Here is a 57,671-nt window from a genome sequence, read left to right on the forward strand (position 1 = left end):
CCTGAAGGGTGAGAATGTGACGGTGACATGTAAGGTATTCCGAGCCTCGGAGTCAGTGGGCGAGTTTGTCGTAACAGGAACCAAAAACAAGTTACCCGACCTGGCTCAGTTGGTATTGACTAAAGCGCAGGCCCTGGTGAAGCCCTGAATTCGTCTGCTGTATTGTTACATTATAGCTTTTAAAAGGGATTGTACAGCAGTGCAGTCCCTTTTAGTTTTTGATGGAGAAAAGCGTAAAAAAACAAGGCAAAAAAAATCCAGGCAGGCTGTTACTTTTCTCTTCCTCTTCGGAATAACCTTTTGTAACAACCAAATAATTTGCCAAATACCATGAAAAAACAAGCCATTTTCGCTCTATTGTTTACTGCTTTTACTAGCCCATTATTTGCCCAAAATGAACCCGACACCAAGCGGGAAAACGACAGCAAGGAGTCAACCCCATCTACACCGAAGACCCAGAAAGTAGAGGATTACGCCAGTGCCGTTAATCTGGCCCGTTACGGCTACGCGAATAACTGCGCACTCTGCCTGGTTACAGCCGCCGATATGATGTACAAACTAGGTATAAAACCAATATCGGCTGATGCGAAAGCCAGTCCTGCATCCACAACGTCGACCGCTACCAAAACTGAAAAGCCCAACCCCACCGACCCGGCTAAACTACTGGTCGATGCCAGGAAAATGGCAAAAGGGGATGCCCATCTGCTTGCTCTTGCCAGCAAGGTACAACCAACCCTTTCTCGCGGGGCTGTTGGCGGTGTTCAGACTGCTTCCTCACGGGTATATTCAGGTTCGGTAGATGTGTATAGAATTGCTTTCTATGGCATGGAGCCTGCCGCCGTAGCAGTACAGGGCGACGGCGATACCGATCTGGATCTATACATCTACGACAGCAACGGCTACCTGGTTGCCAAAGATGATGACAATTCTGACACCTGCATTGCTCGCTGGACTCCCCGCTATACAGGTACATTTATTGTCCGAGTGAAGAATCGGGGCAGCGTTTATAATCGATATGCGATGGCAACGAACTAGACCATCCGCGCTACCGGCTCATGTGAAATGAATGCATGGGCCGGTGTTAAATAGGTTTCCATTTTTCAAGCTCACACCTTCTTATTTTCAATTTACGAATAATGAAAACACTCCACACAACTTCAATCCGCACGCTGCTAGTGCTATTCACATTCATCCTGCTGCTCTCATCCTGTAGTAAGAACGAACCTGATCCACTCGACCAATATGTGGGAACCTGGGCCGAAAGTATGACCAATGGTCAGACCGGCAGCGGTCTTAAACTTACAATCAGTAAATCAGGAAAAACCTTGACGTTAATCGATTTCATGCCTTATGGAAGCGCAACCGCTACAGTTAGTGGTTCAGGTTTTCAGGCTGATAACAAAAGTATTGCCACTGGTGTACCGCAGATATTTCCTGATAACAGCCAGGCCCAAGTTTATCTGCTGAACCTAGCAGGTAGCTTATCGGGTGGCAATCTGACGCTCACCTATACCGCCTTCAGCCAGTCTGCAACTATGAATTATAAAGCAGACGTTACGAAAGTTTTCACAAAAAAGTAACACCCGGCCTGGAAGGAAGACAAATCGTTCTGTCTACAGAACCTCTAAAAATATATATCATCCACTTGACGACTCAAATACGATCATGCATAAGCACATATTCCCCCTTTTGTTAACCTGTTTGCTGACTGCCTTCTTAACAACAGTTCATGCGCAGTCCCGTACACGCCCTACACCCCCAAAGCTAGCCCCTACGCCTAAGCCTGATTTACTCGTTCAGCGGGATGGCACACAACTGGAAGTGCTGGTCATCGAAATAACGGATAAAGAAATTGTTTATAAGCGATTCAACAACCCCAAAGGCCCTATTTTTAGAGTACAGAAAACCAATTTTAATTATCTAAAGTATGGGACTAACGGTGAAATAGAACAGTTTACAAAAGTAGCTCAGCCAGCACCTACACCTACACAGCCCGTACCGACGGTCGTTCAGCCAGCGCCAGTGCCCACAACGGCGCCCTACAAACAAAACGCCCCCTCCCCTGTTTCGCAGGCACGGCAGACGGACATACCACAGGGTGTGCGTTTTGGATTCAGGGGCGGTATTCAGAGTGCATCATTTTCCTTTAACCCTAACTATTATTCTACCAGTAATTTTATTGGTTTTCAGGCAGGTATAATGGTCGATAAGCCTATCGGCAAAAGTGGAAGATTTCGTCCCCAACTACTGTATTCAAGTAAAGGGACCAAACTGGTAAACCCCAATACGAATGCTAGCATTAACTTCAGCGTCAACTACATTGAGGTGCCGATTGATCTATTATTTAAAATTCCGACTTCGAGTGGACAGTTGTTGCTTGGTGGTGGGCTGTATTCTGGATATGCATTGAGTGGAAAGGTCGGACCTGAGAATGCCACAATAGGTAATTCTCAAACGGACACCTTTACTCCAATCGACTTCGGGCTTCGGGCTTCTGCCTGGTACGACCTACCTTCAGGCCTGACGCTGAATGTGTTCTACAGCTTCGGGCTGTCCAATACCAATCCAACGATATCCGTAAACGAGCCTACTGTTAAAAACAGAGCTTTTGGCCTTGGAATAGGCTATTTTCTATCCAGATAAGCAATTGAATCATATTCTTCATTCCAGTGAAATCAGTTGCTTTTACCATCATCGGTTGCCTGACGGCGGTCTAGCCGGGAGTATTCAGCGATTTACACCTCAATTCCTGTTCCTTCCTGGCCAATCAAGTACCTTAAGATAACGTCTCGATAAGCGAAATCCATCCTGAAAGTCAGCGGCTTCGTCCCCCAGCCAAACCACTGTGCTATCTGTGGCCCAGGTTACCCTTGCCGATTCTTTTCTAATCATCTCTACTACAATGAACCTTATTAGCACCATCAAGTCCGTAGCCGTCAATCATTTCCGGCTGATTCAAAAGCCAGTACTACTCCTGGTATGGCTGGCTCTGCCAGGTATTACCTCAGTAAGCTGCACAAAAAGCGCCGACCCACCTCCCAGCCCTAACGTATCTACTCCTGGAAAACCACCTGTCATCAGCGTAATAACCTCCATGACCGTAGAAACAGGGCAACAAACGACTATCGATGCCAGCAAATCCATCGATCCTGATGGAGATAAGCTAGCTTACGCTTGGGCTATTAAGACGAAACCGACGAATAGCACCGCCGTACTGACCAACGCGCAGTCAGCCACTGCCGGATTTACTGCCGACGTTGCGGGCGCTTATGTTTTAAGCCTGACCCTCGCGGATGGGGTATGGCCTGCTGTGTACCAGGATGTGTCCATCACAGCTACTGCACCAGCCACCCGAGTTATCAATGGAAGCTGGACAACTACCGACGGCACCAGTGGCGGCCCTGACTACACTCCTCGCAATAAGTTCTATTCATTTGATGTAGCCTCGAACAATCAGCCGGTTTCACTGACGCTTACCTCCTCCGATATTAATGTTGGAGTCAGTCTCTATGACCCACAAGGCACCCGCATCCTTGACCGGGGCACGGGCCGCACGGTGATACTGGACAAGATCGTCAATGCTGGCACCTATAGCGTCATGGTATACACCAGCCAACGGTACGATGTTGGGGCCTTCCGGCTGGTAGGCAGCGGCCTTTCATCTGGTTTTACGCTGCGCCCATCTAGCCGTGTCCAGTCGACTGATGTTAGTTTTGGTTCAGAAGGTGGGGGTGGAGGAATCAGCAATCGCCCTCCGTTTTCGCCCCGAAATCATTATTACACTTTTGAGGTAACCGAAGATAACGCTCCCGTTGATATTAATGTGGTCTCAGCGAACACCAGTTTGTGGCTGTATTTAAGTAACTCTGCTGGCGCTGAGGTTGCCTATACGTCGGGGACGCAACCTGCCGGTATACCGCGCACCATGCTGACGAAGCTCAATAAGGGCACATACGGAATCTATGTTGGAACTGGTACTCGCGACGCAACAGGCAAGTATACCCTGGAAATTTTCGGGAAGGTGCAAAATCTAAAACAGACCCTGTTCGACTCGGCTGTCCAATCAGACAGCTATGTTGGCAAAAATGGATCGATCACCTACACGCTGAATGTGACGGAAGACAATTCGGTCATTGATGTCTCACTGCGTTCACCGGATATTGTCGGTAATATGGACCTCTTCGATTCAAAGGGAACACGGTTGGACTATGTTACGGCTGCCAACAACTACCTCTATCTGATTGAGAAGGTGAATAAAGGGACGCACAAACTGGTAGTCACGCCCGGTATTGGCACTAGTGGTGTTGGGAAGTATACACTATCTGTGTATGGCAAATTCAGTGACTTGAAAAAACAATAGCCCAGAATGCCGTCAAAAGATGTTGGATACGTGGTTACCATAACCAAGGCCCTAAATCCAGGGAGATGGTTATGGTAACCACGTATCCAACACCTTATTTAAGACCATCGTACAAGCTTGTGACAATACGTCGACTCATCGTTGATCACTTTTTCGGCAAAAAAACCTTCATATCAGGATGCATGGTGTAGAGCCGATACGCTCCACCATCAGGGACCAGGATACCGCTGGAACAGTTGTTGCCGATGATCGGATTGTGCGGGTATTTTGTCCAGTGAATCAGATCGGTTGAGACGGCTACATTTATCGACCATTCGTGCCAGTCTTTATAAGCCGATGCATGGTAATAACCATAATATCGGCCTTTGTACTTGATAATCTGGTTCATGGCCACAGCGTATTGATCGTAGGATTCGGGCCCCTTCGTTAGTACGGGCTCATCCTGCACATTTGTCCATACCGCCAGATCTTTTGAGGTTGCCAGCCAGACAGCTTCATCGTTTCGCTCGTAAAACAGATACCAGGTATTCCCCTCTTTCCAGATGGCAGGCGTTCCAAACGGGCCTTTGCTCAATGGTTTGCCAGTTGTGTAACGAATATCAAGTGGGCCACGCTCCTGCCACTGAATCCGGTCGGTCGAGGTCAGCAAATGGGCCACATCGTCCTTCCCCTCGGCAAACATGTAATAGGTATCCCCCGATTTAACGACCGACATATCTTCTACCCAGGTATCCGTATGGATTGGATTATCGGCATAACGCGTCCAGTGGAATCCATCGGTCGAGGTTGCATACCCTAAATACTTCGTCTGGTTTTTACCATCCCGATAACCAGTATACCACAGGTGGTAGGTCGACCCTTCACGCAGTATATATCCCCGTTCGCGAATGTTTTTGTCCCAGGTATCCTGCCCCGTACCACTGAATAAGGGGTTATTGGTATAGGGCGTAAACTGAACTAGTTTAGCCGGGAATAGTGGACCGTCAACCGGTGGCGTTACCTGTTCGGGAAGCCGGTAACCAACGAACAAAACCAGGCAAAAGAGCCAGTAATGATTTTTCATATTATTTACCTGCCAGGTATTTATGGCGATATTCGAGCGGGGTAACGCCTTTGACCTGCTTGAATTGACGGGCAATATTCTTCGAGTCGTTAAGCCCCAGATCCATGGCTATTTCAAAAACAGCCTGATCGGTTTCCAGTAACTTTTTCGAGAATTTCTCGATACGCAGATTCTGGATGTATTTGTAAATTGGGTAGCCTACGACCTGAAGAAAGCGCATCTCCAGCGATCGCCGGGATAAGGGCACCTGCTTCACCACCTCATCGACCTGTAAGTTTTTGTCGATATTCTGGTGAATGTATTTGAGCGACAACGCAATGTATTCATCAGCAGTCGAGTAAATATCCGTCGACTGGCGCGTAATGATCTGCGTAGGCTCTACGATGATGTCGTAAAAAGTGGTGATCTCTTTCCGAATCAGTTTATCGAGTAAATGAGCCGCATCATACCCGCCTTTCTCGGCATCCTGCATAATGCTTGACAGGGGCGGATCGGATAGTTCGCAAAGCATTTCATCATTATCGACGCCCAGTACGGCCACCTCTTCGGGAATACGAATACGCGAATGCCGACAGGTTTCTGTGATATGCTGCCCCATCCGATCATCGCAGCACAAGATGGCGATGGGCTTCGGAAGTGATTTCAGCCACTTGCTCAGCGAACTGGGTTTATAATACCACAGGTCGCTTGAGCTATACTCTTCATGCTCAAAATACTGCACCGAACAACCCGCCCGCGACACTCGCTCATCGAATCCCTCGGCCCGTTCGCGTGACCAGACAATGTGCTTAAACCCATAGTACGCAAAATTCCGAAACCCTTTGCGGAGGAAATAATCAGCAGCCATGGCGCCCGTTGCCCGATGGGCACCCGTAATGTTCGGAATTTCAGTGAATCGCTCTTTAAAATCCTGCGCAATAACCGGGATGCCCGCCTGAACGATCTTTTCTACGCTACTTTCGTTATAGAGCTGGCCAATGATGCCATCGGCTCCCCACTCCTTTGCCCAGTTCAGAATCCCATCTACCCCCAGGGTTTCGCGATGAAACAGGGGCATCTGGCAAAACACCCAGGGGCCGTGCTCCCGGGCATATTTCGATACACCTTTCAACAGGCTTCGGCTGTAATCCTCTGCAAAGTCGATAAGTAGAATGATCTTGTGCATGGGTAAAGAGTGAAAGAGCGAAAGAATGAAAGAGTGAAAAATGGCCTACGACAGCATTTCACTCTTTCACTCTTTCGCTCTTTCGCTTTATGGTTGCATTATTGATCAGAGGTTTTGCCCAGATACCGATACTAAAAATGTAACCCAGGGTGAGTAGCATAACCAACATGGCCAGGCGTAGGCCCACCCATTCGGCCAATCCACCGATGATGAGTGGTACCAGGGCGCCCCCCACAATTCCTGTACACAAGATACCAGAAAAAGTGCCATGATGCTCCGGTACGGAATTAAGCGCCAGTGAAAAAATAATGGACCACATGACCGACGCAAAGAAGCCCGTTCCCGGCAAAGCAATCAATGCCCACTCTTTGGGGCCAAACAGGCCAATCAATAACGAAAGGATGGCCCCCAGCGTAAATAACCGCAACACATTCCGACTGTCGGCCACTTTGAGTAAAATCAGCCCCAGCACACAACCAATCGTCATCAGGCCCCAGAAATAAGCAACAGTCTGCGCCCCTGCGGTTGCCGGATCAACGCCATGATACAATTGAAGGAATTTGGAAATCCAATTGGAAATACCCTGCTCGGTGCCCACATAGGCAAAAATTCCGGCGAAGTATAACAGTACTGTTCGGTTCCGAAGCAAGGCCGTGAGGGTTCCTCCCACTTCTACTTTTTCATCGGCTTTCAGCTCCACTTTCGGGAACCTAACTAGTGCCACAACCCCAATCATGAGCAGTGTGGTCAGGGCAAATACCCAGTAAAGCGATACCCATTCCACACCCGTCGGTACCAGTTTATCAAGCCATTGAATCCAGAACGAACCATCCCCCCCCTTATGAATAGTCTGTACGAAATAGCTGTACAACAACGGGCTCAGGAAGGAAGCCGCCCCCGAAAATAGTTGCGCCATTACCGAGTTGAACGCAAAATGCTCTTCGCCACCAGCCACGCGAAGCAGCGGATTGATGGCCACCTGAAGCACCGCCATGCCTACACCAATGGCAAACAGCGAACCCAGTGCTACCGAAAATTGTGGAACCAGCGCAAACAGCAACGACCCCAGAAACGCCAGCAGAAACGCCCCGATCAACATTGTTTTTTCGCGGTATGTTTCAACCAGTATACCCGCTGGTATCGACACCCCATAGGCAACAAAAAATGCAAAGGGCAGAAACCCGGCCAACCCAATACTTAGCTGAAAACTATCGACCAGATCCGGTATGATTGGCCCGAGAATGTTGGTAAGGAAGGAAATGACGAAAAAGATGACCAGCACCAGGATCACCAACAGGGTATTGCGTTTCATCGTGTCTTTTTCAGGTAGTATGCCAACCTATTCGAAACTGTATGATCTGAAGGCGTATTTGCTCAATCAAACCAACTGCCGGACCAGCGCAGCGGCTCCTAACAGCGCAATATTTTCATTCTGCGACTGAAACATCTTGAGCCGTCGGAGGGTAACGGGGTACGCAAAATTGGCCATGCTTTCCAGCATTGTCGTTTTGAAAAATGGATACGCTTTGGCAATAGAACCGCCCAGAACAATTACTTCTGGATCAAAGGTGTACAGAATCACTTTCACAGCATTGCCGAAATGCGTGCCAAAATCGCCCCAGAGCTTAAGGGCGTTTTGTCCACCCAGTAAGGCCTCCTGATTGGCCTCCAACGCCGTCGTGCCATGAATAGACTCGAAAAAGTCACCGGCCGCATACGACTCGATGTTCTTATCCAGATACGGTAGCAAGCCAATCTCGCCCGCTCCACAGTTACTGCCCGTATAGAGCTGATTATCGATAATAACTCCCGAACCCAGCCCCGTTCCGATCGCCATACCCACCGCTGAACGATACCCCTGTGCCAGTCCGAACTGATGCTCGCCCAGAATAAAACAGTTCACATCGTTATTGACAAATACCGGCATATCGAACTCTTTTTCAAGAATATCCCGCAGGGCTACCTCCTTCCACGATGGGATATTGGCGACGTCGTACACGATACCCTGCTCAATGTCAACGACGGATGGAACTCCGATGCCAATGCTGGTAACGGCGGGGTTGACCAATGGGCGTATAAGTTCAATCAGTTGGGATAATGTAGCCGAAAGGGATTCTTTTTGCTGTAGGGCTTTGCTATGTTGCCGGATAATTGTACCGTCATCAACTAGCCCCGCCCGTACGTTCGTCCCTCCTAAATCAACCCCGATAGTCATAGTAAATAATATTTTTGTTAGTTCAGATTAGTAGGGAACCCAGGCTATTACGATGACCAATACTATCTCTAATCATCCTGCTAAGCTGAGTTCTATTTTATCGCATCATCTATTTATTGCTAACCATTATCGATCGGCTGGAGCGCCCTGTTACATCGAAGCTTTTTACTTTTGCGGCCCCTGTAATGGCAACCGGACCCGTATACACTGGCGATTGTGTTGTAGGTTCAGAACCATCCGTTGTGTACCGAATCGTTAAACCCGGCAGCTCAACATTCGCTTTCAGCATACCCTTTTCGATCAATGCACCCGGTGGCGGCACCCGATAGGTATAGCCACCATTCAACCGGGCCAGTCGGGGAAGCTCTCGCTGAGCCAGCGTGTTAGCAAAAATGGCCCAGCCCGCATCCATTGACCGCTCGCGAGCCTGTTGATTATCAATGGTTTCCCAAATACGCTCGGGAGCCCAGGCGCTTTCAGCAAATCCAAGCAATTTAGGCAGTATATCGTATTCGGCCATATCGCGGCCTTTCACGGTTTCGCTCCAAAGCTGAGATTCTATACCCCGAATATTCTTTCGGGCTTCGGGTTTCATCCGTTCAAGTCCTGCGAAATTGAGCGGCTTACCCATCGATGTTTTATAGGTGGTCTTAAACATATCATAGGGAGCAAAGGCCCAGTTAGCTTTCGTATCGACATACCCGGCCCAATATAGTCCGGGCTCCAGGGGATCGTTGTTGTACGACATATCGAAGTAGAAGTTCGATACATTACACAACACGACCGGATAACCAGCATTGGCCAGCCGATTGCCCAAATCCAGATCGAACAGGTTATTCCATACGTAGGGCACCACGCCTTTCCCCACAAATTCAGGGTTCACCTCCAGCTTCCCACTGGCCGATTTGGTGAGCACAACTTCTTCCCAACCATGTACTTCCAGCTTCCGTTTAGCCAGTCGCTCGCGAAGTTTACGAAAGAAATACGCCTGTAAATTCTTCGGGTCTTTGATGGTCGGGTTCTCGCTCAGTAGCTTAGCGGCCATCGGCGACCTGGTCCAGACACCTTCGGGTACTTCGTCGCCCCCTGCGTGCATCACATCCATCGGCAGACCAGCTTCTTTGTACATCTTCGTGATTTCCTCCACCACTTTTTCGTAAAAATGGTACGTCGACTCCCGCCCAACACTCACCACGTTATCTGTATAGCCCTGCGCCGACAGATAGACCGATTTATCGTCGGGGTCAATTAAGCGGTACTCATTTGCTTCTTTCTCTTTCCCTTCTTTCATGAATCGCTGGTAGCGGGCTTCCATCGCTTTAATGGCCGCTCGCGCATGACCGGGCAAATTCACTTCGGGAATTACCTTGATATGACGTTGATGGGCATACTTCAGAATTTCGATAAAGTCGGCTTTGGTATAATAGCCACTCCCATATTTATCCTTGTCGTATGCTTTGGGTCCCGATCCATAAGCCGGGTGCAGTGCAGGTGCTTCTTTCCCGGACGTATGCTCTCGCTGGGCGCCCACCTGCGTTAGTTCGGGTAAGCCATCAATTTCAAGTCGCCAGCCCTCGTCTTCGGTCGTATAGAATAAGAAGTGGTTGATTTTGTAAAAGGCCAGCAAATCCAGTATCCGAAGGATCGTCTCTTTGGTCTGGAAGTTTCGGCTGACATCCAGATGCATACCCCGGAATGCAAACCGTGGGGCATCGTCGATCTGCATGTATTTTAAGGGAATATCGGCCGAAGGATTTTGGTAAGCCTCATTCGGTAGCAGCGCCAGTAAACTTTGCGTTCCATAGAATACACCCGCAGCGTCGCTTCCGGTTATCGAAATTCCTTTTTCGTCGATGCGCAACTGGTAGGCTTCTTTGGCTATGCCATTCACCTGAACGGGTGCGATTTTCAGGAAGATGCCTTTATTAGCTGGAGACTGGCTACTTACGGCAACATCCTTACCTACTAATGCCTTTATCTGTTTACTTAATAAGCTAGCTTCGTTTTCCAGACCTTTATCCGCATAAATCGCCAATGACGCATTGAACGCTAAGGTGCCTGGGGATGTAGTCAGTTTGACGGGAGATGGAATGATTGGCTGCAATTTTTCGGCTGGCAACACCGATAGCCCCAGGTTGTTCTGATAGGTTATGGCCGGACCAGCCGGAGGATACAAATCGTTTGGCCCACGTAGTACTTGCTCTTTACGGGTAAACGGCTTAATGGTATAATTGGCAACCTGTATGATCGACTCTTCTTTGCCCTCCTTATCGTAAAAAACTACATAGAGTCCTACTGGTGCATCGGTTACTTTGGTGACCGCTTCGGTACCTTCATACCGGATTTCGGCCGATGCACCGGGCTTCAGGCTAAATCCTTTGGTAGGCACCAGTTTATACCAGTCGCCGTTGATATGCTGAACGGTCCCTGGCTGCGGTGACCTGGATGGCAGAATCGGTCGGGGCGACATGTTGAAAAATAAAGCCCAGTTGGCATCTGTCAAGTCGTTATCACTGTTGTTCGTCAGCGTAAAACGAGCCAGAAACCCATCCTTGACGTCGGTGAAATTACTGACAAGCTCCCAGGAAACAGCGAGTTGTTTGCCATACTCCCCACCATCGGATTTAACGCGCTGGCAGCTATTTAGGCCTACAAAAAATAGGCAAATGAGGGTAGCGTAGAAACTCTTCCGCATAAATTTTCCGGTTTAGTAGCCTTTATAGTACGTCAATCAGTAATAAAGATACCATTGTAAGAACGGGGCTTTTTTAATAAAACGGCCATTTGATTGTTGCTGATGGTCGTGAAGCAGACATTAATCGCTATCAGTCAGCCAATTCGTTCAGCTTAGGCTTCAGGAATTTTATTTTCTCGTTGCTAATCTAAGCTTATATCAACTACAGAATATCCAATTCATGACTATTTAATGACAACAATGACCACCTGATGACACCAAATCGACTCGTTTCACTGGATGCCTTACGTGGGTTTACCATTGCGGCCATGATTGTTGCCAATTTTCCAGGCACCGAGGAGTTCGTGTATTTCACGCTACGTCATACCCGATGGAATGGACTGTCGTTCACCGACTTAATTGCGCCCACGTTTCTGTTTATTGTGGGAGTATCCATCACACTGGCGTATACCCGGCACGTGACCGAGGGAAGCCCCAAAGGCACACTTTACCGGAAAGTTGTCGTTCGCTCGCTGAAGATTTTCGCCGTGGGCATGTTTCTGAATTTATTACCCGATTTCGACTTTTCGAATGTACGCTGGACCGGTACTCTCCACCGCATTGCCATCGTCTTTCTGGTTTGCACAACGTTATTTCTGAACACTACCTGGAAACAACAGGTCTGGATTGGGGTCCTTACGCTGGTCGCTTACTGGCTGGCCATGACCCTTATCCCAACTCCTGACGTGGGCCATGTTGTGTTGGAGCCGGGCCAGAATCTGGCGGCCTGGCTGGATCGACAATACCTTCCGGGCCGGATGTGGCAGGGCACCTGGGACCCGGAAGGTATCCTCAGCACGTTTCCCTCTATTGTGACCACCCTAACGGGTATGCTGGCTGGCCGGGTAATGCTCATGGCCATCTCCCCCACCGAAAAAGTGGCCTATTTGATGACAGCGGGGCTATTCGCAGCAGCAGCCGGGTATTTCTGGGGCTTAACCTTCCCGGTCAACGAAAACCTGTGGACGAGTTCGTTCGTGCTGGTGACGTCGGGTTTTGCAGCGTTGCTATTGGGAGCCGTTTATTTCCTGGTCGATGTACTGGGCTATACGCAAGGCACACGACCCGGTATCATTTTCGGAGCCAATGCGATTACGGTGTACGTACTGGCCGACATCTTTGCCCTGGTTTTTTACCGAATGAAATTCGGCAGTTATTCACTGAACGAACATGTAGTCAATGGGTTAATCAGTATAGGTATTCAACCGGAGCTGGCCAGTTTACTCTATGCCCTGTTTTTCATCGGTGTCAATTTCATTCCAGCCTACGTCCTGTACCAACGCCGGATTTTCATTAAGCTGTAGCAACCGGCGCGTCGGTATATACCCTACCCTTCCTATGCTCAAACGAATCGTTTCCTCCGTTTGCTTTTGTTTGGTACTGGCCACGGCTCTGGCGTCTCCAATCGATCTGTCGAAAGCCCGAATTGTCAATACCGTTACGGATCAGAAAGTCCTCCGCCGAACGGTTGAGGTTCTTCAGCAGGAAATCAGGAAACGATCAGGTATTCAATTACCCGTAACCGACCGCTTTCCGACCCCAGCTACGGCTCAACCCCTGATTGGAATTGCGCTGGAAAACAACCTGGACAAACTCCCCAAACCCCTCCAGACGCTGGTACGCAATATGCCAGTCACACAACAGGAAGGCTTTACGCTAGTGACGGTCGAATCGGCCAACACTGTACTCATCGTAGGGCATGACGCCCGTGGGTTGCTCTACGGGGTCGGGAAACTGTTGCGGAAGCTGACTATGCGTCCGGGAAAGGTGGATTTACCAGAACCGATTACCCTGTCCACCAGTCCACGATACCCTATTCGTGGGCATCAGTTAGGGTATCGCCCTAAAACCAATGCCTATGATGCCTTTTCGGTAGCGCAGTTCGATCAGTATATCCGTGAACTCGCCTTATTTGGAGCCAATAGCATCGAAATAATGCCGCCCCGCACGGATGACGATTTCACCAGTCGGCATATGAAGTTACCGGCGATCCAGATGATTCGGGAGCAATCGCGGATTTGTGCCGAGTACGGGCTGGATGTCTGGATGTGGTATCCGAATATGGGGCAGAATTATACGCATCCTGATTCTATAAAAAAAGAACTGGCCGAGCGACGGGAAATCTTTGCAACTGTACCCAAACTCGATGCCGTGTTTGTGCCGGGTGGCGATCCGGGTGAACTGGAGCCTGATGTGCTCTTTGCCTGGCTCGAAAAAGAAGCGCAGGTACTGCATACGTATCATCCGAACGCTAAAATCTGGGTATCACCCCAGGTCTTCCGGCCCACTCAGCAATGGTTCGACGCGTTCTTCAAACAGGTAAATCACGGCTATAACTGGTTTGGTGGGGTCGTTTTTGGCCCCTGGGTCAAGATGCCCGTTCAGGAAATCCGGAATCGACTGAATCCCACTATCCCAATTCGGCATTACCCCGATATTACGCACAATTACAGTAGCCAGTATCCTGTACCGCACTGGGATCTGGCCTGGGCCATGACGTTGGGCCGTGAGAGCATTAACCCACGCCCACACGATGAGAAGACCATTCATAATGCGCTGGATGAGTATGGTATGGGCAGCATCAGTTATTCGGAAGGCACCAACGACGATGTAAATAAATTCGTCTGGAGTGATCAGGACTGGAACCCTGAAGCGCCCGTCATCGAAACGCTCCGCGATTATGCCCGTCTGTTTATCGGCCCCGACTATACTGAATCCGTAGCGCAGGGCCTGGTCGCTCTGGAACAAAACTGGCGGGGTAGTTTACTCACCAATGAGTCGGTAGAGCGAACGTTGATGCAATGGCAGGCACTGGAAAGCTCAGCTCCCCAATCGGTGCGTCAAAACGCCCGGTTTCAGATGGGTCTCATCCGGGCCTATTATGACGCCTACACGCGCCATCGACTCCTGTACGAAACTAATCTGGAGCAACAGGCCCGCGACAGGCTGACAACGATCGGCTCTGAGGGATCGCTGGTGGCGATTGCCCAGACAAAGACCATTCTTGCAAAAGCCTGGAAAGAGCCCATTTTGCCTCAATATCGCCAGATCTGTTTTGCACTGGGAGACTCTTTGTTCAAAAGTATCGGCGCTCAGTTGACCATCGAACGGCATGGCGCCATGTCGGGGCGAGGGAATTTCCTGGACAACATCGATATTCCACTGAACGACTCGCCCTGGCTCCTGTCGCAACTGGAGAAACTGGAAAAAATAAGCGATGAAGCCACCCGTTTAGCCAAACTCAGGGCGATGCTTCACCGGACCGATCCAGGACCCGGCGGCTTTTACGATCATATGGGTGCTCCGGAAAGCTGGCATCGGGTCGTTTCGGACGAACGCTGGGACGTCGATCCTGGTAGTCTGCGGTCGCCACGAACCGGTTTTGGCGTTGGCCTGGTAGGCGTTGAGTGGGTCGATGAGATTAAAGCAACGGGCTTCAAAGGCCAGATTACGCCACGCGTCTGGATGAAACAGGCGAAAACGCTATATGATCAACCCTTAAAAATTGCCTATGCTGATCTGGACCCGAAGGCTTCGTATCGGCTTCGTATTGCCTACACAGGTCGGTTCCGCTCGCGGATGAAACTTACCACCGACGACGGGTCGTTAATTCATGATTTTATCCAGACGGGCGAGCAACCAATCTATGAATTCGACGTTCCAAAGGCGGCACTGGCCGATGGAAACGTGACCTTTATATGGACATGTGGCGAAGGAGAACGCGGTTCGCAGGTAACCGAGCTTTGGCTACTGCGGAAGTAGTGTGGGCTCTAAAAAGCCTAAACTTATACGCTCTTCTTTTTGACCTCTTCGACAAACGATACCGGTACGCCAACCAATCGGGCAATCTGTTCTACCGTAAACGAGGTTTCCTGAAGAAGCATTTGGGTAAAAGCCAGGTTCTTTTCTCTCATCCCCTGTTCTATTCCTTGCTCTATCCCCTCTTTTTTAGCACGTTCCAGCAAAAATTGCTCAATTCCCATTGTGGTATTTTGTTGTGTTATAGCTTCAACAGCCCGCTCAAACTTATCGACTGCCTCCTGGTTTTCCAAACGTACATAATACCGAAGGAAGTTCATCAAACTACGAACCTTATCTTTAGACAATTGGCTCGCTAACAATTCCTTAGCAATATTTATTTTAACGGTCAGCAATTGCGCTTCAGTCATCTTTTTGCCCAGTAAAGCAGCCTTACCGATTAATAATACTTTGGCAAAAGGGTTTGCACTGCCCGATAAAGCAGCATCGCTTTGATCCAGTAGTTTATAGACATTGTACTGATAGCGAAGCTGGGTTCCTAAACAATCCTGTTCATAATAGGCAGGCTGATACCCTCTATGACCATCTGTAAATAAGGCAATAATACTGGAACATTCGTTCCGCGAAATTAGGATCTTTGTAGCCCTGTACTTCTATATGGATTAAAATCCACTGTTCCTGAACTTGGTCGTGTTGACGAGTATATACTTTTACCAGCTTGTCAACATACCGGGGTTGATAGCTATCCTGTTCGGGAGGAAACAACTGTTCTAATTCCTTATCCAGGTAGTCAAACCCTCTATTCAGAAGAAACAGTTCTTCTGCCTTCGGATAGAAGAAGCGTAAAAAATCATCAAATACATCTTCTAAAATTGCCTTCCAGAGAGAATCATCTCGTTTCATCGTCTGGCAAAATAATAACAATTTGCTGATTAGTAACCTAAAAGAGAAAATTGCCACTATTTTTTATTACCAGACAAAACCGGTATATAACCTATTATACCCGCAGGAATGTCTTTTTCTTGTACATGAAATACAGAAATGCCCATTTGACCGCGAGCACGCCGATGGCAATACCCACTTTCTGAACTACTTCGGATGACGACAGTTTCAGCAAACCATCAAAGAAGAACCGGGCGGCATAATCGAAGCTGATAAACTCACCCGCCAGATAAATCAGGATGGAGTTCATACCGATAACCGTAAAGAAAAACGTCCATCCTTTCAGGCCTTTCACGTCGATGATCCAGTAAAAGATAGCCAGCAGCATCAGACTGAAACCACCCGTAACGCAAACGAACGAACTAGTCCACAGATTTTTATTGATGGGAAAAATGAAATTCCAGAGCCAGGCCAGCACAACAAAGCCTGCGCCTATAGCCAGCAACCGAAGCGCTTTCTGCCCCCCCGTTCGACCGTGCGACCGTAGGAAAGTCCCGGCAAAAATCCCCAGCAGCGCATTACCAATGGCTGGTATTGTTGAAAAGACGCCTTCTGGATCATGAATTGTTTTATACAAGTGCCCCGGCACAATCTGTCGGTCGATGAAGCTGGCCAGGTTGCACTCCATTGTCAGAATACCCGCTCCGCAGCCCGGCACAGGCACCAGCATCATCAATACCCAATACCCTAGCAGCAATCCAACAAACCAGATGTATTGGAAACGCGTACTGGCGTACAGATAAATCAACTGCCCAAACATACCCGCCAGCCCGATTCGACCCAGTACACTTGGAAAACGCGTATCCTGAAACGCTTTGACAAACAGGCCATTGTTGTAAATCACCCCCAGCAAAACCAGAACCAATCCTCGGGTAATAATTTTCCGGGCAACCTCCGATTTGTCCGCTCCTTTTTCCAGACGGCTGCCAATCGAAAAAGGAGTCGATACGCCAGCCATGAACAAAAACAGCGGGAAGATCAGGTCGTAAGCTGTAAACCCATTCCAGCTTGGGTGATGCAACTGCTCAGCAATTACCACAGCCCAAGCCCAGCCCGTTGTTTTGGCCAGTATGTGAAATACATCCTCACCGCCCATAATCCAGAACATATCGAATCCACGCAGGGTATCGAGCGAAAGTAATCGTTTGACGGGTGCAGGCTGGGCAATAGCCGGATCAGCCGTCGACTGGGAGGTAGTTGTATGCATAGTAGGTTGGTTAACTGAGTTTTACTCTTTTTTCGCCTGCTTGCGGGCTTTGTATTCCTGAAACCGATTCCGATACTCGTCCATTTGTGCAGGTGTGTACCGCTTTTGGTATTCGGCGGGCAATTCGAGCCGTTCGGGCGACAGCACCGGCGCCTGATCGACCAAAGTATTCTTTCCTTTATTGTCTTTCAATAAGTCGAACGAATCGTATTTCTCCCCGGTCACCGTATACGACTGATAGGACAATTTAGCCCCATCGACCGAAATGGTCTGGTATAGCTGTGTATTCGAAGCAGCCCGATCCATCCAGTTTTGCAGGCCAATATCATACATTTTTGGTCCACTGACCGAAACAACATAGATTGGCCCATCGGGATGTTTCCGGCTCTTTCCCAACGGCATATTCAACCCTCGTCCGTAGGTATGATCGTGCCCCTGAAGGACCAGATCGACACCGTACTTTTTATAAATCGGTTCCATCTTTTTCCGCCAATCGTCATTATCGCGGCCCTGTTTCGTCGAATAGATTGGGTGGTGATGGGTCACAATCGTCCAGCGATTCGGATTGCTACTCAACACCTGAACAAGCCAGTTCGCCTGTGTGGTCATCACAGTCGAATCCAGCAAAGCCGCCTGTGAATTTAATGAAACAAACCGTACGCCCTGATAATCGAAAAAATAAGCCGTTTCTTCCAGCCCTTTGGGGCCATTTTCCGGCAACACAAACGACGGGCGCCAGTGCCTGGATACACGGTAGTTACCCTGTTCATCTTTAAAATATTCATGATTGCCCGGTGTAGCTAACGTGGGCACCATACCATTGATCCACCCCCCCGCTTCAAACCATTCGGCCCATTGCCAGTCGGCATTGGAGGTTGTGATCAGATCGCCCGCGTGGATCATTAGGCTCACAGCAGGCAGCATTGAATATGCTCCGCGAATGGCCCGCGACCAAAGTGACCGTATGTCGTTCTGGGCATCACCAAAGTACAAAAACGAAAACGGGGCGACCTGATTCTGAGCCGTTTTAAACTGAAACCATTCGCTCCAGTGTACCCCATCACCCACCCGGTACGTATATTTTGTAGCTGGTTTCAGGTTTGTGAAATGAACGGAGTGGTAGAGAACCGTTTTGCCATCGAGTACGATTCGGTCGGTTGTGGCCTGTATCACGGCTGCTTTAGAGACAAAATCGGGCGATGGATCAGATTCGGCAATGGCTCCGACCGCATTCGTAACGGTTGAATCGGTACGCCAGTTGACTGACTGCGACGTGGCCGCATTGCCCTGCCAACCCAGAATGAGCCGATCAGGATAGGCCGTTGGGGTATACTCTTTGTGTACCTGTGCCCATCCCGATGCCGTTATGGCGACAAGAAAAGCGGTGCAGAGTAGGTGTTTCATAACGCTCAAGCCAGGTTGTTTTAGGTTATTTCGTCGCTCGGCGGGCTAGGGTCCGATAGACGTTCAGAATATGGTCGGTTTGAATCACGTCGACGCCCAGTTGCGCTGCTTTCTGATAGTATTCTGGTCGATTACCTTCATCCAGCAAGTCTACGAATACCCGCAGCCCCTGCATATGCAGTTGATCGACCAGGTCTTTTGTCAATTCAGTTGCGTTTACATCGAACGCATACGGGTGCAAGGCTGCGATTTTGGCCGTCAACTCGTCGCTTTTTCGGAGCGAGGGCATACATTTCGCCTTCGGAGCCACCTTGTGAAGCGATTGCAAAAAGGTATCGGAGCCGTAGAAGACGGCATCGTTCAGCAAACCGTACTGAGTTAGCATCGCAACCAACGGCTCCGCAGCCACCGCTTTGCAATCGACATAGAGGTTGGTTTGAGAGCGATGATGGGCGTTCCAGTCCGACACCAATTGGCATACTTCCGCTAGCGTAGGAATTCGTTCGGCCTGAAATGATTCGCCCGCCCCTTTACCAGCCGATAATTCCTTCAGGTCGGCTAATGTTCGTTCGGCGGCAGGGCCTGTACCATTGGTTGTCCGGTTGAGGTTGCCATCATGCAGAATAACAAGTTGTCCATCTTTGGTTGTCCGGACGTCGATTTCAATGTAGTCAACCTGCCGTTGTAACGCAATGCGAAACGATGCCAGCGTATTTTCGGGAGCAAGCCCGGTATTGCCTCGATGCGCAGATACACGAATTGCAGGCTTTCTGGACAACGCCTTCCGATAATAGGAAATCGAATCCGCCGATAATTCGGGGGCTTGTCCGTAAGCAATACTGGAAATGATTAGCCACCCAAGCAGATGGATTTGTTTCAGGCCCATCATATCGGTCATATATGTAAGGAATCGGACACTGTTCCACCTGCCAGATCCCCAGCGGCTTCTTTAATAACGGCCATATCGTGCCGCAGGCGCTGGCTAAACAGGGCGATGTCGAAGCTATGCACAACGATATTGGCTCCTTCCGCCATCCATTGGATTTGCCGTTCGGGCTCCAGCGAGAAATGAATACCGATAGACAGCCCTTTCTGACGGGTTTTGTGAATAATGGTTCGTACAGCGGCCTCAAAATCAGGGTGGTCGTACTGTTCTGGCAATTCCAGACTTACCGATAAATCGTGTGGTCCAATGAATACCGCATCCAGACCCGGCACTGACAGCATCTCGTCAAGTCGATTCATTGCCGGTACGCTTTCGATATTGGCAATACACATATGGTCGGTATTGTACCCGTCGATATAGGCAGCCATTTCGGGCGACAGGGTTTCGGTGCCATTCAGATAAGCCGCCAGTTTTTCACCTTTCAACGGACGGTATTTGGTAGCACCCACCAGCGTCTGTACCTGTTCGACCGATTCGAGATAGGGAGCCACAATGCCAATGGCCCCACCATCAATAGCCTGACAGGCCAGATAAGGGTCGGGACTGGGAATGCGAACAATGGGGGTAATGTCATACGACCGAAACTGCTGGCAAAGCCGGGCCAGTTCCGACCTGTCCAGCGGAATGTGTTCAGTATCAATAAACACAAAATCAAGACCAATCTGTTTTACCGCTTTAGGCCACATAGGGCCTGTAGAAGTAATACAGGTTCCATATACATTCTGGCCATTTTTAAGCCGCTCCCGAAGACTGATAGTACCACTCATTGAATCAATAACAAGAAAAAGGGAGGACAATTTCCCTCTATCTATACTACTTCCCGGAATTCTATTATGACTATTAAAGTAAATGATTTATTTGGTTTGGCCTTTCAGAGGTAGGCTATCGTACCCGTAGGTTAACCTGAACCGTATCGTCTTCTCCAGTCTCAAATCCATTTGTAGGATCAGAGTCTGCATCGTCCCAATCACAATAACTGATACGGGCTTTTACCGGTTCACTGATTGTTCCCGTTACCCGAGCCTGAAAACTGAACGACTGGGGCCACATTCGATAATACTGCCCTCCTGTTAGGATCACCTGCTGCCCGATAGCGATCATATTCGTACCACTAACAAATGCAAGTCCAACCGGCAACTGGCAGGTAACCTCTGGGCTCAGCAAGCGTCGATTGGCATAGTTGCTAATCTGAAGGGTAACTGTAACGATTTCGTTTAAGGCTGGAGTCGGGTTATCGACAAATGCATTCAAACTTAAATCTACCAGTTCACCCGGTAGATTACCATCCGTTGTTTGGGGGGTTGGCAAATAAGCTGGGTTGAGTTCTGGCGAGCTACTAATGACTCCTCCGGAGATTATTGTTCGTATATCGAGCCAACCCATATCGTCCTGCCCATCGTTGGTACCACTGGCTGGATAAGAATCAGGGTCCGGGTTATCTGATGCCATGATTTGAGCCGATAGCCACGCAGTGCCAGCCGAAAGAGCGGCTACTTTACAAGTTACGTTCACAGAGCTGTTAGCAGGTATGTACCCAATGGTTGTCCTCAACATCGTTCCCGTCATTTGCATATCGCCTGCATCCACAACGGTCAGCATGTTCGGTAACTGGCTCTCGATACGCACATTATGCGCGTCCTGATCACTATTGTTGCTGACAGATAAAGTCACAGTAACTGGTTGTTCCAGAGCAGGTACTCGGTTGTTTACAGCCAATCGTAAACTTAGGTCGGCTTCTGGTTGATTACTTACCCGAATGGTCAGTAGATCGGAAGCAGGGCTGAGACATCCTTCATAACCCACACAAACAGCAGTATACGTTGTCGTTTGAGTTGGGCTTACAATAATCGAACTTCCGGTTTGCCCATCCGACCATTGTATAGTCGAGCCGATGCATTTTTCGGCATATAGCGTTGTTGATCGTCCAATACTGATAAACCTGTTACTGGCCCAAACTTTCGGCGTAGGTATTCCAAGTATAATATCGGCTGTATCATGGACAGTAGCAACTTCGCAAACTCCTCCGTAGGTCGTTTTTAAAATATAGCGCCCAGCGTTTTCCAGACTCGCACTGGCAATAGTTACCGTAGATGCCGTAGAGGTTTTCCCATCAGGCAAAGTCCATTCGTAAGCATTCTGGGTCAATACGTCATTCGAATAATATGCCGCAGCGTTCGGTTTTAACACGTAATAGTTCCCCAGACACAACGGAGGAGTTCCGCCCCCACTTCCATTTATCCTGAAAACACCAATAGGAATTTTCGTTGATTTGACAATGACGTTAGCAAAATCTACCCTTGTTCCAGAGCATTGTCCCTCATACGTTGTTGTCAAGCTATATACCCCCGCCATAGCCGAATTGACATTCGTCAGGGTTAAGCTTTGTGCTGAGCTAGTAAACCCATTGGGCCCTTTCCATCGGTATGAAGCAATGGCATTGCTCGGGGTATTATTGGCTTGTATGTACACAGTCGCTCCTGGACAATATGTATCATTAAGCGTTCTTATACCTGTTAGCGGCACAGATGAAACATAGCTCGTAGGTCTCCCAACAGTTATTTTCTGAGCTACTATTGAACTACCACTACATTCTCCTGTAACAGTAACCGTCAGACTGTAAACTCCCGATGCAAGAGTGCTCGCGGTTGGTATAGAGGGTTGCTTAACTGAACTCGTAAAGCCATTCGGTCCGCTCCACTGATAAGTAATGATTGATCGATTAGAGGGAAAACCGGTAGGCGGATTAGATAAAAGCGGAATTAGATAGAATGACATACCAGGACAGTAGTCATTTCCTATTGTAGTGCCTCCAGGTGTCTGGCTAAAAAAGCTGACTATTGGTTTAGTGACCTGAATTGGGATGCTCGCTGTTGCAGAACCAACACACACTCCTGAATAGGTTGTCGTTACACTATACGTTCCGGTCATGGCCGGGTCGGCATTCGTCAAGGTAAAGCTTTGCGCTGTACTGGTAAAGCCATTGGGACCAGCCCATCGATAGGTAGACGACAAGCCATTTGTAGAGGCTCCTACACGAAAGGCGCTCCCCGTGCAGAATACGGTATAATTATTCAAGGGATTGGACTCTAACGTACCGCTCGTTATTGATACCGTTGGAGAGCCAATGGTTACGCTTCCGCCCCCTACTCCTCGACATCCGTCGGGAGTTACAGTTGTTACACTGTAGCTCCCACTCATAGTAGGTGAAGCATTCGTGAGCGTATTACTTTTCGTGTTACTAACAAAACCATTCGGCCCTTTCCAATGAAAGGCTACTTCACTACTATTCGGCCCCATATAGAGGGCATCCACAACGAAAGTACTACCCTGACAAATACTTTGACTTGATGAGCGCGTACCATCCGAGTTGAGTTGAAATGAACCAAACCAAACAAGAGGCTCCGAAATGGTTATATACTACGAAGAAACGGCCGACCCGGAACAGCCCCCCGAAAATGTAGCCGTTACGCTATAGGTACCTTCCATAGCTTTCGACACATCTGTCAATGTCAAACTCTGCCCTCCACTTATAAATCCATTTGGCCCCCTCCATTGATAAGAAGCTGTTGTTCCAGACATGGCAGAGATCGATGCTCGTAGTTCTGCGGATGTTCCCTGACAAAAAGTATTCGCGTACTGTGTAGACCCAACTGCATACGATCCAATCGAAACGGCAGCATTATAAATCTGTACAGTATCCCTACCAACTCCACAATTATTGGGGTAAGTTGCTTCCAGAATATACAAACCCGCTCCCCCCTGAGTAACAACGGGATTCTGCTCATTGCTCACAAAATTATCAGGGCCCGTCCACCGATAACTGGCACTGTTATTACTATACAACTCATCTGGATAAGCCAGTAACGACAAACTCGTTGGGCCGCAGATTACCCGACTAAACGAATTATATTGCCCATCCTTGACTAACGCCATAGGTTTAGATGGCCCACCAAGGCTAACCGTTGTTGATGCAGTTGCACTACCTTGATTCGTTCCAGCGAATGTCATCGTTACCGAATAGGTCCCTGCTGCCGTTGATGAGGCTGGAACTGTTATTCCTCCATAAGCATTGCTTGTGAAATTATTAGGACCTACCCAACGAAAACTTACCGTTGTTCCAGAAGGTGGAACAGAATAGACAGCATTAATTTGGAATACCTGCCCTTCACAAACAGGACTATTAGTCTTTGTTGAAAAAATGGCTGGATAAGATTGTGCAAAAGCCGATGAATTGGTTGCCAGCAAAACGGCAAGAAGGCAGGAAAGAAGACGCATAGGTAGTGGAAATAAACACCCTAAATAAAGGATTTTACTTACATCTTCCTAAAAACAATAGACTTGGTTCCACCAATGCCTAAATACGTGTCATTTGATGGTTGGTGCGCTGATTACCCCCAGGTATCGGCCCATCCAGTAAGGCAGCAGGAAGGAATCACCGGCACTCAACTCAGAAACAACTTTCCCCGGCCGATCCAGTTTGAACAGGTTGCGATTGTGCTTCAGCTCGGGCCGTTCGTCGGGAGGTAGTATCTCTTTTGTAGTCTGGCCCCGGAAATTGGCGGGTATCAAATCAATGTCTTTCCGGTGGCTATTCAGCATGGGCCATTCGATCATATCGAGCGGAAATTCCTGTAAATACCAGACGGTTTCGGGCAGGTCGAAGGTTTTTGCACCCGTCATGGCATAACATAGATTCCAGAGGCCATCTTTTTCGGGGCGCTCTGCCTGCCAATGATCGTTGATGGCCTGCCGGTATTTCTCTTTCAGTTCGGGTGTAAAGGCATAGGGATACAGGCACCAGTACGCCAGAAAATACATTTCATCGTCGGAGTGATTCCATTCTTCCGAAAGCATCTTTGCCCAGTCGCCCGCTCCCTGAGGAGCTTTGCCAATCTCGCTCATAGGCCGCATCAGGTTGTCCAGGTAGCCATATTGCTGCATCAGTTCATAGGCTTTCTGCTTGTAGATGGGCTTTCTGGTAAAATGATACGCGGCCTGTAAAAAGGCGATGATATTGGACGACATGATTTTCCGATCGCCCACCGAAATCGGAAACGAATTGACATAGTCGGGATGCCATTTGCCCCAAAGCGTAGGTTTACCATCCACATCGATCAGATACCAATTGTTGCGGATGATGTTGGTCATTAACCCATCCATCAGCGAAATGGCCCGTTTTTTCACGTCACCATCCATCAGTTCGGCCATCAGCGTAAGGCAAAACAGCTGGCCTACAGTCTGATCGCTACTCGTGGTACCGCGCCAATCCCACTGAGGGTCACTGGCATGATTCCAGCCGTTGGTCAGTCCACCATCCCAGGCTTTGGCCTCAAATTTATGATACCCCCGCCGTTCGAAGCCCCGCGCGAAAAAACCATCCATTCCGGTAATGCTGAACAGCCGTTCCATAGCCTCGAACGATTCCAGACAGTTTTGCAACGCCTCCTTACTTCCGGTCACTTTATAGCGAAACAACTGGCTAACCAGATACATCGATGTCCAGAGGTTGTCGCTATCCCGTTGCCCCACCTGTGCCGTCGACAGATCGCCATTCCGGATCGTAGTCACATCACAATTAAAGCCGTATCGGATGTGCCGTTGGCGAACCTGTTGTTCATAACGCAAGGCTTTCTGTTCCAGGGTCATTGACTCGAAATGAATTTCGCCCAGGCCCTTGTCGGTCAGTATGCAAACGGTTTCTCCGGCCCCTTCTTCAATTGCCGTCACGATATTGCCCGGTAGCCAGCGTTCTCCATAATAGTAATTGAACGTACCATCCTGACGCAGCATGAATGCTCCCTTAGTCGAACCAAACCACAACTGCCCATGTACTACCGATAGGGCGGTCAGGTCTGGCCAGGGCAACCGCTTCTGCATTCCACCAATGGGTGCAAACGAACGGGCATCCAGTACCTGATACCCATCGTGAGTGCCGATGTACAGCTTATTTTGGGAAACGGTAAAACAGGTTAGCCCCGGTTGCTGAACGACCATCTGGAGTCGACCTGCTTTCGGGTCCAGCAGACTCAGTGAACGCTTTCCCAAAACCCAATAGCGTTGCTGAGCAGCTTCATATTGAAGACTGATTACAGAATCCTGTGGTAACGGGCCTTCCCATACGCGCAAGCCATTTTGCCAGAACCGGATACGAACGCCATCCGAAATCGCTCCTGAAAACGCCTGGCCTCCCTCATAAGAACCTACACAAAACAGCCGTGCGGCAGGTAATCCATGCTCAATATAAAGTTTCCCAGCCCAGGCATTGCTAAACAGGACCGTATTGTCCAGGTAAATCAATTGCTGGTTATAAAGGCCCAACGCCGACAGTTTGCGATCGGTAACGGGTCGGTACGTTTGGTCGGCTACCAGTTTGCCAGGATATTGAAACTGCCCCCCCAATGGGTGTAACAACCCAGTGGCCGATAGAATCTGAGTCACTCCATTTCGATCGGTGCAGGTATGGCTTAGCCGAAGTGTCGTGTCAGCCGTATAGTACTTAATGCTATAATCCTGCGTATAGGGTATATCCCGATAAACCGGTTGCTGAGCTGATACAACGAGCGAAAGCGTGAATGAGTGAACGAGCGCTCCACAGACTAGCCAACTCGTTCCAGATTGTTTAAGAAGGGTTAATAGATTCATTGTTACTACATGAAGTCGGCTCAACGCTCAATCACTCAATCACACGTTCGTTCGTTATCGCATAGGGGCACTGATCACCCCCAGGTAGCGGCCCATCCAGTAGGGCAGCAGCCAGATATCACCCGCACTATGTTCGGAGGTACCATTGCCTCGCAGTCGATCCATACTGAACATATTGCCATTATGCCGCTGAATGGGTCGCTCGTCGGGAGGCAGGACTTCTTTGGTGGTTTGTCTGCGAAAGTTATCGGGCAGCAATTCGATATCTTTACGATGGCTGTTCTGAATTTCCCAGTCGATAAGATCCAGCGGAAATTCCCGCAAATACCAGACTGCTTCGGGCAGATCGAACGATTTCGTCCCTGTCAATGCCGTGAAAATATTCCAGGCACCTTCTTTTTCGGGCCGTTCAACTTCCCAGTGATCAATGATCGCTTTCTTAAAATGGGTTCGTAACGTATCGTTTAACGCATAGCGGTACAGTCCCCAGTAGCCCACGAAATACATCTCATCATCGGAATGGTTCCAGCCGTCCGACATATGTTTGCTATGCTCATCGGCATTATCGGGAGCTTTACCGATAATGCGCATGGGTCGCATCAGGTTCTCGAAGTAGCCATGCTTCTGCATCAGCTCGAACGCTTTCTTCTTGTACTTTTCTTTATGAGTGAAGTGATAAGCCGTTTGCAGCATAGCTACAATATTGGACGAATTCAGTTTTCGGTCGCCCACATTGATCGGAAAGGCATTCACATATTCCGGGTTCCAGCGCCCCCACATGGTTGGCTTTCCGTCGAAATCGATCAGGTACATATCATGTGTAATAATATGGCTCATCAGCGTATCGATCAGCGTAATGGCCCGGCTTTTCAAGTCCTTATCATCGACCAGTTCAGCCATGGCGCCGAACGCGAAAATGTGTCCGATTACTTCGTCGCTGCTGGTGGTCGATTTCCAGTCCCAGCCGGGTTGAGGGGAATGCTGCCATCGCTCTTTATCATGCAGTTTGTCGATGTAGCCTGCCCGTTCAAACGAACGCGCCGGAAAACCCGGAACGGGTGTAACCGTATACAACCGTTCCATAGCGTCGAGCGCTTCCCGGCAGTTCTGTAGCGCTTCCTTATCTTTGGTAACAGCGTACCGGAAAATTTCTCCACCCAGATACATTGAGGTCCAGAGGCCGTCATTATCCGAATCTTCCATATAGCCACTCTCCAGATTTCCTTTTTCCATATGAACCAGCGACGCATTGAACCCATTCCGAATATGCCGGGTCCGCACCTGCCGATCATAGAACTGCGCTTTTTCCGCGAGCGTCATCCATTTTGATTCGATTTTAGCCAGGCCAGCCGTCGTCAGAATCAGAACGGAGTTGGCTGGTCCGGCAGTAATCTGTGTCACCTGATTGCCGGGTAACCAGCGCTCACCGTTGTAATAGTCGAACTTACCATCTGGACGCAGGGAAAAGGCGCCCTGAGCCGACCCAAACCAGAGTTTCCCATTCACTTCTGCAACGGACGTAATATTCGTTACCGGCAGTTTACGATGAACAGTACCTATAGGTTTCTTCCCGACCGCGTCAACTTCCAGATAACCATCGGTCGTCCCGATCACAATCTTAGCCCCTTTCGACGCCAGATCGAACGCGGTGAAGTTGGCCCCATCCAGCACTTTAGTCAGTTTGGGCGACTTGCCCGATACGGTGTAAAGCGCTTTTTTACCCAGTATCCAGAACAGATCGACCCCAGGCTGATACCGAATCTGGATGGCTTCATCATCAGCTATCGTTCCTTTCCAGCGGACCTCTTTGCCTTTGACCAGATGCAGTGCTTTCCCGTCTGAAACCAAAAATGCAAAATCGGCACCACCCGCAAAGAGTCGGGCCTGGGGAAGTTGATGTTCGGTAAACAATTTCCCGGCCCAGGCATTGCTCAACACCGCCCGATTATCGAGGTAAACAAGCTGGTGATCGTATTCCCCGATGGCAGCCAGCTTCATATCACTCATCGGTCGATATGTCTGATCGGGAAGCACTTTACCCGGCACCAGAAATTGCCCCCCCGATGGATGCATGAGCCCGTTGGACGCGAGCAATTGAATCACTCCATTTCGGTCGCTGGCCAACTCGGTCAGACTGGCCTCCGGCTTATCGACATAATACTTAATGCTGTAATCCTGAAGAAATGGTTTGTCCTGATACACCGACTGGGCGCTCGCCAGAACCCCCAACGATACTCCCAACACCACACCTGCCACACGTTTACGAATTAGTCCTACGCACATACATTTTTGTTTTTCAACAGATTATTGAATCATTTTCAGGTATCGGCCCATCCAGTACGGCAGCAGCCAGAACACAGGCTCCCGTTCGATATCGGGCGTACCATTCACAGCCGCCCAGGGATTTTTATCCCAACGAACAACGGTCCGAATGCTGGCTGGTGGCAACTCACTCACCTGCCATTCGTCGAGCACTGGAGTTCGAACGATCCGAACATCCTCCCGTTTCGTATGATCGACCGTCCAGTTTACTAAATCGAGTGGCGTATCGACCAAAAATTCTACGGACGATGCCAGCTCAACCGATTTATTTCGGGCATAACAGTACAGGAAATTGATGAGTGGATTTTTATCGCCCTTCCGTTGCTCAAGCCACTGATCCATGTGGGCTTCGTAAAACGCCCGAAGTTTGGGGTCCTGCTCGCAGCGAACCAGAATGGGGTAGACATAAGCCGCCAGCATCACATCAAAATAGATAAACCAGGCCGGATTTTGCTCCTTGATACGCGCCATATTGTCCAGGTAGCCTTCTTTATCGATCAGATTCCGGTAGTGTTGCTCGTAGACCGACTTCCCGGTCATATAATAGGCCAGTTTCAGAAAGGCCAGTAATTCCATCGAATTTTGTGCCCGATCCGGTGCCCAGTCGGGGTTGCGGTTGAGCATGTCGGGCGACCAGACACCCCAGCGTGTATGTTTCCCATCGATGTCCGTCAGGGTAAAATTGTGGGCAATCAGGTGATCGACCAGCCGGGCCACATGGGCACGAACCACGGCCTTTTCGGCTTCGTCGGCCACTAGTTCGTAGTAGAAATAATAGCCCATCATGTGGCCACACACCTCATCGCTGCTGGTATCGCCTTTCCAGAGCCAGTTTCCATCTTTCGATTTTCGCCAGCGTACCTCAACTGGTTTAAATCGAGGCTCTTTCACCAGCTCGTCGGCCTGTTCCTGCGGGTTGTAGGTCCGGTTGCCATCATCTACCCGCGTCCAGTTGGCCGGAACAATTGTACGCGCAAAAAAGCCGTCCGTTCCTGTCACCTCCTGAAGAAGCTTCAGGAAATCAAACGCTTTCTTTGCTTTGGCTTTCGCGTCCGGGTTATGCGTAGCAGCGTATCGAAAGGCTTCCATCGCCAGGTAATTCCCGGTATACTCGCCATCATTATCGTCGTCGTCCGGTTCCCAGGTACTCGTATCGCCCGGTTGTTTAAGTCGGCATTGACCAGCAATCCAGGGCAATCGAATATGGCGTTTCATGAGTACATCGTAGAAGTAATCCTGTTTCTGAGCCAACGTCATGGGCCGCCGTCGAATGGCACTTACTCCGCCAGCCGTGGCTACCCAGGCCGTTCCCTGCGCATCAAAAGCAACATCCTCGACCCGATCATCGAGCAGCCACCGTCGGGTAAACCGCAACGAATGACTACCATCGGCACTATACCTGACCACGCCTACATCCGTACCTACCCACATGCGCCCGTCGGGTGCCTGACTCACACAGTTCACATAACTCGACGGGATACCCTGCTTTGGTTCCACCGTTTGCATTGGTTTATCCTGCCCCAAAACCGTGACACCTCCCAGGCCCCCTACCCAAACGTTCCTGTGTTGATCCAGGGCTAATCCTCGAACAGACGCACTCAATAATTCGTCAGGGCGTTGAAAAATCCGGGTTTGGGTATCGCCAACGTGATACAACCCCACATCAGTAGCTACCCAAAGTCCTCCCTGCTTATCTGACATTGCCCGCCGAATGGATCGGGGCAGCGAATAGGCCTTTTTCTGGCAGCCCTGCTTATTAATCAGCCACACCCCCATTGGCCCCAGCGCGTACATGCCTTCCGGAGTCGAACAAAGGTCCGAAATTGGCCCTCTAGGACCATCGACCTGTTCGAGTTGCTGGTTTCTATAGCGGAAAAGCCCGTTCCACATCCCTAGCCAAACCGTTGACTGCTGATCGACGGCTAGTGAATAGGCTGGCCCCTGATCGGTAGGAAATGGAAAATTCGTCCAATACGATTCTGAAGCTTTCTTTGAAAACACCCCGGCTGCTGAGGCTAGCCAAACCGTCGATTGGGAATCGACCATAACCCGACGGACGGCTATTGGCTTGCCATCCACCACCAACGGATAGGCCTCGTGGTATTCCTGTTCAAAAGCCTGGTCCCGATAGTGGCTGTTCATTTCCTGAAGAGCTGCTCCCCCACCCGAACTACAGGCGTAGGCTAGCCAGCAGGCCATGAGCATGGCGCATACCGAAAACCAGGCCCGATAGGAGATAAACACGTTCATGTGAAGCAAGAAGAAGCCAATCACTAAAGGCCAACAGGGGACCATACATCAGTTATACGGGCATTCTGATGCATTAGGCTACTAGAACACATCGAAAAATTTGATGCCAACCCACCCGCAGACAACCCCAATGACTCACATTTCTTCGTTTCACGTAACCTGACGATTACTTACCGAAACATCACTAGAAAGACTTCCAGAGGCTATCTGCCCAAATTAAAATAGCCTGCGCAAATTGACGGTTATTTTACGCAAAGTGCGAAATTCTTTTGAAATTCACCCTTCTATATTTGTCTCGATAGTGGCGCAGAACCCAAATATAATTTGGCTTCTATGGGGTATATTAAGATATTATGAAGGATTTGTAAACTTTTATAGACAAATCCTTTGGCGAATATTGTCAAAATTTTATTCGGCAATTCAACTTAAATAAGTTATAAAAATTCTACAGACCATTCAATCGCAATCGTTTTTCTGGTTTGTCGCCTATTACCCACCTTACTTTTCTGCATATGGCTCTTCATTACTCCATCGAATCTATTCTAAGCAAGGTTGTTCTTGGTGATCAGGCAGCCTTTGCGAAACTATACAAACATTACCGTACCCCATCCCTCCGTTTCTGTCTGTCGATCCTGAAAGATCAGGAAGAAGCAGAAAACATGGTTCATGATGTATTTATTAAGATTTGGGAGCGTCGATCGACCATCAACCCCAGCCTTAATTTCAACTCCTATCTATTTACCTGCCTGAGAAACCAGGCGTTCGACTATCTGAAACAGGTTGAAAAAGCGCAGTTTCTAAAACAGCGTTATCTGGAACGGATGCAGGAAGCCCATGACGAATTGCCAGAGAGTCAGGAAGCCCAGTTTAATCTGGTTCAATCGGCTGTGAGCGCACTTTCTGAAAAACGGAAGCTGATTTTGCGCATGAATGTAGAAGATGGAAAATCGTATCAGGAAATCGCTGAACTACTCAACATTTCAAAAAATACCGTCAAAAATCAACTCGTAAAGGCCAAACAGCTTCTTCGGGAACGAATTGACTTTGCTCTTCTTTAGAAACGGCACGTACGTTGTCCCGACAGCCAGCGTACACCGCCATCCCCACTCTCTTTTCCAAAAAATACACGACGCCCTGATAGTCTTTTCGCCGTTTTCCCAAGTACTACTGACAAACTGTCGAACGGAAAGGCCATGGCTAATCAGGGCAGCCGCTATCTAATCAAACAGCTACTCAACAATAAACTGTCGAGAGCCGAACTGGACGAATTCCTGGCTGGTCTGCATGACGACCAGACGCGACAGGCCTATTCAGACGTACTGGAAACCTATTTTAATCAACTCATAACCCAACAAAACCCAAGCCCGGAACCCGATGCGCCAACTAGTTCAGACTGAGCTGGCAATTGGTCATCCTACTTTTTTCTATGTATTTTATTGAACCCCTCATAACTGAACACGCATGAACACACATTCTACTTTTCAGTTTATTCTGAGGCATTCTCTGACCATCACGTTGCTGATAGGAGCATGCTGCATGCACGCGCTGGCCAAAAGCAAACCGGCCAAAACCATTACGGGAACGGTTACTCTGGCAACAACCAGCCAGCCCGTTGCCGGAGCCAATGTCCTGATCAAAGGTACCCAGTTGGGAACCGTTACCGATCAGTCGGGCAAATACGCCATTACGGTCAATGGCGACAACGCTGTACTCGTCTTCTCGTTTATCGGGCATAAAACCCAGGAAATACCTGTGGGCAATAAATCGGTGATCGACGTATCCCTGGTCGAAAACAACGAAGTACTCGGCGAAGTAGTCGTAACGGCATTAGGTATCAAGCGCGAAGCCCGTTCGCTGGGATATGCTGTTGGCGAAGTTCAGGGTAAAGACCTGAGCCGGATAGCGCAAGAAAACGTATTGAACTCACTGGCAGGTCGTGTACCGGGTGTACAAATCAGCTCAACAGGCCCTTCGGGTTCATCGGTCAGCATGATCATCCGGGGAGCCAAATCGCTCAACAACGACAACCAGCCCCTGTTCGTTGTGGATGGTGTTCCGATTGCCAACTCCTTAAATAACGTCAGCCAGATCGGTAACGACAACCGGGTCGACTACGGAAACGCTATTTCGGATATTAACCCGGAAGATGTCGAAAATATTTCTATCCTGAAAGGCCCCAGTGCTGCCGCTCTGTATGGCTCCCGGGCAGCTAACGGCGTGGTACTGATCACCACAAAAAGTGGATCGAAGTCACAGAAAATGACGGTAAACGTTTCGTCAAATACCGTTTTCGATCAGCCGTACAAGTACCTGAAAATGGGCACCAAATTCGCCACGGGTATTCTGCCGTTTACACCCGATTCAAATCCCTATCCGGGCGGTATTCTCCAGATCGACGAAAGTTCGTCGGGTGGTGTAGGGCCGGAACTGGATAAAGGCTACAACGCTATTCAATGGAATAGCCCGATTGGTACGGACGGCAAACCCATTCCGACTCCGCTGGTTTCGCACCCGAACAACATCCGCGATTTCGTTCGGACAGGTATTACCAGCACCAACGGGGTGTCGATATCGAACAACAATGATAAAGTCACCTACCGCCTTTCGTATTCGAACATGAGCAGCCGGGGTATTGTCCCTAATTCGGATCTGTTCAAAAATACGCTGGCCATTAACTCGTCGGTACGACTGAGCAATAAACTGACGTTCAGCACCAACCTCGACTTTAGCCGCAGCAATTCCAACAATCGACCGGCTGGCGAACGGGGCACCAATCCGTTGCAGTGGGCCTACGCCGTTGGTTCACACATCAACATCAACGACCTACGTGATTACTGGGTGCCCGGCAAAGAAGGTCTTCAGCAGAAGTCGCAGAGCATTGGCAACTATAACAACCCTTGGTTCCTGGCGTATGAAGTCAACAATAGCTTCGTGCGTGATCGGGTATTCGGAAACATGAAAGCCGAATGGCAAATTACCCCCGACATCAAGCTGATGGGTCGTTATGCGCTTGACACCTATAACGAGCAACGGGAAACCAAAATCGCGAAAAGCTATACGGGTGAACCCAACGGTGCCTACGGCCTGATCAACCTGAAACGCTACGAACGCAACGTTGATTTCCTGGCCACCTACACCAAACGGTTCAATGCGCTCAGCGTGGTAGTATCGGCTGGTGGCAACAATCGCTATTCGCAGTCGACGGATATCAACACCAGCAGCAAAAACGGCGCAGGGCTGATCATTCCAGGGCTGTACACCATCCAGAACATTGCAACGGCCAATATTAACTACAGCAATTATCTGTACAAGAAAGCCATATACAGCGTTTACGGTACGGCTAATTTTGGCTTCAAGGACATGATCTACCTGGATGTGACGGCCCGAAACGACTGGTCAAGCACACTTCCGGTCAACAATCGCTCGTATTTCTACCCATCGGCTTCGCTGAGCCTGTTGCTGAATGAGATGGTGCATATGCCTTCTACGGTCGATCTGTTTAAAGTTCGGGCGGGCGTCGCTCAGGTGGGGAATGATGCCAACCCCTACAGCCTCTATCCTACCCTGGCCGATGCCGGTGCCTGGAATGGTGTGACCCGTTTGAGCAAGTCGGGCAGTATTCTGCTTCCTGATTTAAAACCGGAAATAGCAACCTCGTATGAAGTCGGGATCGACTATAACATGTTCCGCAACCGACTCCGTTTCTCAGGAACGTATTATGTATCGGAAAACCGCAACCAGATTCTACCTTCGCAGATTGCGCCTTCCAGCGGCTTTACCACCAAGAACATCAACGCTGGTTTGCTCGAAAGTAAAGGGGTCGAACTGTCGCTGGGTGGAACGATCATCGATAAAGGCGGCCTACGCTGGGACTTAACCACGAACTTCACTAAGAACGTCACCCGCATCAAAGAGCTGGCAGAAGGTATCCCCTACTATACCCTCTGGACAGATGCCAAAGGCGGTGCCTGGACCTATGTAGGCGATAAAGTAGGCGATATTTACGATGCTGAAATCATCACCGTTACCGATCCTAAATCACCTTATTACGGCTACCCGATTCTGGATAACGACGGTTCGTGGCAGAGCAGAAGCGCCACCACGGTCAAGAATAAAATTGGCAACTTCAACCCCAATTTCATTCTGGGTGCGCAGAGCTCGCTTTCTTACAAAGGCTTTACCCTCAATCTGTCGCTCGACTGGCGGGCAGGTGGTGACTTTGTGTCGCAAACCTACCGGTATATGGAGTCTGATTTACGGTCGCAGCGGTTCCTCGACAACCTGATCAATCCAGGTGGCCGCTCGGGTGATGCCCTTCGCAACTGGCTGGTCGACAACGCCGATCAGTACATCAAGATTCACGGCAACTATTTCCCGATTGTGGGTGGGCCAACGGCCGAGTATGGTGGCTATCCGTTCGAGTTTGGCGGCAAAACGTATGCCTATGGCGTATTCAATCCAGGGGTTATTGCTCAGTATGATGCCAATGGAAACATAACCGGCTATACCGAAAACCTGGGTGGCGCAGGAACCAAAATCATTCCGTATGGCGACAATTACCCCTGGTCGTTTACCCGGGCCGCTACCTTCGATGCGTCGTTTGTCAAACTGCGTGAAATCTCGCTCGGTTACGACATCCCTGCCCGTTTCGTGAAGTCGATTGGCCTGCAAAATGCGAACTTCTCTATCTATAGCCGGAACATTATTCTGTGGACTGCCGCTAAAATCAACGTCGATCCAGAAATGGCCTTCCAGCCACAGTCTGGTACACAGGCAGGTACGCAGTTCAAACAAGGTATCGAGCGCTATAACGTAACTCCGTGGGTGATTCCAGTTGGTTTTAAACTTGGCCTTACATTTTAACTAGCCATTTGCTTCGTGTCATTGGTGTATTACAATGACACGAAGCAAATGACCATATAATGACGACATTTTAACGATTCTGTCATGAAAACTATCTTCCATAAAATCACTGCGAGCCTGGCTCTGGTTTTGGGTCTGTTCTTCCTGTATTCCTGTAAGGACCTCACCCAATTGAACATCAACCCCAACGGTGTTCAGCCTGAGACGGTAAACCCGAACCTGGTCATGCCGACCGTTCTTACCGAAACAGCGAAGCTCTATACCAACCTTGGCTTTCAGGACATTGCCGGGGTTGTACAACACACCCAGAAAGATGCCTGGTTCAGTGGCCATAACGACTACGACTGGGGTGGCGACCAAAGCTGGACAGCCTACTACGATCAGTTACGGAACAACGACCTGGTTTATCAGCGAGCCGTTACCCTGAACATGGAATTTCAGCAGGGTGTTGCACTGGTCATGAAATCGATCCTGTTCGGGCTGATTACCGACCTTTGGGGCGATGCACCGTATACCAATGCGCTGAAAGGAGAAACGGGTGGCCTCGATAATATTGCCCCCAAGTACGATAGTCAGGACGTGATTTACGCAGGCATTCTGACCGATCTGGACAAAGCCAGCACCTTGCTTTCGAAGCCCAAAGCATCTTACAGCAGTATTGTTGAAAGTGCAGACGTATATTATGCTGGCGATCCAACCAAATGGCAACGGCTGGCGAATTCGCTCAAGCTCCGTTATCTGATGCGCATTTCGACCAAGCAGCCTGATGTAGCCAAATCCGGCATTGAAAAAATCGTAGCCAATCCAGCCCAATATCCCATTATTGACGACGCTTCTTTCGATGCGACGATGGCGTTTGTCGGTAATAACTCAGGGGATGCCTGGCCATCAAATTCCGTTTTCGACATTAGCGGTAGCAACTATCGTCGGATTAAAATGTGTTCTACGCTGCTGAAAGCCATGCAGCCCACCAACGACCCTCGTCTGGCTGTATGGGCGAAAAAAGTGGAGATTCCGTTGAAAGTCGATGCTACCTTACCAGCCGGAACCGATAAAATTGTCAGTGGAGTTCGGTACCTGTCGCCCGATAAAGTAGGAAATACCCCCATCGATACGGACCCCAATTACGTGGGTATTCCACCGAGTATATCGCAGTTACCGTCGGCCTATAACTTCAACCCAACACCAGGGCAAACATCCGTCAATCCGCACGTTTCTTACCTGAATGAAATATACACCCAGGCTAAAGGCACGCTGCTGAAATCCCGGCTGGTGTCGGCTGCTGAAGTGAACTTCATTCTGGCCGAAGCAGCGCAGAAAGGCTGGGCAGCCGGTGATGCGAAAACCCGCTATGAAAACGCGATAAAGGCCTCTCTGACAGCCTGGGGGCTATCCAGCAGCTATGCAACGTTTATTACCCAGAAAGGGGTAGCCTACGACGGGACACTGAATCAGATTATCAGCCAAAAATGGATTGCCAGTTGGACGAGTGCTACCGAAGCCTGGTTCGATTATCGTCGTACGGGCTTACCCGCCCTCCAGGCTGGCCCAGTTGCCAAACGGAAAGTATTGCCCGTACGTTTCTACTACATGCGCGATGAGCTGAACCTGAACAAAACCAACTCGGGAGCTGCCCTCGACAAACTGGAAGTAACGGCCAATTCGCAGTCCGATGGCAAAAACAGTCCCTGGTCGAAACCCTGGCTAATTCAGGGGACCGGCAAACCCTGGTAAGCCGATCATAATGCAATGCATAATGGATAATGTAAAATGGATATGAATGCTGTACCCGTCATTCTACATTTTACATTATCCATTATGCATTATCCCATCATTCATTTTTATCGGCATGAGAACCTTACTAATCTCGGCTATACTTTTCGTCCTTTCTTTATCGACGTTTGCTCAATCGTTCAAAGCGGGAGCGGCTGTCCGACTGATTACCCCCAATCCGTTACTACCGGTATCAGGGGGAATCGGCACCCCTAAAAAAGCGGTCGAAAAGAAAGGAGAGTTGTACGTTAGAGCCTGTGTTTTTGAAAAAGGAACGACCCGCATTGCTATCGTCAGCGTCGATAATCTGGGATGGCCGTCGGTGCTGGGGAATAAGTCGAGAGCACTGATCAAGGGCATTCCGCCACAGAATATCCTGATTGGCTGTACCCATACACACAGTGGCCCCGATGCCTATGGCTTCCCGAACGAAAAAGGCGAATCCTTTGCCAACCTTCCTTACCTCGACCAATGCGTACACGCCATAGCCGATGCCGTTAATGAAGCCGTTTCGAAGCTAGCCCCTGCTTCGTTAAAAATTGCCGTCGATGAGGCCAAAGGGCAAATTGCCTACAATTATTACGCCCCCGATCTCTATGACCCTCGCTGTGGGGTAATTCAGGCTGTAGCCACTACGGGTACGCAGGTGGGTAAACCCATCGTTACGCTGGTCAATTATGCCATTCACCCCGAAATTATCGGATCGGGCCGGGGGATTCTAAGCCCCGACCTATGTGGTCCTCTATGCGACCGGATCGAGTCGAAAGCAGGGGGCATTGCGCTGTTTGTAAACGGAGCGCAGGGTGGTATGGTTACAGCCGATAATCGTCGGGAAGGCGGTAAAGAAGCCAACACCTGGGAAGAATGCATCCGTATTGGCGAACTCCTGGCCGATGAAGCCCTTCGAATTATTGGTCCGGCCGCATCGCAACCGAACCCGTCGTTGTTTTGTACGATGCACCCGGTTACGCTACCCATCGAATCGGATGTCATGAAATACATCGTCAAAAAATCTCCGCTTCGGTATGAGGTAGCCCCCGGCGATAACGTAGTAGCTCAGGTCAACCTGCTTACCATGGGTACAGCCCAGGTGCTGACGATTCCGGGAGAAGCACTGCCCAACATCGGCTATTACCTCAAGCGGCAGATGCATACGAAAGCGCCTTTCCTATTCGGTCTGACCAATGATGCGTTTGGGTATATGCTGACCCGAGTTGACTTCAATAGCTTTAAACGATACCAGTACATTAGCCGAACCAGCCTCGGCGAAAATACTGCCGAGATCTATATGGCAGAAGCCCTGAAGCTTATTGCCGATTCGCCCAGGGCCGATGGAGCCAACTAACGCAAACAACAGATTTCCTCTCTCCTTCACGATTACCAACCAAGCGATAACCATTTCACGATAACCTTTCAATTAACCTCAAAACCCTAATGAACAGCAATCTGCTTAAAATCGTCGCCGTTATTGGCCTGATTAGTGCACTTTTTGCCTTTGCCCTGCCGAAACCAACGGACGGTATTACACCGTCGACTGCCCTGGATGCGTATCTGCACAATGGTGACCAGTCGTTTAAATGGGAGGTAAAAGACACCTATAGCTATGGCGACATTACCGCTTATGAAGTACTCCTCACTTCGCAGAAATGGCGGGAATACACCTGGAAGCACCAATTGTCAATCCTCGTTCCGAAAGAAATCAAACACGATGGTGCGCTGCTTTTCATTACGGGCGGAGCGGTCAATAAAGAGGGCGAACCTAACTGGAACAAGCGGGAGGATACGTTCAACCGGGCCATTAGCCAGTTAGCCACCAAAAACAACGCTGTAGTAGCTGTACTTCGGCAAACGCCTAATCAGCCGCTCTACGATAACCTGAAAGAAGATGCGCTGATTTCCTATACGCTCCATCAGTACAAGAAAGATGGCGATTACAGCTGGCCGCTCCTTTTTCCGATGGTTAAAAGTGCCGTTCGGGCAATGGATGCTGTCCAGGAATTTGCTAAACAAACGCTGCATAAGGATGTCAATCGCTTTGTGGTTTCGGGCGCTTCGAAACGAGGCTGGACCACCTGGCTGACGGGAGCTAGCGACAAACGGGCCGTAGCTATTGCGCCCATGGTGATCGATGTGCTGAATATGCCCGTCAATCTGGACTATCAGATGAAGATCTGGAATAAATACAGCGAACAGATTGAAGATTACGTAAAGCTGGGCATCCCGCAGACCGTCCACAGCAAAGAAGGTAGCGCCGTTACGGAAATGATCGATCCCTATTCGTATCGAAAAAAGCTAACGATGCCCAAAATGCTGTTTATGGGTACCAACGATGAATACTGGACGGTTGATGCCGTGAAGCATTACATCGGTCAGATTCCGGGCGAAAATTACATCCATTATGTGCCGAACGTCGGACACGACCTGGGCGATAAGCGGCAGGCCCTCGAAGCGCTGAATGCGTTTTTTGGAACAACCTTAACCAAACAGCCTTATCCAACCTGCCAGTGGACCGTAACCCCCACAAAAACCGGCGTTAATCTGAAAATTAAATCCACCTCCGATAAGTTGGAAGATGTGACGGTCTGGTCGGCCAATTCAACCGATAGGATTTTCCAGGACGAAAAGTGGGAAGGCAAATCACTGGGTATCAACCATACCGGCACTGTATCGGTAAGCGAAGCCTACCCTGCTTCTGGTTACCGGGCATTTTATGTCGATCTGAAATATAAATCGCCTACCGGCGGTACCTACACCGAAAGCACTCGCATGTTTATGACCGATAATGATGAGGTGTTCCTGAAGTAATTCCTGGAATATAGAACGCAGCTTGTCAGGATGATTTACACATGTCATAATCCCCCTGACAAGCTGCGTTCTATTTTTGGCTTATCTCCAGCTTCACGATGCGATTCAGGATACGGTCGTCGTCAAGTTGTCGTTCGGGCACGTATTGAATACGCACAAACATACCATCATGCAGGGGGACTCGGTCAGTTTCTCCATTATGGAAACCCGCCATACCTACATTGCGGTAATAGCCGAACGAAACGCTATCGACCTGAAACGCTTCATAGCTATATGAATTGTTCTTCCCATCTCTGCGTTCAACCCAGTCTTTTTCCCAATAGCCTACAATGAGCCCTTCGACCGTGACGGGCTTGTGTCGTTTTAACTGATACAGGTCAAAAGCGGGTATACCAACCGACACCACAACGGCTGCAACCGAAAAGATCAGCAGGCCGGTACGGCCACTGCCCGGCCGGGTGAAATAAGCAGCCACTAAAGCGGCCACTGCCAGACCGAACGGTAAAACCAGGGAACGCCAATCGATCAGAGGCTTAGTCCAAAGATCATAGATGGTCGTGTAATGCATAACGGTATTCTATATACGCTAAAAACAAATAATTGGAACGGATACAGTCGGTTTTAGCGAATCAGGCGTTTTGCTTAGGGTCGTCACCGTATTCGTTGATTCCTTTAACCCCTTCGGTACAGGCCAGAATCAGATTATACAGTGGAATCAGCGCATACCAGCCACTTTTTCCTACATCGTGCATCCGCCGAATAGCAACAGCGACCGAAGGAACCAAAATCGCCAGATTTAGAAGCATAAGCAGTCCCCCAATTAAGCCAGAACCGTTGAAGATCAAGATATTGATAAAGTTCAGCCCTTGTGTAACAATGACATTGACCAGAAAGAAATACCAGTATTCGCTACGGCGAGCGCGTCCGTTAAAATCGTTGTACTTCTTCAGTACGGCTACGTAATTGTCCAGTATCGAAACAGGGGTAGCAGCATTAGGGAGTGTGTTCATGATTGTTGTTTTATTGGTTGTTGTAAAAAAGGATGAAGGGCAACGTCTTAAACAGCCTGTGTTCGGGTACGGCTGTGGGTGCCTGCGGAAGCAAAAGTAGGCATCTGTTGGAGGGGGTATCAACTACAGTCTGGTAACTGGTAGCCAAAACCGAATGGCAGGAGGAAAACGCCTAATAAGTGGAACACAACTCGACTAGGCCAATTCACCAATGGGTCGAATAAGGGGTAAACGAACCCTGAAATGCCCATCCCCTTCCAGAATATCAGGGACAGGTTGCCCAAGCTTCTGGTACTGAGCAATAATTTTTCGACAGGCCTATACCGTTCGATAGCCCAGCCGTCTGCCTGCGGTGCGGATAATTACTAACATCCAGATGAACAGCCTCAACGGTTACGATACTGATAAATAAAAGTTCACTGGAAAGGGCCCGCATCTTCGACCAGGCGCTGTGTAACGCGGGAGGAATCCCGCGCAGTTTAGCTGAAAATCGCGGGATTCCTCCCGCGTTACTGCATCCCAGATCATCGTCATTAAAACTATTTCCCGACCGATCGATTCTGGCCCTACCGATGGGCTTGCGCGTCAGTTACGCTTTCCGGTTACCAGATCGGTAAGAGCCCCACGAGTAATAGCTAGTTCAGAGGCAAACTCATCGAGTATCTGCTGGCAATCCTCGATATCATGACTCACACGCTGATGGGCACGCTCAAGGGCATCAATTCGCGAACGGTAATAGGAAGTCCGGTCAATAGGCCCTATTTCCATCAAATCCCAGTAAATAGTTTGCAACTGAGTTAATAATTGGTGCGTTTCAGTCTCATACATAGGACTTCAATTAATATAAACTGTATAGACAAATCTTAAGCCTATTACGCAGTCTTTCTAGTTTATTTTGTCGAATACCCGATTTTAGGTGCTAAAAGCCCATTTTCCAGGGCTGTACCCAAATCGTATCAGTCAACTATACCGCCCTGTTGAACCCGCTGCAACGATTGCCCTGCCCCCGATGGCATTGCAGAATTAGTGTATGGACTCTTCTGGTTCTCCTGGGAAGTCCAGTACTGAAGTATGTTGACCAGCCGCTTATAGGGTATCAACGCTCGTAGCTGGCTTCCACTTCGCAACACCACCAGCGTCTTTTGCCCACCTTCGAGCGGTTCCAGCTTTTTTACGTGATCAATGTTAATCAGATTGGTTCGTTCACTGGTTCGTATTGCAACAAATGGATTCATAATCTTCCCCCCGTTTAGTTTATCACAACGTATGCCTCCATCAAATCAACGTATGGCATTAATTATACTAGTAAACTCGTCCATCATACTACGTCGTGGTCGCTCAAAATGAATAACCGACCGATTACCTATCAACCGGTTCAATAGTATGCTCTGTTATCGCTCAGCCCCAAACGACTCATTCAATGTAGGAGCAAGTACGGCATTGGCGAAAGCCCCCACTAACACTGCTGTTTCATTCTTTAACAGTTTCGTTGCATTTGGATGACCTACGCGGATTTTTGGGTTCATAAATCCACTAGAAAACTAATTGAGGCTATTCAGATTCTATACAGACATCATTCCGTTCTGATGCTATCCATAATCAATCAATAAAAATCAGGTCCGGGGCTGTAAGGATTTCATTAGCATTGTCTGCTCCTATACATGATCTTATAATTTTGGATATGACCTGCCCCATCAATCATTTTAGGCCATTTCCATGTTATACTATCCACACAGATTGACATACCTGAATTAACCATATGGAAATTAATAATCCGATTATCTTCATTGATGATGACGACGACGATCAAGTCATTTTCAAACCTTTGTTGGAAAAAATTGCACCAAATTGCCCCATATTCTTTTTCACAGACGGCCGGAAAGCTATCGACTACCTGCGAACCACCCATGATCGACCGTTTCTGATCATCTCGGAAGTGACTATGACTATGATGAATGGCCTGGAATTACGACGACAGATCGAAGAGGATAGTGAATTACGGAAGCGCGCTATCCCGTTTATATTTTTTACACATCCCGTCTATAAACATCTTGTAGAAGAGGCCTATGAGCTGACCATACAGGGCTTTTTCGAGAAGAAGCAAAGTGTAGTTGAACTTGAAAACCAACTGCAGGCCATTGTCTTACTGGTCGAACTGTCTGCACCCTAATAGGTTCGGGGATACTGATTACTAACAGTAATCGCTTAGGATTTCAGCCAGATTTTGGGTATCGTAACGGTTTCGAACCAGTACAGCTTCAGAAGCTTCACATATTTTTTCCAGTCAGCGTAGGTATCGGGCTTCTGCGTAAATGCATTGGCCCCAAACGTGTATGCTTCCTCGGCAATCTGTTCATCGCTTTCAACAGACAGCATAACTACTGGGACCATTTTGCCCTGCGGATGCTCCCGCAACAAGCTTAAAAAATCGAAACCTGATTGTTTGTCTTTTAAATCAATATCCAGTAAAACCAACCTGGGGCCATGCTCTTTTAAAGCATCCAGGTAGGTAGCCGCTTCCGCAAAGCTACTGATTTGAATAAAATGAGCCAGAGGAAACACTTGACTAGCCGCCCGATTCAGGATTTCAACAAGTTGGGGATCATCGTCCACCAGAAGTATGGGCAGTTTAGCAGGCATATCGTTTTATGCTGGTATGCATTATGTACAATTACCAACATCGTTTTGTTCAATACTATTATAGCCTATTTGTGTCGGTATTCCCACAAAACGGGGAAACAACACCTCATCAGCGTATGCCTTCAGGGTTTGGCCTTTTTAAACAGAACCACCTTAAATCCTCATAATCAGACAACTAATACATTCCTGTTTAGAATGGCATACTTTCAGATAGTAATCGATCAGGCATCTGCCTTTAGAGCTAGTCGTTCGCTACAGGAAGTAGCATCAGATATAGATTTCACCTGATTTACTCAACGTTTTGACAAATAAAAGCCTGGTATGACAACCAGGCTTTTTCATTTATCGACAACTGTAGAGATACCTACTGATTTCAATATCTTTGTTCCTCCGAAGTGGCTATGAAACGTTACGTCCGATATATTTCCCGTCTCCTGGAACCCGAGCCGAAACATCCTTCGGTAATCATGTTAGGCGACTCACTGATCAGATTAGGCAACTGGAATAAACTAGTAGGGCGCAAAGATATTTTGAATCGGGGAGTTAGTGGGGATTCGCTCGAAGGTATTTGCACAAGGGCGCAGGCCTTATCAGCGTCAACCGCAAAAATCATCTTTCTGGAGGGCGGAATCAACGACCTGCCTCATCGGGAAATCAGTCATCTACTGGCCAGATACCAGAACCTGATTAGCTACTGGCAATCGCGCCATGTAATTCCTGTAGTTACAGGACTATTGTATTTATCGCCACTTGCAGCCCGTTCGTACGCCTGGCGAAATGACTGGCAAGGTATTAATAGGCAGATATCCCAATTAAACGAGCAATTACAACAGGTCTGTGCGCAACAAGACCTCGATTTTTTAGACCTAAACAGGCCTTTATCACTACCCGGCCAATTACGGCCCGAGTACACCACCGATGGGGTTCATTTAACGGACGTGGCCTACACAATCTGGGCAGAAGAAGTAACTCGGGTTCTCAAAAAGCATCAGGTGTAAGCTAGTAAGATGGCTACGGCCGCTATTCCAGACTAGCTCTGGCTAAAGCTCGTATTTTCTCTCGACTTCGTTTAAGCCGCATTTTTATTGCACTTTCCGAAAGCTGTAAACGATGGCTCAACTGTGCAATACTTAGATTTTGTTCGTATTTCAACCGAAGTAAAGTAGCCTCTTCATCGGGCAACTGCTCAAGTAACGCCTGTAACAGTCTCTTCTGCTCAGCTATTCCTTCCTCTGGATCAGTATCATCCAGTTCAGCATCCACCTCCGGTGTCATACGCTCCATGACTAAGCGCTTATCCAGACGAATCCGATCCAGGCAGTAGTTGTGGGCAATGGAATATAACCAGGTCGACAATTGGGACTGATTTCGGAAGGCTTTAAAATTCGCGAACACTTTCATGAAAATATCCTGTGTGCAGTCTTCGGCAGCTTCCACATCTTTGGTTGCCGACAGGCATTTCTGAAAAACTTTTTTTACGTATCTTCTATAAAGACTGTTAAAGGTATCAATGGACGTAGCGGGAAGCTGGCTGTTGTGGATTGTGGTCCTCTGATTCATGGTAGTTGTTGACATTTTCCAAAAAAGGGACAACAATCCAATAGAAATGTTTGACGACAGCCACTTTACGCCAAAACAAATTAACAATATATCATATACAACAAGTTTAACATTTTACAGAAATTAATAACATTGCAGAAACACACTACTTCTAATAAAACTAGAAAATAAAAATATAATCATATAAATATCTATTTAATAACCGTAAAAGTGATATATCCAGTAACTATTGAGCTTAACCAGATTATTTACTGGTCGGTATGCTAGGCTGAAACAGCAACTCAGCCTAGCATACCGACCAACTCAGTCTGAACAAAACGTAACAAATTTCAGGCCCTAGCTATCCTTCTACCTATAGGATCGACTCATTTTTTCAACCATAAACTGCTCACCAACTAAGCACTCATCAGTTCGAGTTGAGCCAACAGGTTAAGCACCCCAGGCACGCGCCGACGAGCTATTTCAAAACTGGTGTCGTTGATCATCGTAATGTAATTCGTATCTGTCGAATTACCAGCCGGTTTGCAGGAGGCAATGTACGTTTGGTTAATCAGAACTTTCTTGTGTACCCGTAGAAACTGGGGCCACTGATCTTCAAACCACTTCAGGGTCCGACACGACATAACAACCTCGCCATTCAGTAGATGTAGGAAAGAATAGTTGATATGTCCAGTAAGGTACAGTACCTGTTGTGGGTCATAGTGATGTTCTCCGCGTTTTCCAGGAAGACGTTTCATAGCTGTAGTACTCTTAGGTGGCAACTCTCTATGGATTTGGTAAGACTAAATCATTTGGCACAGGGCTAATCAAATACAACACCTTGAGCAACCCGATGAAACTACGATCGATCATTTCAACTGTACGCCTTACTACTCATCAATTCTGCTCAGCACATAGCACCTGTGACATCCCTTATCAAAACCATAAAATTTATTGATATATTGCAAATACAAAAAATATGCAGATATATCCTAAAAGAATTACTAAACGGTTTCGGGAAATGCATTTAAGACGCCGATTGAACAGAATTCAGCTCTAGCAGATTCATAACCTCAATAATACGACGGCGACCAATCGACAATGACACTCCATTGCGCATAATCAGATAAGCGACAATCGGCGAAAGTTGTACACAGCTATGAATATGCTGGGGATTGACCAGGTATCCTTTGTGAATGCGGATAAAATCAGGCCATCGGGAATTGTACCATTTTAACGTACGACTAGACAGGATACGTTCACCATTGAGAAGATGGAGAGTACAATAATTAACGTCTCCGGTTAAATAGAGCACGTTTGCCGGATCAAAATTGTGCTGAATCTGGGCTGCGGACGAACGCTTCATAAAAGTATGGTAGTGGATTATCAAACTATGGATAGGGTAATTGCTTAAAAATTCAACATAAACCTGATTATTAAACCTTGACAAACAATCACTTAGTAAACACCCCCATACCTATCGTTTAGGCTGGAGTTGGCCTATCAATAAACGTCATCGGGTGTGTTCTAGTTATTACTACTGCCCTGAAAACTGGAAATACTACCTGAGTAACTAACTATCTGTCCGAAAACATGTAACTAAAAAGTTACAAATTCCTTCTTATACACTATTTTTTATAAGCTTAAAACTATTCCACTTCACTTAATCTATCGTTTCCTAATAAATAGCTAAACTCGGCTAAAATAATACATAGTCATATCTACACAAAACAGTCCAGCATCTATTTTTTAGTGTACAATTTTAGCCCTTCGCCGTTTAATAAATACAATTTATTTAATAGTCAGCCATTTCATAAACACCCCTATAATTGTATGGGCAGTTGATAGTACATCTAATATAATTAGTCTTGACATATCCATTGGCAAGTTGCCAAAATGAGTTAATACACATACCATTGAGTTCCATACTATACGTTCAATCTTTTATCCTCACGTACATATGAATCCAGTATCTACGCTATTTCCACGTACTAATTCCAAGCTAGTTAACAATAACCTTTCCATTGGTTATTCATCCGTAGATCTTGACTTACCCACTAGCCCGGAGCCCAAACGTGTCACTCCCATTTTCCTACAGTGGCCTGCTAAACCGGAAGTAGTAACGTTACCTAAAGAAACAATTTACACCCGCTTCGGAAAGCGTTTTATCGATTTGCTGGTAGCTACCGTAGTCCTCATTTTGATTCTATCCTGGTTGGTTCCTATCATCGGTTTTCTTATTCTACTGGAATCAAACGGGCCCGTATTTTTCAAACAGGCCCGCTCTGGGCGTAAAGCCAAAGCATTTTATTGCCTCAAGTTCCGAACAATGGTACATATAACTGAACATAAAGGCCCCTTTCGCCAAACAGCCCGCCATGATGAACGGGTGACGAAATTGGGGCGCTTTTTGCGTCGTACCAATCTGGACGAAATGCCCCAGTTTATTAATGTCCTGCTCGGTGAAATGAGTCTGGTAGGCCCCCGCCCCCATGCTGTTCCCCACGATTTGCTTCATTGGGATTCGGCTGCGTATCGGGAACGGTACTGGGTAAAGCCTGGCATCACGGGCCTTGCTCAAATCCGGGGTGCTCGGGGCGCAACCGACAGTAGCCAATGGATGGAACACCGGGTCAAATACGACCACATTTATATCCCAAACCAATCCTTTCTGCTGGATATAAAAATTTGCCTACGCACCCTGAAGCTGATGTTTAAGGGCGATGTACACGCCTGGTAATGTTACCTTACATGCTTTTATCCAAACCACAGTGGTATACTACAGGCAAAGGCATACACTCGTAAAGTTTGCTTTAGGCTGTAGTATACCACTGTGGCTCTGTTGTAGTCTATTCGTCTTTCGATCATAGCTACTAGAAATTAAAACGAATCCCTAAATCCCTGCATCTTTCTATTGTACAATTACGGATAAATGTTAACTTTGTTCTTCAGATAACAAGTCCGCACAGCAGGAACCCGCCGTATGATGCGCTTTTTTACGAATTTTATTCGGAGTACCAGTAGCTTGAGAGTGATCAGTTGGTTAGTATTTGGCTCGTTTTTTTATTCCTGCACAACGACCAAAACCATTACCTATTTCCAGGGTGGCGGATCATTGGATACTACACGCTATACTACCCTGCCCTCCATCACACCACCCGTTGCCCGAATTCAACCCAACGATGTACTGGCTATTGTGGTTACGAGTCTAAGCGAAGAATCCAATGCCTTGTTTAATATTTTGAACACAAGCCAGATCCCATTGGCGACCTACGGCGTTGGAACGGGCAATCAGCCATTAGGTTACCTTGTCGATCCAGCAGGAAATGTTGAAATGGCTTTACTGGGAAAAGTAAAGCTAAGCGATCTTACCCTGGAAGAGGCAGGCATGTCGATTACCGAAAAGCTGTCTAAATTCCTCAAGGAACCAACTGTAAATGTCCGCTATCTAAATCACAAATTCACGGTGATGGGTGAAGTCACCCGCCCTGGTGTGTACAATCTGCTGGACAATCACCGGACTTTACCTGAGGTAATTAGTATCGCTGGCGATCTAACAGTCTATGGTCGGCGGGATAATGTCATGATCCTGCGCACCACAGGGGATAAACGGGAAATTATCAAGGTCGATCTAACCAATCGGCAAGTACTTAATTCTCCCTACTATTTCATTCAGAATAATGATGTCGTGTATGTAGAAGCACGAGCTGGTAAAGTAACAACAACGGATCGTACGTATCAATTAATCCCAATTTTAATAAGTACTGCTTCCGTTTTACTTGCTATCATCAATATACTGACACGATAAGACAACTTCGCCATCGATTCTATATCATACGCTTTCGAGCCGTTGACTTATTTTCCAGCCACTCAACAACCGTACTAACGAATACTTACCTATGGCCAATACAACTTCTGACTTATTTGGAGAGAAGGAAACCCCCTTCAATCTACGCCTGTTTCTGGTCAAGTATCTACGCTATTGGTATTGGTTTGTTCTCTCATTAGCGATCTGTCTGGCTGCGGCCTACATCAACCTACGCTACGCAGTACCTATTTACCAGGTTAGTGCCACATTGCTGATTAAGAATCAAAGTTCGAATGCGAGCGATATTTTAAAAGAACTAGAGAATACGAACTCCGGTAATAAGATTGTTGAAAATGAAATTGAGGTACTGAAGTCGCGAAGCTTAATGCAACGCGTTGTTGATGATCTGAACCTGACCATTGCCTATTTCCAACAAGGAAAGGTTCGGAGCGACGAGGAAATTTATGGAACCTCCCCGATCCGATTTCAACCGATTTCACTTACTCCCCAAGGCTATCAGGGCATCTCTATAAAAATAGTAAACCGGCAACAATTTGAACTGGAGGATAAAGAAGGTAATCCAACGGGTAAATTCTATTTTGGCCAGACCGTGAACAATGACCAGGGTACGTTCCGGGTGTTCTTTAACGACTCCTTATACCACAAAGGACATAACCTGATTAAGGTAGCTGTCTATGATAAACAAGCCGTTGCCGAACGCTACAAATCAGCTATACAGGTTCAGTTATTAAATCCGAAGAGCACGGTATTGAAACTGACGATTGAAGATGCCGTGCCAGCCAAAGGTAAAGCCATATTAAATAGCTTGCTGGCAGCCTATAATAACTCCACCTTAACCGACAAAAACCGCGAAGCGACCAATACCCTCCAGTTTATTGATGAGCGACTCAGGCTCATCACGGGTGAATTGAGTACGGTAGAACGGGATGTCGAATCGTACAAAAGCGCCAAAGGGATCACCGATCTGGGCCAGGAAGCCAGCTTGTTTTTAGGTAAGGTCAATGAAATTGACGCCGAACTCAATAAGTTAGATATTCAGGCTAAAGTGATTGAGGGTGTTGAAAACTACCTAAAAAGTAGCCAGACAGGGGTAGCGCCTGCAACACTTATGGTCAGTGACCCAATTTTAATTAGTCTGCTTAGTAAACTTAATGAGCTGGAGGCTCAACAGGAAAAATACGAACGCTCTACGCAACCAGATAGCCCTTTCCTGAAAACAGTCAATGCCCAAATTGTCAGCACAAAAAACTCGATTCGGGAGAATCTGGAAAACCAGAAGAATAACATTGCGTTAACCCGTGCCGGGCTGAAAGGTCAGAATACCCGTTTGGAATCCTCAATTCGAAATATCCCGCGCAAAGAGCGTGAATACATCACTATTAAACGCCAACAGGGCATTAAAGAGAGCCTTTATTTGCTGCTCCTGCAGAAAAAAGAAGAAACGGCTATTGCCTATGCGGCCACAGTGACCGACAGCCGAATGGTCGATGACCCGTATAGCGCAGGTGCCCCCGTACGACCGAATAAAACGAACATTTATCTTATAGCCTTTCTGGCAGGCTTGCTGATCCCAGTTGGTGTCATTACCATAAAAGACCTGCTAAACGATAGTATCCAATCTCGTCGGGAAATCGAGGCAGAAACAGGCTTATCCATCTTTGGTGAAATCATGAAAAAGCCCAAAGAGATGAAGGATAATATCATTGACCCCAAAAATAACAGCATTATTGCTGAGCAATTTAAAATCTTACGGGCCAATCTGCAGTATGCCATAGGCAACCCACTACCCGGTAGTGGTAAAGTAATTCTAATCACCTCATCCATCAGTGGAGAAGGCAAAAGCTTTGTCAGTATCAACCTGGCTGCCACACTTGCCCTTTTAGAGAAAAAAGTCGTTGTCCTGGAACTGGATTTGCGGAAGCCCAAGATTTCGGCCTACCTCGATATAGATAAGAGTAAAGCAAAGGGAATTTCTAATTTTCTGATTGGGCAGGCAACGGTAGATGAGCTCATCAAACCCACTGCGCTCAATCCAAATATGTTCGTGATTTCGAGCGGCCCTATTCCCCCTAACCCATCCGAGCTTCTATCAAATGGTAAACTAGAAATTCTATTAGACGAACTCCGGCAGGAATTCGATTATATTGTTCTGGATACGCCACCCGTGGGCTTAGTCGCCGACGCTACCCTATTGGGTGCGTATGCGGATGCCGCTTTTTATTTAGTACGGCATGAATATACCCCAAAGGCATACATACGCTTACTGAACGAATTGAAAGAAACGAAGAAATTCAAATCGTTGAATATTATTTTCAACGGCGTCAATTACCGGAATAGCAACGAATATGGCTATGGGTATGGCTACGGTTATGGATACGGCTACGGCAAAGGCAAAGGGTATTATGTATAGCCAACCATACACCTAGATCTGCATCCAGTTCACACATACAGCATATATCCAACATCATACCTCAACACCTATGCCCTGGTTTGTTCTTTATACGAAACCACGAAACGAAAAACAGGTGGCCGAGCGGCTTCAGGCAATGGCCATAGATGTCTACTGTCCCCTGCTGAAAACGAAACGAAAGTGGTCAGATCGGATTAAACTAGTCGAAGAACCGCTCTTTCGGTCTTACTGCTTTGTCAATTTGCAGGAACACGAACGGGCCAGGGTTTTTACAATACCCGGTGCGGTGCGGTACCTGTTTTGGCTCAAGAAACCGGCAATTGTTCAGGACACAGAAATTTCGGCCATTAAACTAATGCTAAATGATGTCGATCATAATGCCATTCAGATTGCCTCATTTAGTCCTGGTGACCGCTTGACCATTGGGTCTGGTGGGTTTGCCAATACCACAGGAAAAGTCATTAAACAGCAGGGAAAAATTGTAGCCATTCAGCTCGACGCCTTACAGTTAATTATCAAAGTGGATATTTCAAGAACTATTGTGTCAAAATAAAGATACAATAGTTCACTAGTTGCTACTTCTGAGACTCCTTTATATATTTGATAATCACGATATAAGTCCTAAAAATGGGACTGACCGGGCGAAGCCATAAACAATCATCCTCTTGTACACCTCTAAATCGTCATCCATCCGCATGACAAAAAAGGTTGAAGTTTCTGCAGAACCAGTTGGTGATTATTCAACACACCAATGGGAGATTACATCCCAGCGTTCTCTTTTTGACTTAAAACTTAAAGACACCTGGGAGTATCGGGATTTATTGTGGTTATTGGTTCGACGAGACTTTGTATCATTTTACAAACAGACCATTTTAGGGCCGTTGTGGTTTTTTATCCAGCCACTCTTTACAACCATCATTTACACATTTGTGTTTGGTATGGCAGGTATCGGTACCGATAGTTTACCTAGACCTCTCTTCTATATGGCGGGGATAACAGCCTGGAACTACTTTGCCGACTGCATTACCAAAACGTCAACAGTATTTAAAGACAATTCTAATATTTTTGGCAAGGTGTACTTCCCTCGCTTGATCATGCCCTTAAGCATAGTGATCAGCAATTTGGTGCGATTTGGCGTACAATTACTGCTATTTCTGGCGATGATGCTCTTCTATTACGTACAAGGAGCTAAAGTAGAGCCTAATAGTTATATCGTACTTTTCCCAGTAGTTGTGCTACTCATGGCTATGCTTGGACTTGGGCTCGGGATGATTGTTTCTGCCTTAACAACCAAGTATCGGGACTTGGCATTCTTGGTAACGTTCGGTGTTCAACTCGTGATGTATGCATCTGCAGTAATAATTCCTTTATCATCGACTCCCACAAAATATAAATGGTTAATTCAGGCAAATCCAATGGCCGTGTTAATCGAAACATTTAGGTATGGTTTTTTAGGAAAAGGTACTTTTAGTTGGGATGCATTTTTATATGCCAGTGCTTTCACCCTGATAACATTATCCTCAGGTACTATTATCTTCAATAAAGTTGAGAAGAACTTTGTAGATACTATATAAATAATGTCAATAGCTATTAAAGCCGAGAATATTTCAAAAGCCTACCAACTGGGGGAAATAGGCACAGGTACATTATCTAGAGATATAGAAAGATGGATAAGTAAGGTTCGTGGAAAAGGTGATCCATTTTTAAAAATTGGCGAAATTAATGATCGAACTCAAAAAGGTAATAGTGATATTGTTTGGAGTCTAAAAGATATAAATTTTGAAATTGAACGGGGAGATGCTGTTGGCATTATTGGGAGAAATGGAGCAGGTAAAAGTACTTTATTGAAAATATTAAGCCGAGTCACTAGTCCAACTAAAGGCTTAATTAAAGGGAATGGTCGGGTGGCAAGTTTATTAGAAGTTGGAACAGGTTTTCATCCTGAACTTACTGGGCGAGATAATATATATCTAAATGGAGCTATATTAGGGATGCGCAAATATGAAATTAGCAAAAAATTTGATGAAATAATAGATTTTGCTGGAGTGGAAAGATATATCAACACTCCTGTAAAGCGATATTCATCTGGGATGTATGTAAGATTGGCATTTGCCGTAGCAGCACACCTTGAATCAGAAATTTTAATTGTTGATGAAGTATTAGCAGTTGGAGATGCGGAATTTCAAAGCAAATGTTTAGGTAAAATGGGTGAAGTTAGTAAGGGTGAAGGGAGAACTGTACTTTTTGTAAGTCATAATATGGGAGCCGTATCACAATTATGCAAAAAAGGTATACTATTAAATTCAGGTAAGATTTTAGACAGCGGAAAAGTTAATAAGGTATTAGAAGCATATAACAATATTAATAAATCTGCGAGTTTAGTTTATGAAAATTACAAAGTAGGAAATTGTGGGATTATGTATGTAAAAATTCAAAATGAAGACAAAACGTCAATTTTTACATTCGACAATGAAATAAAAATATATTTGAAAGTTAATTCTGATCAGGCTAATTTTTCTTATCATATAGGAATTGCAATTTATGACCAATGGAATAGAAAACTGTTTACAACAGTATCCAAAGTTAAAAATGAAAAAGTCGGAGCAAAAGATTTTTTAGCAGTTATACCTAAAAATCTATTATTATCAGGAAAGTATTCAATTGATGTATCTACTTTTATGCCAAATGGAGGAGTATATGATTATAAAAAAAATGTAAGTGATTTTGAGATTGCTGATTACACATCACCAATGGCAATTTATGGAAATGCAGATGTTGGAGCAATAAATGTACCTTGTCAATGGTTAGAAATATAGTTTTTTTATTAATAAGTAAAATAAAAAAAGTTGTACATACCTACAGAGTAAATATGTACAACTTAAGAGAAGGAATACAAATACAAAAAAAAGCTTTTTTAGATAAATCAATAAATATATCAAATATAAGAGGGGGAACTGTTGAGATTGACTCTTATACAGAAGTATTATTTGGTGTGTGTTTAATGGCATATGGTGGTAAAATAAAAATCGGAAAATACTGCAGTATAAATCCATATACTATTATATATGGGCATGGACAAGGAGTTACTATAGGCGATAATGTGCTTATTGCAGGCCATTGTATGATAATTCCAGCTAATCATGAGTTTAAAAACAAAAATATTCCTATTAATCAACAGGGGATGAAAAGTAAAGGAATAATAATTGAGAATAACGTATGGATTGGAGCTGGGTGTGTAATACTAGATGGTGTTCATATAGGACAAGGCTCTGTTATTGCAGCAGGTAGTATAGTCAATAAAAGTGTTGATTGTTTTTCAATGTATGGTGGGGTTCCAGCCCGTTTAATCAAAAGAATATGATCAGAATTTGGAATAAATTAATCAATAAAATAAGGAAAATATTGATTAATAAACAATATGAGAAAAAAGAAAATGAAAAAATGATTTTTATACAAAGAAAACTACCATTTAGAGAGACAAATAATGAATATATCATTACATATAATAATAAAGAAATACATTTAAGAAAACTTGGTAGTGACAATCTAGTATTTCATCAGGTGATATACAGCGATGAGTACGCTGTAGTAAAATCCATATTGAAATTAAATAACATTATCGTAAAAAATATATTAGACTGTGGTGCCAATATTGGTCTAACCACAATTGAAATGTCAATATGCTTTCCAAATGCAAATATTGTTTCTATAGAACCAGATAAACTTAATTTTAAACAATTATGTTTAAACACAAAAGAATATGAGAATGTATATTGTGAGGAATGTGCAATATGGTACGAAGAAAGAACTCTGTATTTAGACGAAAGTTTTAGAGATAATCTTGAATGGTCAAGAAGAACTATAGAAAAAAGTAAAACAGGAGCAGAAGTTAAAGGAACTACTATCGAACAAATACTAAATAAATACAATATAGATGTAATTGATTTATTGAAAATTGATATAGAAGGGGCTGAAAAATACTTGTTTGATAAAGTAGAATATTTATCATTTCTTGAGAATACAAGAGTAATAGCTATTGAAATACATGACGAGTTCAAAGTTAGAGAGAAAATATATAGGTACTTGCAATCCTTTGGCTTTATGTTATTTAATTCAAATGAATTAACAATTGGTGTGAAATTAAAATGAAAGGTGTTTCAATTATAATTTGTTGTTATAATAGCTCAAAGCGGTTGCCACATACAATTAAATGTATATCTGAGCAGAAGCTGGATGTAGATTGGGAACTGATTATAGTTAATAATGCATCCACTGATGAAACATTTAACATTGCAACAATCGAATGGGAAAAGAACAAACAAAGTATAGGATATTTAACTATAATAAACGAAGAAAAAATAGGCTTAAACTATGCAAGAACAACAGGCATAAAAAATGCAAAATATGAATATGTAATATTGTGTGATGATGACAACTGGTTAGATGAAAATTATTGCAATATTGCATATAAAATAATGGAATCTGACTCAAAAATTGGTGTATTGGGCGGTAGAAGTGAAGCTGAGTTTAATACATTACCACCTCATTGGTTTACTAGTTATCAAAGAGAATATGCTGTTGGTGTTCAAGCATTAACATCTGGAGATATATCTAAAAGGGGTTATGTTTGGGGTGCTGGGATGGTAATCAGAAAAAGTATATTTATAAATTTACTAAATTCAGGATTTAATTTTTTACTTTCGGACAGAAAAGGTAAAGCATTAAGCTCAGGTGGAGATACAGAAATTTCAAAATGGTTTTTAATCGCTGGCTACAAATTGTGGTACAGCGAAGACCTTTATTTTAAACATTTTATACCCGACAACAGACTAAACATTGAGTACTTTATAAGTTTAACTAAAGGATTTGAAAATGCATTGGAAACCTTATACTTATACGATTACATTATTTTAAATAAATTGCATGAAGAAAAGTATAATAAAATACATATAAATGCCTTGAAAACTATAATTTATTTGATTAAAGTGATTCTAAAAAGGGAAAAGCGATCTTGGTTATTACTAAATTTACATTTGCCTGCAATTATTAATAATTTCCTAGCAAATGATATTTATTTATTGAAAAGCTCAATTAAAAAACTTCAAAAAACAAAAATAAAGATTAGAGAATAGATTAATAAATATGAAAATATCAATAATAACTATTAATTTAAATAATGGAGATGGGTTACAAAAGACGATAGAGTCAGTTGTGAACCAAAATTATAAAGATTTTGAATATATAATAATTGATGGAGGGTCTAAAGATGATAGTATTGATATAATAAACAAATATAGAAATAATATCACAAGTTGGGTATCTGAGAAAGATAACGGTATATATCATGCAATGAATAAAGGATGGAAAAAAGCTTTAGGTGAATATTGTATTTTTTTAAATTCTGGTGACACATTACTAAATCAAGAGATTTTAAAATCGGTAGTGCCATATTTAAGCGAAGACCAAACTATAATATTTGGTGATTTAATTTTAAGATATAAAGATAGAGATATTGAAGCAATTCATCCTTCTAGAATTAGTATTTTTGATTTTATGATTCATGCTAGCTATCCACATCAAGCCACATTTATAAACACTAAATTATTACATGAGTTAAATGGCTATGATGAAAATTTTAGAATAATTTCAGATTGGTTATTTTTTTTAAGGGCAACTATTGAAAAAAAAATATCACCTTTGAAAATACCACATGTTGTGAGTGTATATGATATGAATGGGATTTCGAGTATAAACTCAAAGCAAAGGGAAGAAGAAATAGTAAAAGCCCTAGAA

General features: G+C 46.5%; 48 protein-coding genes (1 of these 48 running past the window's edge). 24 read left to right on the forward strand and 24 right to left on the reverse strand.

The genetic code is table 11. The annotated features are described in order from the left end of the window. The first annotated feature begins 330 nt into the window (after positions 1-330). From BGO59_RS19420 to BGO59_RS19435, 4 genes are all read left to right on the forward strand, one after another. Positions 331-1,035 carry a hypothetical protein gene (locus BGO59_RS19420; protein WP_293685822.1) on the forward strand — a complete coding sequence of 235 codons (705 nt, stop codon included), beginning with the start codon at positions 331-333 and terminating at the stop codon, positions 1,033-1,035. A 101-nt stretch (positions 1,036-1,136) separates the two neighbouring features. Continuing rightward, a complete protein-coding gene (locus BGO59_RS19425) occupies positions 1,137-1,580 on the forward strand; it encodes a hypothetical protein (RefSeq protein ID WP_293685824.1) in 444 nt (147 codons plus the stop codon). A gap of 85 nt (positions 1,581-1,665) precedes the next feature. Then, positions 1,666-2,643 carry an outer membrane beta-barrel protein gene (locus tag BGO59_RS19430; protein ID WP_293685826.1) on the forward strand — a complete coding sequence of 326 codons (978 nt, stop codon included), beginning with the start codon at positions 1,666-1,668 and terminating at the stop codon, positions 2,641-2,643. A gap of 259 nt (positions 2,644-2,902) precedes the next feature. Then, a complete protein-coding gene (locus tag BGO59_RS19435) occupies positions 2,903-4,360 on the forward strand; it encodes a hypothetical protein (RefSeq protein ID WP_293685828.1) in 1,458 nt (485 codons plus the stop codon). Between the two features lie 145 nt (positions 4,361-4,505). Here BGO59_RS19435 and BGO59_RS19440 read toward each other — a convergent pair whose 3' ends face one another. The 5 genes from BGO59_RS19440 to BGO59_RS19460 form a co-directional block, all read right to left on the reverse strand. Next, entirely contained in the window at positions 4,506-5,423 is a 918-nt protein-coding gene (locus BGO59_RS19440) for a glycosylase (RefSeq protein ID WP_293685830.1), read from the reverse strand. A 1-nt stretch (position 5,424) separates the two neighbouring features. Further along, positions 5,425-6,588 (reverse strand): DNA-binding transcriptional regulator, encoded by a 1,164-nt coding sequence (locus tag BGO59_RS19445; RefSeq protein ID WP_293685832.1) that lies wholly within the window; start codon positions 6,586-6,588, stop codon positions 5,425-5,427. Positions 6,589-6,646: 58 nt separating this feature from the next. After that, on the reverse strand, positions 6,647-7,900 hold the full coding sequence (locus tag BGO59_RS19450; RefSeq protein ID WP_293685834.1) for a sugar MFS transporter: 1,254 nt from the start codon (positions 7,898-7,900) through the stop codon (positions 6,647-6,649). Positions 7,901-7,966: 66 nt separating this feature from the next. After that, entirely contained in the window at positions 7,967-8,803 is an 837-nt protein-coding gene (locus BGO59_RS19455; RefSeq protein WP_293685836.1) for an ROK family protein, read from the reverse strand. A 109-nt stretch (positions 8,804-8,912) separates the two neighbouring features. Continuing rightward, the gene (locus BGO59_RS19460; protein WP_293685838.1) at positions 8,913-11,498 is read right to left on the reverse strand and encodes a family 20 glycosylhydrolase; all 2,586 of its coding nucleotides are present in this window, start codon (positions 11,496-11,498) and stop codon (positions 8,913-8,915) included. Positions 11,499-11,749: 251 nt separating this feature from the next. Between BGO59_RS19460 and BGO59_RS19465 the strand changes: the two genes are divergently transcribed. After that, positions 11,750-12,841 carry a heparan-alpha-glucosaminide N-acetyltransferase domain-containing protein gene (locus BGO59_RS19465; RefSeq protein ID WP_293685840.1) on the forward strand — a complete coding sequence of 364 codons (1,092 nt, stop codon included), beginning with the start codon at positions 11,750-11,752 and terminating at the stop codon, positions 12,839-12,841. Between the two features lie 34 nt (positions 12,842-12,875). Beyond that, positions 12,876-15,299 carry a hypothetical protein gene (locus BGO59_RS19470; RefSeq protein WP_293685842.1) on the forward strand — a complete coding sequence of 808 codons (2,424 nt, stop codon included), beginning with the start codon at positions 12,876-12,878 and terminating at the stop codon, positions 15,297-15,299. Between the two features lie 23 nt (positions 15,300-15,322). On the opposite strand, the gene BGO59_RS19475 is transcribed toward BGO59_RS19470, so the two are convergent. The 11 genes from BGO59_RS19475 to BGO59_RS19525 all read right to left on the reverse strand — a co-directional run bounded on the left by BGO59_RS19475 (position 15,323) and on the right by BGO59_RS19525 (position 31,009). Next, on the reverse strand, positions 15,323-15,706 hold the full coding sequence (locus tag BGO59_RS19475; protein WP_293685844.1) for a hypothetical protein: 384 nt from the start codon (positions 15,704-15,706) through the stop codon (positions 15,323-15,325). A gap of 166 nt (positions 15,707-15,872) precedes the next feature. Next, positions 15,873-16,199, reverse strand: a complete 327-nt coding sequence (locus BGO59_RS19480; protein ID WP_293685845.1) for a hypothetical protein — start codon at positions 16,197-16,199, stop codon at positions 15,873-15,875. Between the two features lie 94 nt (positions 16,200-16,293). Further along, positions 16,294-17,445, reverse strand: coding sequence for a DUF5009 domain-containing protein (locus BGO59_RS19485; RefSeq protein ID WP_293685847.1), 1,152 nt, complete (start codon positions 17,443-17,445; stop codon positions 16,294-16,296). 21 nt (positions 17,446-17,466) lie between these two features. Continuing rightward, a complete protein-coding gene (locus tag BGO59_RS19490) occupies positions 17,467-18,849 on the reverse strand; it encodes a metallophosphoesterase family protein (RefSeq protein WP_293685849.1) in 1,383 nt (460 codons plus the stop codon). A gap of 25 nt (positions 18,850-18,874) precedes the next feature. Continuing rightward, positions 18,875-19,738, reverse strand: coding sequence for a glycerophosphodiester phosphodiesterase family protein (locus BGO59_RS19495; protein WP_293685851.1), 864 nt, complete (start codon positions 19,736-19,738; stop codon positions 18,875-18,877). A gap of 5 nt (positions 19,739-19,743) precedes the next feature. Further along, complete coding sequence (locus tag BGO59_RS19500) at positions 19,744-20,562, reverse strand: aldolase/citrate lyase family protein (RefSeq protein WP_293685853.1); 819 nt, start codon at positions 20,560-20,562, stop codon at positions 19,744-19,746. 115 nt (positions 20,563-20,677) lie between these two features. Further along, positions 20,678-23,107, reverse strand: coding sequence for a hypothetical protein (locus tag BGO59_RS19505; RefSeq protein ID WP_293685854.1), 2,430 nt, complete (start codon positions 23,105-23,107; stop codon positions 20,678-20,680). 105 nt (positions 23,108-23,212) lie between these two features. Continuing rightward, positions 23,213-23,728 (reverse strand): hypothetical protein, encoded by a 516-nt coding sequence (locus BGO59_RS19510; protein ID WP_293685856.1) that lies wholly within the window; start codon positions 23,726-23,728, stop codon positions 23,213-23,215. A gap of 432 nt (positions 23,729-24,160) precedes the next feature. Beyond that, positions 24,161-26,437, reverse strand: coding sequence for a hypothetical protein (locus BGO59_RS19515; RefSeq protein WP_293685858.1), 2,277 nt, complete (start codon positions 26,435-26,437; stop codon positions 24,161-24,163). 54 nt (positions 26,438-26,491) lie between these two features. Then, positions 26,492-28,720 (reverse strand): hypothetical protein, encoded by a 2,229-nt coding sequence (locus BGO59_RS19520; protein WP_293685860.1) that lies wholly within the window; start codon positions 28,718-28,720, stop codon positions 26,492-26,494. A 21-nt stretch (positions 28,721-28,741) separates the two neighbouring features. After that, positions 28,742-31,009 carry a two-component regulator propeller domain-containing protein gene (locus BGO59_RS19525; RefSeq protein WP_293685862.1) on the reverse strand — a complete coding sequence of 756 codons (2,268 nt, stop codon included), beginning with the start codon at positions 31,007-31,009 and terminating at the stop codon, positions 28,742-28,744. Positions 31,010-31,521: 512 nt separating this feature from the next. Here BGO59_RS19525 and BGO59_RS19530 point away from each other — a divergent pair. From BGO59_RS19530 to BGO59_RS19555, 6 genes are all read left to right on the forward strand, one after another. After that, positions 31,522-32,067, forward strand: coding sequence for an RNA polymerase sigma factor (locus BGO59_RS19530; protein WP_293685864.1), 546 nt, complete (start codon positions 31,522-31,524; stop codon positions 32,065-32,067). Between the two features lie 135 nt (positions 32,068-32,202). Beyond that, positions 32,203-32,406, forward strand: coding sequence for a hypothetical protein (locus BGO59_RS19535; protein WP_293685866.1), 204 nt, complete (start codon positions 32,203-32,205; stop codon positions 32,404-32,406). A gap of 64 nt (positions 32,407-32,470) precedes the next feature. Then, a complete protein-coding gene (locus tag BGO59_RS19540) occupies positions 32,471-35,872 on the forward strand; it encodes a SusC/RagA family TonB-linked outer membrane protein (RefSeq protein WP_293685868.1) in 3,402 nt (1,133 codons plus the stop codon). An 84-nt stretch (positions 35,873-35,956) separates the two neighbouring features. Then, positions 35,957-37,606: a SusD/RagB family nutrient-binding outer membrane lipoprotein gene (locus BGO59_RS19545; RefSeq protein WP_293685870.1), complete on the forward strand. Its 1,650-nt coding sequence runs from the start codon at positions 35,957-35,959 to the stop codon at positions 37,604-37,606. A gap of 115 nt (positions 37,607-37,721) precedes the next feature. After that, the gene (locus BGO59_RS19550) at positions 37,722-38,990 is read left to right on the forward strand and encodes a hypothetical protein (protein ID WP_293685872.1); all 1,269 of its coding nucleotides are present in this window, start codon (positions 37,722-37,724) and stop codon (positions 38,988-38,990) included. Between the two features lie 89 nt (positions 38,991-39,079). Next, complete coding sequence (locus BGO59_RS19555; RefSeq protein ID WP_293685874.1) at positions 39,080-40,450, forward strand: PhoPQ-activated protein PqaA family protein; 1,371 nt, start codon at positions 39,080-39,082, stop codon at positions 40,448-40,450. 70 nt (positions 40,451-40,520) lie between these two features. On the opposite strand, the gene BGO59_RS19560 is transcribed toward BGO59_RS19555, so the two are convergent. The 4 genes from BGO59_RS19560 to BGO59_RS19575 form a co-directional block, all read right to left on the reverse strand. Then, positions 40,521-41,018, reverse strand: a complete 498-nt coding sequence (locus BGO59_RS19560; RefSeq protein WP_293685876.1) for a hypothetical protein — start codon at positions 41,016-41,018, stop codon at positions 40,521-40,523. A 61-nt stretch (positions 41,019-41,079) separates the two neighbouring features. Further along, entirely contained in the window at positions 41,080-41,460 is a 381-nt protein-coding gene (locus BGO59_RS19565) for a DUF805 domain-containing protein (RefSeq protein ID WP_293685878.1), read from the reverse strand. Positions 41,461-42,045: 585 nt separating this feature from the next. Next, complete coding sequence (locus BGO59_RS19570) at positions 42,046-42,288, reverse strand: hypothetical protein (protein WP_293685880.1); 243 nt, start codon at positions 42,286-42,288, stop codon at positions 42,046-42,048. Between the two features lie 128 nt (positions 42,289-42,416). Beyond that, entirely contained in the window at positions 42,417-42,695 is a 279-nt protein-coding gene (locus tag BGO59_RS19575) for a hypothetical protein (protein ID WP_293685882.1), read from the reverse strand. A gap of 524 nt (positions 42,696-43,219) precedes the next feature. On the opposite strand from BGO59_RS19575, the gene BGO59_RS19580 reads away from it, so the two are divergent. After that, on the forward strand, positions 43,220-43,630 hold the full coding sequence (locus BGO59_RS19580; RefSeq protein ID WP_293685884.1) for a response regulator: 411 nt from the start codon (positions 43,220-43,222) through the stop codon (positions 43,628-43,630). A gap of 35 nt (positions 43,631-43,665) precedes the next feature. Here BGO59_RS19580 and BGO59_RS19585 read toward each other — a convergent pair whose 3' ends face one another. Then, positions 43,666-44,100, reverse strand: a complete 435-nt coding sequence (locus BGO59_RS19585; protein ID WP_293685886.1) for a response regulator — start codon at positions 44,098-44,100, stop codon at positions 43,666-43,668. A 401-nt stretch (positions 44,101-44,501) separates the two neighbouring features. Here BGO59_RS19585 and BGO59_RS19590 point away from each other — a divergent pair, with 401 nt between their 5' ends. After that, positions 44,502-45,098: a GDSL-type esterase/lipase family protein gene (locus BGO59_RS19590; protein WP_293685888.1), complete on the forward strand. Its 597-nt coding sequence runs from the start codon at positions 44,502-44,504 to the stop codon at positions 45,096-45,098. 22 nt (positions 45,099-45,120) lie between these two features. On the opposite strand, the gene BGO59_RS19595 is transcribed toward BGO59_RS19590, so the two are convergent. From BGO59_RS19595 to BGO59_RS19605, 3 genes are all read right to left on the reverse strand, one after another. Then, the gene (locus BGO59_RS19595; protein WP_293685890.1) at positions 45,121-45,660 is read right to left on the reverse strand and encodes an RNA polymerase sigma factor; all 540 of its coding nucleotides are present in this window, start codon (positions 45,658-45,660) and stop codon (positions 45,121-45,123) included. Between the two features lie 395 nt (positions 45,661-46,055). Next, positions 46,056-46,397, reverse strand: a complete 342-nt coding sequence (locus BGO59_RS19600) for a LytTR family DNA-binding domain-containing protein (protein ID WP_293685892.1) — start codon at positions 46,395-46,397, stop codon at positions 46,056-46,058. A gap of 269 nt (positions 46,398-46,666) precedes the next feature. Beyond that, complete coding sequence (locus BGO59_RS19605) at positions 46,667-47,005, reverse strand: LytTR family DNA-binding domain-containing protein (RefSeq protein ID WP_293685894.1); 339 nt, start codon at positions 47,003-47,005, stop codon at positions 46,667-46,669. A 594-nt stretch (positions 47,006-47,599) separates the two neighbouring features. On the opposite strand from BGO59_RS19605, the gene BGO59_RS19610 reads away from it, so the two are divergent. From BGO59_RS19610 to BGO59_RS19655, 10 genes are all read left to right on the forward strand, one after another. Continuing rightward, positions 47,600-48,379: a sugar transferase gene (locus BGO59_RS19610; protein WP_293685896.1), complete on the forward strand. Its 780-nt coding sequence runs from the start codon at positions 47,600-47,602 to the stop codon at positions 48,377-48,379. A gap of 243 nt (positions 48,380-48,622) precedes the next feature. Then, on the forward strand, positions 48,623-49,447 hold the full coding sequence (locus BGO59_RS19615) for a polysaccharide biosynthesis/export family protein (RefSeq protein ID WP_293685898.1): 825 nt from the start codon (positions 48,623-48,625) through the stop codon (positions 49,445-49,447). Positions 49,448-49,538: 91 nt separating this feature from the next. Beyond that, positions 49,539-51,878 (forward strand): tyrosine-protein kinase, encoded by a 2,340-nt coding sequence (locus BGO59_RS19620; protein WP_293685900.1) that lies wholly within the window; start codon positions 49,539-49,541, stop codon positions 51,876-51,878. Positions 51,879-51,948: 70 nt separating this feature from the next. After that, a complete protein-coding gene (locus BGO59_RS19625) occupies positions 51,949-52,431 on the forward strand; it encodes a UpxY family transcription antiterminator (RefSeq protein WP_293685902.1) in 483 nt (160 codons plus the stop codon). 142 nt (positions 52,432-52,573) lie between these two features. Continuing rightward, positions 52,574-53,452 carry an ABC transporter permease gene (locus tag BGO59_RS19630; protein ID WP_293685904.1) on the forward strand — a complete coding sequence of 293 codons (879 nt, stop codon included), beginning with the start codon at positions 52,574-52,576 and terminating at the stop codon, positions 53,450-53,452. 3 nt (positions 53,453-53,455) lie between these two features. Then, on the forward strand, positions 53,456-54,694 hold the full coding sequence (locus tag BGO59_RS19635) for an ABC transporter ATP-binding protein (RefSeq protein WP_293685906.1): 1,239 nt from the start codon (positions 53,456-53,458) through the stop codon (positions 54,692-54,694). After that, positions 54,679-55,239, forward strand: a complete 561-nt coding sequence (locus tag BGO59_RS19640; RefSeq protein ID WP_293685908.1) for a DapH/DapD/GlmU-related protein — start codon at positions 54,679-54,681, stop codon at positions 55,237-55,239. The genes BGO59_RS19635 and BGO59_RS19640 overlap by 16 nt, the downstream gene beginning before the upstream one ends. Then, complete coding sequence (locus BGO59_RS19645) at positions 55,236-56,027, forward strand: FkbM family methyltransferase (protein WP_293685910.1); 792 nt, start codon at positions 55,236-55,238, stop codon at positions 56,025-56,027. Before BGO59_RS19640 ends, BGO59_RS19645 begins: the two co-directional genes overlap by 4 nt. Further along, on the forward strand, positions 56,024-57,010 hold the full coding sequence (locus BGO59_RS19650) for a glycosyltransferase (protein WP_293685912.1): 987 nt from the start codon (positions 56,024-56,026) through the stop codon (positions 57,008-57,010). Before BGO59_RS19645 ends, BGO59_RS19650 begins: the two co-directional genes overlap by 4 nt. 10 nt (positions 57,011-57,020) lie before the next feature. Then, positions 57,021-57,671, forward strand: the 5' portion of a protein-coding gene (locus BGO59_RS19655) for a glycosyltransferase family 2 protein (protein ID WP_293685914.1). Its footprint extends 129 nt past the window's final position; 651 of the gene's 780 nt are visible here — the first part of the coding sequence; it begins with the start codon at positions 57,021-57,023; the stop codon falls past the right edge of the window.

The organism is Spirosoma sp. 48-14 (assembly GCF_001898575.1).
In the GTDB taxonomy this organism is placed as follows: Bacteria; Bacteroidota; Bacteroidia; order Cytophagales; family Spirosomataceae; genus Spirosoma.

Excerpts from the sequence above, each read along its gene's own strand:
- BGO59_RS19420 (WP_293685822.1), top strand. The coding sequence starts at position 331 with ATGAAAAAACAAGCCATTTTCGCTCTATTGTTTACTGCTTTTACTAGC.
- BGO59_RS19425 (WP_293685824.1), top strand. The coding sequence starts at position 1,137 with ATGAAAACACTCCACACAACTTCAATCCGCACGCTGCTAGTGCTATTC.
- BGO59_RS19430 (WP_293685826.1), top strand. The coding sequence starts at position 1,666 with ATGCATAAGCACATATTCCCCCTTTTGTTAACCTGTTTGCTGACTGCC.
- BGO59_RS19435 (WP_293685828.1), top strand. The coding sequence starts at position 2,903 with ATGAACCTTATTAGCACCATCAAGTCCGTAGCCGTCAATCATTTCCGG.
- BGO59_RS19440 (WP_293685830.1), bottom strand. The coding sequence starts at position 5,423 with ATGAAAAATCATTACTGGCTCTTTTGCCTGGTTTTGTTCGTTGGTTAC.
- BGO59_RS19445 (WP_293685832.1), bottom strand. The coding sequence starts at position 6,588 with ATGCACAAGATCATTCTACTTATCGACTTTGCAGAGGATTACAGCCGA.
- BGO59_RS19450 (WP_293685834.1), bottom strand. The coding sequence starts at position 7,900 with ATGAAACGCAATACCCTGTTGGTGATCCTGGTGCTGGTCATCTTTTTC.
- BGO59_RS19455 (WP_293685836.1), bottom strand. The coding sequence starts at position 8,803 with ATGACTATCGGGGTTGATTTAGGAGGGACGAACGTACGGGCGGGGCTA.
- BGO59_RS19460 (WP_293685838.1), bottom strand. The coding sequence starts at position 11,498 with ATGCGGAAGAGTTTCTACGCTACCCTCATTTGCCTATTTTTTGTAGGC.
- BGO59_RS19465 (WP_293685840.1), top strand. The coding sequence starts at position 11,750 with ATGACACCAAATCGACTCGTTTCACTGGATGCCTTACGTGGGTTTACC.
- BGO59_RS19470 (WP_293685842.1), top strand. The coding sequence starts at position 12,876 with ATGCTCAAACGAATCGTTTCCTCCGTTTGCTTTTGTTTGGTACTGGCC.
- BGO59_RS19475 (WP_293685844.1), bottom strand. The coding sequence starts at position 15,706 with ATGACTGAAGCGCAATTGCTGACCGTTAAAATAAATATTGCTAAGGAA.
- BGO59_RS19480 (WP_293685845.1), bottom strand. The coding sequence starts at position 16,199 with ATGAAACGAGATGATTCTCTCTGGAAGGCAATTTTAGAAGATGTATTT.
- BGO59_RS19485 (WP_293685847.1), bottom strand. The coding sequence starts at position 17,445 with ATGCATACAACTACCTCCCAGTCGACGGCTGATCCGGCTATTGCCCAG.
- BGO59_RS19490 (WP_293685849.1), bottom strand. The coding sequence starts at position 18,849 with ATGAAACACCTACTCTGCACCGCTTTTCTTGTCGCCATAACGGCATCG.
- BGO59_RS19495 (WP_293685851.1), bottom strand. The coding sequence starts at position 19,738 with ATGATGGGCCTGAAACAAATCCATCTGCTTGGGTGGCTAATCATTTCC.
- BGO59_RS19500 (WP_293685853.1), bottom strand. The coding sequence starts at position 20,562 with ATGAGTGGTACTATCAGTCTTCGGGAGCGGCTTAAAAATGGCCAGAAT.
- BGO59_RS19510 (WP_293685856.1), bottom strand. The coding sequence starts at position 23,728 with ATGGCGTTAGTCAAGGATGGGCAATATAATTCGTTTAGTCGGGTAATC.
- BGO59_RS19515 (WP_293685858.1), bottom strand. The coding sequence starts at position 26,437 with ATGAATCTATTAACCCTTCTTAAACAATCTGGAACGAGTTGGCTAGTC.
- BGO59_RS19520 (WP_293685860.1), bottom strand. The coding sequence starts at position 28,720 with ATGTGCGTAGGACTAATTCGTAAACGTGTGGCAGGTGTGGTGTTGGGA.
- BGO59_RS19525 (WP_293685862.1), bottom strand. The coding sequence starts at position 31,009 with ATGAACGTGTTTATCTCCTATCGGGCCTGGTTTTCGGTATGCGCCATG.
- BGO59_RS19530 (WP_293685864.1), top strand. The coding sequence starts at position 31,522 with ATGGCTCTTCATTACTCCATCGAATCTATTCTAAGCAAGGTTGTTCTT.
- BGO59_RS19535 (WP_293685866.1), top strand. The coding sequence starts at position 32,203 with ATGGCTAATCAGGGCAGCCGCTATCTAATCAAACAGCTACTCAACAAT.
- BGO59_RS19540 (WP_293685868.1), top strand. The coding sequence starts at position 32,471 with ATGAACACACATTCTACTTTTCAGTTTATTCTGAGGCATTCTCTGACC.
- BGO59_RS19545 (WP_293685870.1), top strand. The coding sequence starts at position 35,957 with ATGAAAACTATCTTCCATAAAATCACTGCGAGCCTGGCTCTGGTTTTG.
- BGO59_RS19550 (WP_293685872.1), top strand. The coding sequence starts at position 37,722 with ATGAGAACCTTACTAATCTCGGCTATACTTTTCGTCCTTTCTTTATCG.
- BGO59_RS19555 (WP_293685874.1), top strand. The coding sequence starts at position 39,080 with ATGAACAGCAATCTGCTTAAAATCGTCGCCGTTATTGGCCTGATTAGT.
- BGO59_RS19560 (WP_293685876.1), bottom strand. The coding sequence starts at position 41,018 with ATGCATTACACGACCATCTATGATCTTTGGACTAAGCCTCTGATCGAT.
- BGO59_RS19565 (WP_293685878.1), bottom strand. The coding sequence starts at position 41,460 with ATGAACACACTCCCTAATGCTGCTACCCCTGTTTCGATACTGGACAAT.
- BGO59_RS19570 (WP_293685880.1), bottom strand. The coding sequence starts at position 42,288 with ATGTATGAGACTGAAACGCACCAATTATTAACTCAGTTGCAAACTATT.
- BGO59_RS19575 (WP_293685882.1), bottom strand. The coding sequence starts at position 42,695 with ATGAATCCATTTGTTGCAATACGAACCAGTGAACGAACCAATCTGATT.
- BGO59_RS19580 (WP_293685884.1), top strand. The coding sequence starts at position 43,220 with ATGGAAATTAATAATCCGATTATCTTCATTGATGATGACGACGACGAT.
- BGO59_RS19585 (WP_293685886.1), bottom strand. The coding sequence starts at position 44,100 with ATGCCTGCTAAACTGCCCATACTTCTGGTGGACGATGATCCCCAACTT.
- BGO59_RS19590 (WP_293685888.1), top strand. The coding sequence starts at position 44,502 with ATGAAACGTTACGTCCGATATATTTCCCGTCTCCTGGAACCCGAGCCG.
- BGO59_RS19595 (WP_293685890.1), bottom strand. The coding sequence starts at position 45,660 with ATGAATCAGAGGACCACAATCCACAACAGCCAGCTTCCCGCTACGTCC.
- BGO59_RS19600 (WP_293685892.1), bottom strand. The coding sequence starts at position 46,397 with ATGAAACGTCTTCCTGGAAAACGCGGAGAACATCACTATGACCCACAA.
- BGO59_RS19605 (WP_293685894.1), bottom strand. The coding sequence starts at position 47,005 with ATGAAGCGTTCGTCCGCAGCCCAGATTCAGCACAATTTTGATCCGGCA.
- BGO59_RS19610 (WP_293685896.1), top strand. The coding sequence starts at position 47,600 with ATGAATCCAGTATCTACGCTATTTCCACGTACTAATTCCAAGCTAGTT.
- BGO59_RS19615 (WP_293685898.1), top strand. The coding sequence starts at position 48,623 with ATGATGCGCTTTTTTACGAATTTTATTCGGAGTACCAGTAGCTTGAGA.
- BGO59_RS19620 (WP_293685900.1), top strand. The coding sequence starts at position 49,539 with ATGGCCAATACAACTTCTGACTTATTTGGAGAGAAGGAAACCCCCTTC.
- BGO59_RS19625 (WP_293685902.1), top strand. The coding sequence starts at position 51,949 with ATGCCCTGGTTTGTTCTTTATACGAAACCACGAAACGAAAAACAGGTG.
- BGO59_RS19630 (WP_293685904.1), top strand. The coding sequence starts at position 52,574 with ATGACAAAAAAGGTTGAAGTTTCTGCAGAACCAGTTGGTGATTATTCA.
- BGO59_RS19635 (WP_293685906.1), top strand. The coding sequence starts at position 53,456 with ATGTCAATAGCTATTAAAGCCGAGAATATTTCAAAAGCCTACCAACTG.
- BGO59_RS19640 (WP_293685908.1), top strand. The coding sequence starts at position 54,679 with ATGGTTAGAAATATAGTTTTTTTATTAATAAGTAAAATAAAAAAAGTT.
- BGO59_RS19645 (WP_293685910.1), top strand. The coding sequence starts at position 55,236 with ATGATCAGAATTTGGAATAAATTAATCAATAAAATAAGGAAAATATTG.
- BGO59_RS19650 (WP_293685912.1), top strand. The coding sequence starts at position 56,024 with ATGAAAGGTGTTTCAATTATAATTTGTTGTTATAATAGCTCAAAGCGG.